The following is a 55,851-nucleotide window of genomic DNA, read 5'->3' as shown; positions in this document are numbered from 1 at the left end:
CCAATGCGGCGCTCGCTGCCCGGCTCGCCGCGATCGACGACCCGTACACCCGGGTCGCCGTGACCGCCGAGCGATCCCTGCTCGCCGCCCTGGAGGCCGGCTGCAGCGCACCCGTGGGTGCGTTGGCCGACCTGTTGGCCGACGGTCAGGTTGTCACCGAAATGCGCCTGCGCGGCGTCGTCGGCACCATCGACGGCACGACGCTGGTGCAGCTGTCCACCACCGGTCCCGTACCCGCATCACCCAGTGAGGCCGCGGAACTCGGTCGCGAACTCGCCTCCGAGATGCTTGCCAAGGGTGCGGCCGGTCTTATGGGGGAGCGAGCACTTTGAACCCCAACGCCCCGAACCACCCCGGCTGCGGACACGTCACCTTCCTCGGTGCGGGCCCAGGAGATCCGGGCCTGCTGACCTTGCGAGCCGTGGAGGCGCTGGCCGCCGCGGATGTGCTGATCGCCGACCCGCACGTGCTCGACGTGGTGCGCGAGCACGTCAGGCCGGGCGTGGCCGCGGACGCTCAGGGCACACCGCGGCAGGCGGACACTGATGTGTCGTCAGGCGCCGCCACCGTCCCGGTACTCCGGGACACCGCCAATCTTGTCATGACGGCCGCACGCGGCGGCAAGCGGGTCGTCCGCGCGGTCGCGGGCGACCCCGGACTCGACGGTTACGCCGCCGACGAGATGCTCGCCTGCGCCGCCGAGGGCATCGTCTTCGAGGTGGTGCCGGGTGTGGCCGCCGCGGTGGGCGTGCCCGCCTACGCGGGGGTGCCGCTGCGGGACGCCAAGAGCGCGGACGTGCGTTTCGTGGACGCCCTGACCGCCGACGAGCGCTGCTGGAGCGAGGTCGGCTCGTCCGGCGCGACCGCCGTGGTCTCCGCGACCCTGGAGACGGTGGCCGCCGCCGCGGGTGAGCTGGTGGCCGCGGGCCGCAAGCCGGACACCCCGCTGACCGTCACCGTCGGCGGCACCACCACCCGCCAGCGGACCTGGACCGCGACGCTGGGGACCATCGCCCAGGTGCTGAAGTCGGCGAAGGTGCTGCCGTCGCCGCAGGGCGCGCAGCCCGTGATAGCCGTGGTCGGCGAGCAGAGCGAGGCCGGCCGGCGCGATCAGCTGTCATGGTTCGAGTCCAAGCCGCTGTTCGGCTGGAAGGTCCTGGTGCCGCGCACCAAGGAGCAGGCCGCCTCGCTCTCGGACCAGCTGCGCAGTTACGGCGCGGTGCCCAGCGAGGTGCCGACCATCGCCGTGGAGCCGCCGCGCACCCCGCAGCAGATGGAGCGCGCGGTCAAGGGGCTGGTCACCGGGCGCTACGAGTGGATCGCCTTCACCTCGGTCAACGCGGTCAAGGCGGTGCGGGAGAAGTTCGAGGAGTACGGGCTCGATGCCCGCGCGTTCGCCGGGATCAAGGTCGCGGCGGTGGGCGAGCAGACCGCCAAGTCCCTGATCGACTTCGGGGTGAAGCCGGATCTGGTGCCCAGCGGTGAGCAGTCCGCGGCCGGGCTGCTGGAGGACTGGCCGCCGTACGACCCGGTCTTCGACCCGATCGACCGCGTGTTCCTGCCGCGTGCCGACATCGCCACCGAGACCCTGGTCGCCGGGCTGATCGAGCTGGGCTGGGAGGTGGACGACGTGACCGCCTACCGCACCGTGCGCGCCTCGCCGCCGCCGGCCGAGACCCGTGAGGCCATCAAGGGGGGCGGGTTCGACGCGGTGCTGTTCACCTCGTCGTCCACCGTGCGGAACCTCGTCGGCATCGCGGGCAAGCCGCACAACGTCACTGTCATCGCCTGTATCGGCCCGGCCACCGCGAAGACCGCGGAGGAGCACGGACTGCGGGTGGATGTGCTGTCGCCCGAGCCCTCGGTGCTCAAGCTCGCCGAGGCGCTCGCGGACTTCGGGGCGGCGCGGCGGCAGGCCGCGATCGAGGCCGGCGAGCCGGTCACCCGCCCGAGCGAGCGACGGCCGGGATCACGTAGGAGGGCACGCTCTTGACCAGCACGTACGGCGACTTCCCCGGTGCACGGCCGCGCCGGCTGCGCACCACGCCCGCGATGCGGCGGATGGTCGCGGAGACCCGGCTGCATCCGGCGGAGCTGATCCTGCCGGTCTTCCTGCGGGAGGACATCACCAAGCCGGCGCCGCTGGAGGCCATGCCGGGCGTCGTGCAGCACACCCGGCACAGCCTGCGGAAGGCGGCGGCCGAAGCGGTCGAGGCGGGCGTCGGCGGGATCATGATCTACGGCGTTCCGGAGGAGTCCAAGAAGGACGCCACCGGCACGGCGGGCACCGACCCGGACGGCATTCTCCAGGTGGCCATCCGGGACGTGCGGTACGAGGTCGGCGACGACCTGGTGATCATGTCCGACCTGTGCCTGGACGAGTACACCGACCACGGCCACTGCGGGGTGCTGGACACCGAGGGCCGGGTGGACAACGACGCCACGCTGGAGCGGTACGCCGAGATGGCCCGCGTCCAGGCCGACGCGGGCGTCCACACGGTGGGCCCCAGCGGGATGATGGACGGCCAGGTCCGGGTGATCCGCGAGGCGCTGGACGCCGCCGGGCACCAGGACGTGTCGATCCTCGCCTACACCGTGAAGTACGCCTCCGCCTTCTACGGCCCGTTCCGCGAGGCGGTGGGCTCGTCCCTCAAGGGCGACCGCAAGACGTACCAGCAGGACCCGGCCAACGTCCGGGAGTCCCTGCGCGAGCTGCGGCTGGACCTGGCCGAGGGCGCGGACATGGTCATGGTCAAGCCGGGCCTGCCGTACCTGGACATCCTGCGCCGGATCGCCGACGCCGTGGACGTGCCGGTGGCGGCGTACCAGGTCTCCGGCGAGTACGCGATGATCGAGGCGGCCGCGGCCAACGGCTGGATCGACCGCGACCGCGCGATCATGGAGGCGCTGACCTCGGTGCGGCGCGCGGGCGCGGGGATGATCCTCACGTACTGGGCGACGGAGGTCGCGCAGCGGCTGAACCGGGGGGAGTAGCACCTCCCCCTGAGAGGGACGGAACGGGCCGGACGCGCACCAGGCGCATCCGGCCCGGCCGCGTCGCACGGCAGGCCCTGGCTAGTAGGCAAGCTCCCCGATGCCGCCATCGACGCGCAGCACGGTGCCGGCGGTGTAGGCGGACTCGTCCGAGGCGAGATAGACGGCTGCCTTCGCCATTTCGGTGGCGGTCCCTATGCGATGGAGCGGCACGGTCCGCCGAAGTTCCTCGTAGACGGCGGCCTGGCGCTCGGGACCAAGCGGCTTGAACGCATTGGTGAACGTCGGACCCGGGCTCAGACCGTTGACACGGATACCCCGGTCCTTCAGCTCATAGGTCAGCCCGCGGGTATAGGACAGCAGGCCCGCCTTGGCCGCACCGTAGACCGTCGCGTTCTCGTGTCCGATGAAGGCGGAAACCGAACCGACGAGAATGACCGAGGATTGCCGCGAGAAGAGCGGCAGCAGATCTCTGATCAAGAAGAACGGCGATTTCAGATTGGTCGCGAGGAGCCTGTCGAATGCCTCCTCGGTCCATTCCTCGATCGGGAGATGGGTGATGTCGGCGGCGTTGCTCATCAGAATGTCGAGCTTGGGCCATTCCGCCCGCAGCCGCGATGCGAGCGCCGCCTGGCCGGGTACGTCACCGGCGTCGCTGACGATGGTCAGCAGCGGACCCGCCAGCTGCCGGGCGGCCTCGTCCAGTCTTTCCCGCGAGCGGCCGGTGATCGCGACAGACGCTCCCTCGGCGAGGAACTGACGGGCCGTCTCCAGGCCGATGCCGCTCGTCCCTCCTGTGATCAGTGCGTGCTTTCCGTCAAGACGACCCATGGACTCTTTCTCCTTATGTGGCGCCGCGGCGCGTGGTGTGACGAATGACGGCTGTCCCCGTTGGTACGGGGCAGTATTCGGCCGGCGGCCTCAGATCGCGGTCCGGCCACCGTCAGCGGCCACGATCGCCCCGGTCATATAACTGGCTCGGTCGCTGGCGAGAAAAGCGATCACCTGGGCCACTTCGGCCGGGTCGGAGGTGCGCTTGAGCGCGGTGGTCAGGCCCATGCCGCCCATGTCCGGGCCCATCGCCGCGACCACCTTCGAAGTGCGCATCGGGCCCGGAGCGACAGCGTTGACGCGCACGTTCGACGCGGCGAACTCTGCCGCCCAGGTGCGGGTCAACGATTCGATCGCCGCCTTGGTGGCGCCGTAAACAGCCATTCCCGGCATGCCGAGGCCGGCCGCGGTAGAGCTGACGTTGACGATGCTGCCGCCGCCGCCCGCGGCCATTTTCGTCGCGAGCAGCGCGGTGAGCAGGAACGGCGCACGCACATTGACCGCGAAGGCGGCGTCGTACGTCGCGATGTCCTGCTCGGTGGTCGGGGCGAGCGTCATGAGGCTCGCATTGTTGATCAATATGTCCACGGCTCCGGCGTCGTCGGCCAGCCGGCGCACGGCCGCCGGGTCGGCCACATCGGCCGCGACGAAACGCGCCGTCCCGGTGGACTCGCCACCGGCCGCGCGGAGGTCCTCCACGACCTGGGCGCCGCGCTCCGGATCGGTGCCGGTGATGATCAGGTCGGCTCCCTGCGAGGCCAGGACCCTGGCCGTCGCGTGCCCGAGTCCCCCGATCGCGCCGGATCCGGTGATGAGTGCTGTCTTTCCCGCGAACTCCATGGCGTCGCCCTTCGTGCCCGACACATGGCCGCCGACTTCTGTGCGGCCGTTCAAAAAGTGATGTGATGGAAGCTATGACTTCTTGAACGACCTGTCAAGAAGTTGTAGCGTCGGGCAGGTGGCACGAACCGGACGCCCCCGTGGATTCGACAAGGACCAGACGCTGGCGCGCGCACTGGAGCTGTTCTGGTCCCGGGGATACGGGGCGACATCGATCCAGGACCTGGTCGACGCGCTGGCCGTCGAACGCGGCAGCCTCTACGGGACCTTCGGCGACAAGCGCCGCTTCTACCTCGACGCCGTCCGGCTCTACTGGGACGTGTACGAGCGGCACCTGACCGCCGCACTCGACACCAGCCCGCTCCTGCCGGCGCTTCGCGAGATCCTGACCCATCCGGTACGCCTGGACGAGCTGATCTCCGACGTGGGCGTGCCGCACGGCTGCCTGGTCGGCAACACGACCGCCGAACTCGTCCCCCACGACAGCGAAGCCACGGAGATCGTCACCCGCTCCTATCGCCGGTTCACCGACATCGTCACCGACGCACTCCGCCGCGCCCAGGCCGCCGGAGAGGTCACCGACGACGCCCGCCCGGAGGCCCAGGCCCAGCTCCTGCTCTACCTCGTCCAGGGCCTCTCGCTCGTGTCGAGGGCAGATCTCGACAGGACCGCGGCCCTGGCCGCGATCGACACCGCGATCGAGGCATTGCGGGCGTGACCGCGGCCGTCGCCGGCCGGGGGATCGGTCGGGTCACCCGGTGGCGGACCGCGCCGACCATGACGCGGTGGCGGCAGCCCTCCGGCCGCCCACCCCGCTCGGCCGGCTATACCGGCACCGGGACCGGCGCGCGGACCATGCGCCGCTGACGTACGGCGGCCCCTGCCCGACCGGGCAGGGGCCGCCGCGCAAAACGCCGGTTCAGCTCCCGTCGCGCCCCTGCGGGGCCAGCTTGGCCCAGGCCGCGAAGGCGGTGGCGACGGCCAGCAGGCCGAGGCCGATCCACAGGTTGATGCGGATGCCGTCCGCCTTGGCCACCTCGGCGGCGCTGTCGGTGAGGCCGAGGACGGTCAGCACCGCGCCGTAGAGGCCGAGCAGCCCGGCGATCAGCCATCGCACGTCAAAGGTCTTTCCCGGGGTCATGGGGCTCTCCTTCTTCATACGGCCACCACCAGCCAGACGCTCAGGCCCGCCGTCAGTGCCAGGATGATGCATCCCAGCACCACCGGGGACTTCCACCAGGGCTGCCGCACGGTCGCCTCGTGGGCGTCCGGCGAGTCGGGGTCGGGCAGGCCCCAGACCAGGCCGGCCAGTTCGGCGACCGGCTTGGGCTTGGTGACGAAGGTGACCGCGACGGTGACGAGCACGTCCACGACGAAGGCGAAGAGCGCCCCGTAGAAGTTGGCCATCTGGGCGTTGATGGTGTCGTGCGGGCCGACCTGGCCGCCGGGGTAGAACCAGCCGATGTGGTAGGCGGAGAGGTGGGCGGTGGCCGCCGCGACGGTGCCGGACAGCATGCCCCAGAAGCCCGCCCACGGGGTGACCCGCTTCCAGAACATCGCCAGCAGGAAGGTCGCGAACAGCGGCGAGTTGAAGAACGAGAACAGCAGCTGGATGTAGTTCTGGATGTTGTTGTACTCGGAGGCGACGAACGCGGCGGCGACGCTCACCGCGATGCCCGCGACCGTGGCGTAGCGCCCGGCCTTGAGGTAGTAGCGGTCGTCGCGCCCCCTGACCACGTACGGCTTCCAGATGTCGTAGGTGAAGACCGTGTTGAAGCCGGATATGTTGGCCGCCATGCCCGCCATGAAGGCGGCGAGCAGGCCGGTGAGCGCGATGCCGAGCACGCCGTTCGGCAGGAAGCGCTGCATCATCTCCGGGATGACGTCGTTGTACGTGGGCCCGCCGGGCTGCCCCAGCTTGGGGATGATGACCAGCGCGATCATGCCGGGGACCACGGTGAACAGCGGGAGCGCCATCTTGGGGAAGGCGGCGATCAGCGGGGTGCGGCGGGCCGCGTTGAGGTCCTTGGCGGCCAGGGACCGCTGGACCTCGGCGAAGTTGGTGGTCCAGTAGCCGAAGGCGAGGACGAAGCCCTCGCCCATCGCCAGGCCGATCCAGTCGCCGAGCGGATTGGTCCAGTGGCCCGGTGCGGTCCCCTGCCAGGTGTGCAGCAGGCTGGGGTCCTGCACGGCCTCCCTGAGACCGCTGAAGCCGCCCACGTAGTGCAGTCCGATGACGACGATCGGGATCAGCCCGGCGAGGATGACGAAGAACTGCAGCACCTCGCCGTAGATCGCTCCCGCGAGCCCGCCCAGGGTGATGTACGCGAGGACGAAGACCGCCGACAGCAGGATGGACAGCCACAGCGGCCAGCCGATCAGCAGCTTGACGATCAGGGCGAGCGCGAAGAGGTTGACGCCCGCCAGGAGCATCTGGGCGACCGCGAAGACGACGCTGTTGAGCAGGTGCGTCTGGTTGTTGAAGCGGCGGCGCAGATACTCCGAGACGCTGTGCACCCGCGTCGAGTAGTAGAACGGCATCATCACGACGCCGAGGAAGACCATCGCGGGGATGGCCCCGAGCCAGTAGAAGTGCACCGCGGCGGCGCCGTACTGGGCGCCGTTGGCCGCGCCGCCGATGATCTCCAGGGCGCCGAGGTTGGCGGATATGAAGGCCAGGCCGGTGATCCAGGCGGGCATCGAGCGCCCGGCCAGGAAGAAGTCACCGGTGGTGTGGACGGCCCGCTTGGTGGTGATGCCGATGGCGATGATCGCGCCGAAGTAGACGGCGAGCAGGAACCAGTCGACGGCTCCCAGGTTCAGGGTGCCGGTCATCAGCCGCCCCTCACCACGAAGTCGGCGGCCGTCCGCCCGGGGGCGACCAGACGGGCGTTGGCCTCGTCGGAGGTGAGGACGAAGCGCTCGGCCTCGTCCCGCGGCTTGCCGAACCGCTCATGGCGGTCGATGAGCCGGCGCACCCGCTCCTCGGTGTCCAGGTCGACCCACCAGCTCTCGTCCAGCAGCTCGCGGACCGGGAGCCAGGGCGCCTCGTCGAGCAGCAGGTAGTTCCCCTCGGTGATCACCAGCGGGATCTCCGGCGGTACCGGGATGGTGCCCGCGACCGGCTGCTCGAGCTCGCGGTCGAATCCCGGCGCGTACACCGTCTCCCCGGGCCGCGGCGCCCGCAGCCGCCGCAGCAGCGCGGTGTAGCCGTACGGGTCGAAGGTCTCCGGTGCGCCCTTGCGGCCGGTCAGACCGAGCCGCCGCAGTTCGACGTCGGCGAGGTGGAAGCCGTCCATCGGCACCAGGACGGCCCGGTCGGCGCCGAGGGCGTCGACCAGGTACTCGGCCAGGGTGGTCTTGCCGGCCCCGGGCGGTCCGGCGATACCGAGCAGGCGGCGGCCGTCTGCGTCGGCCAGGCGCTGAGCGCGCTCAAGGAGTTGCTGGGGAGTCATAGCGGGCGCTTTCGGCGGTTTCGGGGAGTTTACGGGATGGAGTGCTCAGGGGGGACGAGCGGTCGGCCGGTGTGGGGCGGCCGGGCCGGGTGGGTGCTCAGACCGTCGCGTGGGCGGCCTTGAGCTGGTCGGCGATGTACGAGCGGGCGTGCGCGGCGAGGTCGGCGCCGTCGGACCACAGATCGCGCCAGACGGCGAGGTCGTGGGAGAGGCCGGGGGCGACGACGGCGGAGGAGAAGGACTCGAAGGTGATCGGTCCCTGGTAGCCGATGTCCGCGAGGGCGTGGAAGAAGGCGGGGAAGTCCACGGTGCCGGAGCCGAGGTAGCCGCGGTTGGACTCGCCGATGTGGACGTATCCGAGGCGGTCGCCGCAGGCCCGGACCGGGCGGGAGAAGTCCTGCTCCTCGATGTTCATGTGGTACGTGTCCAGGTGGACCACCACATTGGCCGCGCCGATCTCGTCGATCAGCTCCAGGCCCTGCTGGGCGGTGTTGACCAGGTTGGACTCGTAGCGGTTGACGACCTCCAGGCCGAGGGTCACCCCGAGCCCGTCGGCCTCGGCGGCCAGCCTGCGCACGGCCTGGACGGCGTGCTCACGGCCCTTGGGGGTCGGCGGGTGGCCGTACTTGCCGAGCGCGCTGTAGAGCACCCCGCCGAAGTAGTCGCCGCCCAGGTCGTGGGTGATGTGCAGGGCCTGGCGCAGCAGCGCCTCGCCGCGGGCGGCGGTCTCGGGGTCGTCGGAGGAGACGTCGGAGTCGAAGGCGAGGCCGCGGGAGCAGGCGACGCCGAGGCCGTACTCGGCGAGCACCTCGCGGGTGGCCTTCACATCGACGATCCCGGGGTCGTGGAGGGAGATCTCGACCAGGTCGTACCCGGCCGCGCGGCTGCGCGCGGCGGCGGTCCGGGCGCCTTCGGGCGTCCAGTCGCCGGTCCACACGAGTGCGTGCACTCCGAGGTCGTTCATGACGATCCCTTCTGCTGCCTGCCCTTCGGGCGCGCTCTGCGTCATTGCGTGCTCGATGTTACGCATCTTTTGCGCGGAGGCAATACATAAGTTTTCTTGGGATCGGTCGTAAAGGGAGGTACGGTGTACGCGGTACCGAACAGAGCGTGAGCAGCGGAGGACAGGGGCCAGTGACGGAGGCGGTCTCGGCAGGTCAGCCAGCACAGGCGCATCCCACGGGCCCGGGGGCGGTACTGGCGCTCATCCGCGGCGGCCGGGCGACCACCCGGGCCCAGCTGATGGCGGCCACCGGCCTCTCCCGGTCCACCATGGCCACCCGGCTGGAGGCGCTGAGCGAGGCGGGCTATCTGGAGGTCTCCGGCGCGGCCGACTCCACCGGCGGCCGCCCCGCCGGCTCCTTCCGGCTGCGCCCCGACTCGGGGGTGCTGCTGGTCGCCGACATCGGCGGCAGCCATGTGCACACCGCGCTCGCCGACATGGCCTGTGACGTCCGCGCCTCGCACCGCCGCGACCTCGGCGTGGCCGAGGGCCCGGAGGTGGTGCTCGGCCAGGTGGCCGCCGACTTCCAGCGGCTGCTGAAGGAGGCGGGCGAGTCCGCCGGCCGGGTGCGCGGGATCGGCGTCGGGGTGCCGGGCCCGGTCGAGGCGGGCACCGGCCGGGTGGTCAGCCCGCCCATCATGACCGGCTGGGACGGCTACACGGTGCCGGACTTCTTCCGCGACACCTACGACTGCCTGGTGCTGGCCGACAAGGACACCAACCTCATGGCGCTCGGCGAGCACCGGGTCAACTGGCCCGACGTCCCGCACCTGCTCTTCGTCAAGGCGGGCACCGGAATCGGCTCCGGTCTCGTCCTCGGCGGCCGGCTCCACCACGGCTCCCAGGGCGCGGCCGGTGACATCGGCCACATCCCCGCCCCCGGGCTCGACGAGACCTCCCCGGACGCGCCCCTGTGCCGCTGCGGCAACTCCGGCTGTCTGGAGGCGCTGACCGGCGGCTGGGCGCTGGTGCGCGACCTCACCGCCGCCGGGCACGAGGTGGCCACCACCGACGACGTGGTGAACCTGGTCCGCTCCGGCAACGGCGACGCCGTACGGCTGCTGCGCCACGCCGGGCGCCTGCTCGGCCAGGGCGTCGCCGACGCGGTCAGCCTGCTCAACCCCTCGATCCTGGTGGTGGGCGGCGGCCTCGCCCATGCCCAGGAACACCTGATCGCCGGCATCAGGGAGGTCACCTACCGCCGTTCGCTGCCCCTGGCCACCCGGGATCTGCGGGTCGTCCTCTCCCCGCTGGCCACCCGCGCGGGCGTCACGGGCGCCGCCCATATGGTGGCCGACGCCCTCTTCGACCCGGCCGCGGTGGACGCCCAGCTGCGGTGAGCGTGCGCCGGGGCGGGGCCGGGCGCGGGGAGTGACGGCCCCGACGGAGGCGTCCGGCACCGCGTCGTCGCCGTCCGTGCGCCCAAGGGAATTTCCTGGAAGTCTTCACAGAAGGCACATCCATCGGGCCCTCTCGTGCGTCTCATCAGGGAGCGGCCCTGTTATGTGGTCGCAGGCCAGGGGCATTTGGAGATATTGACGTTGAAAACCGGCATGAAGGGTCTTTGTCGCGTATCCGCGGTCACGGTCACCGCTGGAGCCGTGCTGACGGCGGGGGCGTTCACCGCCTCCGCGCAGGCCGCGACGACCGCTACTCCCGCGATCGTCGCCAAGGGCGGGTTCGTGATGAACAACGGCACGGGCAAGAGCCTGTTCACCAAGGCCGCGGACACCCGCCGTTCCACCGGCTCCACCACCAAGATCATGACCGCTCGGGTGGTGCTCGCGCAGCCGAACCTCAACCTGGACGCCAAGGTCACGGTCCAGAAGGCGTACAGCGACTACATCGTCGACAACAACTGGGCCTCCTCCGCCAAGCTGATCGTCGGCGACAAGGTCACCGTCCGCCAGCTGCTGTACGGGCTGATGCTCCCGTCCGGCTGTGACGCGGCGTACGCGCTGGCGGACAAGTTCGGCACCGGCTCCACCCGGGCCGCTCGGGTGAAGTCGTTCATCGGCAAGATGAACAGCACCGCCAAGTCGCTCGGGCTGACGAACACCCACTTCGACTCGTTCGACGGCATCGGGCACGGCGCGAACTACTCGACACCGCGCGATCTGACCAAGCTCGCCAGCAGCGCGATGAAGTACTCCACCTTCCGCACGGTCGTGAAGACGAAGTCGACGAAGCAGAAGGTGACCACGAAGAACGGCGGTTACCGCTACATGTCGTGGACCAACACCAACAACCTGCTGGGCAGCTACTCGGGCACCATCGGCGTCAAGACCGGTTCGGGCCCGGAGGCCAAGTACTGCCTGGTCTTCGCCGCCACCCGGAACGGCAAGACGGTCATCGGCACCGTCCTCGCCTCCTCCTCGGTGGACAACCGCACCGCGGACGCGAAGAAGCTGCTGAACTACGGCTTCAGCAGGTAGCCCTACGGGCTCACGGCATGTCATGGGGCCTGTCCCGCACCGACCGTCCAGGTCGCGGGACAGGCCCCGTCGCGGTTCTGGGCGGCTCAGCGCAGCGCGGTCCAGGAGTGCGCCACGTCCACCACGACATGCCCGTCCGTCTGGAGGACCCGGAACGGCAGCCGTGCCCGCACCCCGAGGCCGACCTGCGTATCGCCCTCGAAGCTGGCGCCGAAGCGGGTGTCCCGGAAGGTCTGGTAGCCGGTGAGGTCCACCCCCGGCAGCGGCTTGCGCGCCCGCCCCGGATACGACTCCGCACCGGACCCCGGGTCATAGCTCGGCGCGGCCACGCGGATCTCCAGGATCGCCCCGCCGCCGACCGGGATCTCCTCGCCCGAACCGTCCTGGTGCAGGGCGTTCACGTAGCCCACGCGGTACCCGATGGGACCGGCCGCCGTGGCGCCCCGCACATCGAACACGATGCGGTCGAAGCACGCGTGCCGGCCGGTCCTGACGTTCGTCAGCGGTGTGTGGCCGGCCGGCCGGGCCGTCTTCTCGCCGCTGCCCCAGCCGGTCTCGCAGGCCGTGGCCCCGGCCCCGGCGGTCCCGGCCCGGGCTCCGGCCGCGGCCGGGACCACCGCCCCCGCCGTTCCCGCCGTCGCCGCCAACGCGCCGCCCGCGAGCGCCATTGCCGCGAGTGCGGTCCGCCACCGTCGCATGGTCAAGCCCCCAATGGTCCGTCGATGAAAGGTGATGTACGAAGGTGCACGGAGTTGGACGGGCTGGGACGGCGAGAGGTTGTCCCGGTCCGGGAAATCTGTCCTGAATGCTACGTGCGCGACGGTACGCCTGACGATCCCCCTGGGGGGTTATCCCCCGGGCCGGGCGGCCGGTTGCCCGGATGGGAACGGACGACCGGTTCCACGAGGCTTGCGGCCATGAGACTGACGACCGGCAGAACCGCCGTCCTGGCCCTCGCCACCGCCGCCACCGCCTCCCTCCTGGGCAGCACCATGTCCGCCGCGGACGCGACCCCGCGGCGGCAGACCGGCCCGACCGCCACCGCGCTCGGCTGGGGGGCCTGCGAGGGCACCGGACTCGACCCCCGTCAGGAATGCGCCACGCTGAAGGTGCCGCTGGACTACCGCGATCCCGGCGGCGAGCGGATCTCCCTCGCGGTCTCCCGCGTCCCCAGCGAGCGGCCGCGGGCCCGCCGGGGCACGCTGCTGCTGATCCCGGGCGGCCCGGGGTCGCCGGGCCTGGACCGGCCCACCACGCTCGGCAAGCGGCTGCCGCGGTCGGTGCGGGACGCGTACGACATCGTCAGCTTCGATCCGCGCGGTCTGGGGCGGTCCACGCACGCCGGATGCGATCTGGCCCCCGCCGATCTGTCGCTGCTCGCCTCCCGGCCCTGGCCCGCCCCCGGCGGGGACATCACGGAGAACGTCACCACCGGCCGCCGCATCGCCGACACCTGCGCCCGCAACGGCGGTGACCTGCTGCGCACCCTCAGCACCGTCAACGAGGCACGGGACATCGACAGCATCCGCCGGGCGCTCGGCGAGCGGAAGCTGTCCGCGTGGGGCGTCTCCTACGGGACGTACGTGGGCTCCGTCTACGCCCAGATGTTCCCCGAGCACACCGACCGCTGGGTGCTGGACAGCAACGACGACCCGGACCCGGAGCGGGTGGAGCGCGGCTGGCTCGCCAACTACGCCGTCGGCGTCGAGGACACCTTCCCCGACTTCGCCGCCTGGGCCTCCGCCCCCGGCAGCCCCGTCCGGCTCGCCGGGACCCCCGACGGGGTGCGCCGCCGGGTCCTGGCCCTCGCCGCCCGGCTGGACGCGAACCCGCTGCCGTGGCCCGGCGCCAACCCGCCCGAGCTGAACGGCAATGTGCTCCGCCAGAGCATGCTGAGCGCCCTGTACTCCCCGGACACCTTCGAGGACCTGGCCAAGCTGATCGTCGACGCGGACGCCGGCAAGGTGCCCGACGCGGCACCGGCCGACCCCACCCAGGACATCGCGGCCGTGTCCCTCGCGACCATCTGCAACGACGTGGAGTGGCCCACCTCCCTGACCGCCTACGCGCGGGACGTCGCCGCCAGCCGTACGAGCCACCCGCTGACCGCTGGGATGCCGGTGAACGTCACCACCTGTGCGTTCTGGCACGACAAGCCGCGGGACAAGCCGGTGCGGATCACCGGTCAGGGCCCGTCGAACGTCCTGCTGGTGCAGAACACGCGCGATGTGGCCACCCCGTACCGCGGGGCGCTCGAGCTGCGGCGCGCCTATCGAGACCGGGCCCGGATGGTCAGCGTGGACGCGATGGGGCACGGCGCGGCCTACCGGGTGAACCACGGCAGCGACTGCGCGGACCGGCGGGTGACGGACTTCCTGCTGACCGGCGAACTGCCGAAGCGCGATCTGCGCTGCCCCTGAGGCGCTGCCCCTGAGATGCTGCCCCGCCTCTGAGCGCCGCGGCCCGGCGCCGCCCTGAGCGCTGTGGCCCGGAGCTGCCCTGAGCCGTGCGGTCCGGCGCTGCCCGGTGGACTCCGGGGGGAACGCGGAAGCGCCCCGCCCCCGGCACCGGGGGCGGGGCGCTTCCGCGTTCGGTCGCGTCAGAGGCGCTCGGGGGTGCGGATGCCCAGCAGGGTCATGCCCTGCCGCAGCGTCCGCGCCGTGATGTCGCACAGGAAGAGGCGGTTCTCCACCTGGGCCGGGCCGCCCTCCGCCTTCAGGACCGGGCACTGGTCGTAGAAGGTCGTGTAGAGCGAGGCCAGCTGGTACAGATACCCGGCCAGCTTGTGCGGCTCGAACCCCGCGGCCACATCGCGCAGCGTCTCCCCGAACTGGTCGAGGTGCAGGCCCAGCGCCCGCTCGGCCGGGGCCAGCGGCAGCTCGGGGTGGGCCAGCGGCCGCTGACCCTCCTCGGCGCGGCGCAGGATCGACTGGATCCGGGCGTACGCGTACTGCAGATAGACCGAGGTGTCGCCGTTGAGCGAGACCATCTGGTCGAGGTCGAACTTGTAGTCACGCGACGCGGAGGTGGACAGGTCGGCGTACTTCACCGCGCCGATGCCGACCTGGGCACCGCGCTCGAGGATCTCCTCCTCGGTGAGGCCGAGCTTCTCGCTCTTCTCGCGGACCACGGCCGCCGCCCGCTCGGTCGCCTCGTCCAGCAGGTCCTCCAGCCGGACGGTCTCGCCCTCGCGGGTCTTGAACGGCTTGCCGTCCTTGCCCAGGACCGTGCCGAAGGCGAGCTGGACGGCGTGCACCCGGTCACCCAGCCAGCCGATCCGGCGGGCCGTCTCGAAGACCATCTTGAAGTGCAGCGACTGACGGGCGTCCACCACGTACAGCAGGGTGTCGGCCTTCAGGTTCCGCACCCGGTCGCGGATCGCGGACAGGTCGGTGGCCGCGTAGCCGAAGCCGCCGTCGGACTTCTGGACGATCAGCGGCACCGGATTGCCCTCGGGGCCCTTGATGTCGTCGAAGAAGACGCACAGGGCACCCTCGGAGCGCACGGCGACGCCGGACTCCTCCAGCAGCCGGCAGGTCTCGGCCAGCATGTCGTTGTAACCCGACTCGCCGACCACATCGGGGTCGCGGATCTCGATGTCGAGCTTGTCGAAGACCGAGTAGAAGTAGATCTTCGACTCGTCCACGAACTTCCGCCACAGGGCGATGGTCTCCTCGTCGCCCGCCTGAAGGTCCACCACCCGCCGCCGGGACCGCTCCTTGAACTCCGGGTCGGAGTCGAAGAGCGCCCGCGCCGCCTTGTAGAGCCGGTTCAGATTGGACATGGCCTCCTGGCCGGAGGCGGCGTCCTTGTGGTCCAGCTCGTGCGGGTGCTCGATCAGGTACTGGATGAGCATGCCGAACTGGGTGCCCCAGTCGCCGATGTGGTGGCGCCGGATCACCTTCTCGCCCGCGAACTCCAGGATCCGCACCACCGCGTCGCCGATCACCGCCGAGCGCAGATGGCCGACGTGCATCTCCTTGGCCACGTTCGGCTGGGCGTAGTCGATCACCGTGGTGCCGGGCGCCTCCGCGTACGGCACGCCGAGGCGCTCGTCGGCGGCGCGGGCGGCGAGGGTCGCGGTGATCGCGGAGTCGGCGATCGAGATGTTGAGGAAGCCGGGGCCGGAGACCTCGATGTCCGCGATCACCGGGTCGGGGTCGGCCGAGGTGGCGGCGACCGGAAGGTGCGCCACGACCTTGGAGGCCAGCTCCCGGGGGTTTCCCTTGAGCTTCTTGGCCAGCGCCAGCATCCCGTTGGCCTGGAAGTCGGCCCGGTCGCTTCGTCGCAGCAGCGGGTCGGCGGAGCCCGCCTCCGGCAGGGCGGCCGAGAGGGCGTCGGCGACGCGCTGGTGGACCGTAGCGGCGAGGGAAGGGACCGAAGCCATGGATGAGGTGCCATTCCGATAGTGGTGGTATGGGCAAACCCAGTATTTCACGGCGGGTCCAACGCTTTTCCCGGCCTGTGGACAACCGGGGGGCCTGTGGGTAACTCCGGAGGGGCCCCTTCCGTCTGGGACAATGGGCGTGCCATGACCGCAAGGAAGGAAGTGCCGACCGTGGCTCAGAGCACCGAGACCGACTGGGTCTCCCGATTCGCCGACGAGGTCATTGCCGAGGCGGAGCGTCGCGCCCCCGGCAAACCGATCGTCTGCGCCTCGGGCCTCAGCCCGTCCGGCCCGATCCACCTCGGCAATCTGCGCGAGGTCATGACCCCGCACCTGGTCGCCGACGAGATCCGGCGCCGCGGATACCCATGCGTCCACATCCTGTCCTGGGACGACTACGACCGGTATCGCAAGGTCCCGGCCGGGATCGACCCGTCCTGGTCCGAGCACATCGGCAAGCCGCTGACCTCGGTCCCCGCCCCGCCCGGCTCCGGTCACGCGAACTGGGCGGAGCACTTCAAGGCGCCGATGATCGAGGCGCTGCGCCAGCTGGGCATCGAGTTCCACGGCATCAGCCAGACGGAGAAGTACACCTCGGGCGCGTACCGCGAGCAGATCCTGCACGCGATGCGCCACCGCCGGGAGATCGACGCCGTCCTGGACCGGTACCGCACCAAGGACAAGCCGGGCGCGAAGAAGCCCGCCAAGCAGCAGCAGAAGCCGGTCGACGAGGCCGAGCTGGCCGCCGCCGAGGGCTCGGGCGCGGCCGCCGAGGACGACGGCAGCGCGGGCGCCGCGGGCTACTACCCGTACAAGCCCTACTGCTCGGTCTGCGAGCGCGATCTCACCACGGTGACCGCGTACGACGACGAGACCACCGCGCTGACCTACGCATGCGTGTGCGGCCACGGCGAGACCGTCCTGCTCAGCGAGCACAACCGCGGCAAGCTGGTCTGGAAGGTCGACTGGCCGATGCGCTGGGCGTACGAGGGCGTCGTCTTCGAGCCCTCGGGCGTCGACCACTCCTCGCCGGGCTCGTCCTTCGTGGTCGGCGGCCAGATCGTCCGTGAGGTCTTCGGCGGGGAGCAGCCCATCGGCCCGATGTACGCCTTCGTGGGCATCAGCGGCATGGCCAAGATGTCGTCCTCCAAGGGCGGTGTGCCCACTCCGGCCGACGCCCTGGAGATCATGGAGGCGCCGCTGCTGCGCTGGCTGTACGCCCGCCGCCGGCCCAACCAGTCCTTCAAGATCGCCTTCGACCAGGAGATCCAGCGGACCTACGACGAGTGGGACGCGCTGGAGCGGAAGATCACCGAGTCCACGGCCCAGCCCGGGGACGCGGCTGCCTACAGCCGCGCGACCCGCACCGCCGCCGGCGAGCTGCCGCGCACCCCGCGCCCGCTGCCGTACCGCATGCTGGCCTCGGTGGTGGACATCACCACCGGCCATGACGAGCAGACGCTGCGCATCCTCAGCGAACTCGACCCGGACAACCCGGTGAAGTCCCTGGAGGAGACCCGGCCCCGGCTCGACAAGGCCGAGCGCTGGATCACCACCCAGGTCCCGGCCGACCAGCGCACCCGGGTCCGGGACGAGCCGGACACCGAGCGGCTGGCCGCGCTGAGCGAGACCGAGCGGGAGTCGCTGCGGCTGCTGCTCGACGGCCTGGACGACCACTGGTCGCTGGACGGACTCACCACGCTGGTCTACGGGGTGCCCAAGATCCAGGCGGGGCTGTCGCCGGACGCCAAGCCGACGCCGGAGCTGAAGGTCGCCCAGCGGTCGTTCTTCGCGCTGCTCTACACCCTGCTGGTCGGGCGGGACACCGGTCCGCGGCTGCCCACGCTGCTGCTGGCGGTGGGGGCGGACCGGGTGCGCAAGCTGCTCGCGGCCTGACCCCGGGCTCCCGGGCGCCGGGCGGGTGGCCTCCCGGCCGCCGCCCGGCGTCCCGCCCCCGGTCGCCGGGCGGAATCTGTCCGCCGCTCCTTACGGGATGGTCTCCGCCTCCCGCTCCAGGCGGACGCGCTCCTTGAAGTCGTCGACGTACGCGGCCAGCTCGCTGTTGCTGAGGTCACTCACGCCGTACGCCTCGCGCAGCCGCTGCCCGAACTGGTACGCCGAGGGGAACCGGCTGTGGTCGGCGAGGAACTGCCGGAAGGTGGCGTAGTAGACCTCCTCCCGCGGGACGTCGTCCGGCAGCTGGTTCAGCGGCTGCTCCGGCCGCTCCTGGTACGCGTACCGCTCCGGCTCGCGCTGCTCGGGGACGTACACGCCCTGCTGGCTCCCCACGCGCTCACCGCCGAGCGGCCGCACCCGGCCGCCGGGCCCGACTGGCACGGTCAGCTGGGGCTGCTGGGGCTCGGGCTGCTGGAGTTGCTGAGGCTGGGGCCCGGGCTGCTGGGGCTGCTGGGGTTGTTCGGGCTGGGGTTGCTGGAGCTGCTCGGGCCGCACCGCCTGGTCCGGGGCCCGCTCGTCCGGACGCGGGGCCGGCGGCGCCTGCTCCGCGTCCGGCGCGGGGTGGCCGGCGGCCGGGTCGACGGGCACGGCGGTCCGGCCGTCATGGGCCTGCCCGGCCGGCTGCTGGTACACCGGCAGCGGCAGTGACAGCGGCAGCTCCTGCGCCTGGGGCTGCTGCGGCCCGGCGGCGGGGCCGGTCCCGCCCACACCGGCCAGAGCCCCGGGCGTGCCGTACGCGCCCGCCGGCGCCCCCGCGGAAGCGCCCTTCTGCCCGGTCTCGTCCGCGGTGTCCTTCCGGCCCGAGGGGAGCGCGGCCGGCGACACCGCGGACGGCTCCAGACCGGCCGCCGCGAGCCCGGCCGGGGCGGTGTCCGCCAGCGGCACCCCGTACCGCGCCAGCCGCAGCGGCATCAGGGATTCCACGGGCGCCTTGCGGCGCCAGGACCGCCCGTAGCGGGCCCGCAGCCGGGCCTGGTAGACCAGCCGGTCCTGCTCCAGCCTGATGACCTCTTCGTAACTGCGCAGCTCCCACAGCTTCATCCGGCGCCACAGCCGGAAGGTGGGCACCGGCGCGAGCAGCCAGCGGGCGATGCGGACCGACTCCATGTGCCGGTCGGCGGTGATGTCGGCGATCCGGCCGACGGCGTGCCGGGCGGCCTCGACGGAGACGACGAAGAGGATCGGGATCACGGCGTGCATCCCGACGCCGACCGGGTCCGGCCAGGCGGCCGCGCCGTTGAAGGCGATGGTGGCCGCGGTCAGCAGCCAGGCGGTCTGGCGCAGCAGCGGGAAGGGGATGCGGATCCAGGTGAGCAGCAGGTCCAGCGCGAGCAGGACCACGATCCCGGCGTCGATGCCGATCGGAAAGACATTGGCGAACCGGCCGAACCCCTTGTCGATGGCGAGATCGCGCACCGCGGCGTAGGAACCGGCGAAGCCGATCCCGGCGATCACCACCGCTCCGGTGACGACCACCCCGGCCAGTATTCGGTGCATCCGTGTCAGTTGCATCGCGGCCACCCGCGACCCCTCCCCGTCCTCGGCGACAGCCGCCTCAGCGTCGCACACACATCGGGGGCCGTGGGCGGGAAGGGGGCGGTCGGGCGGTCAGGCGCCGCTCTTGGCGCCCTTCTCGACGGAGCCGACGACCTCCTTGGCGGCGGACTTGGCGTCCTTGAGCAGCGCGGCGGCGTCCGGGGTCTTGGCGGTCTCATAGCCGGCGCCGTCGTATTCGAGGGTGATGACGACGTTGGCGGTGCGGGCCACGACCGTCTGGTCGCGGAAGTCGTCGCCGTCCTTCTTCTCCTTGGTGCTGACCGTGGTCGCCTCGTCACCGATGCCCGTGACCTTCTCGGTCTTGGGGTCGGTCACCTTGCCGGCGGTGGCGGCCTTGCTCGCCTGCTGGGCGGCGTACTCCCCGGCGCGCCGGTCGCCGGAGCCGAGCTGCGGGTCGGAGTGGAACAGCTTGAGGGAGACGGTCAGCGAGCGGTACTTGAACCCGTCGAGGCCGCTCCACAGGCAGCTGGCGGACGAGTTGGTGTCGGCCGAGGGAAGGGCCTTGCCCTTCTTGGACTGCGCCTTGGGGACGAGCGAGTCGATCGTCTTCCCGGAGAGCGTGGAGCACACATCGGGGAGCTTGCCGAACTTCGCGGCCGCGATGGTGGGTGAGGGACTGGACGAGGTGGGTCTCGCCGACCCCTCCGCGTCCTTCTTGTCCTTGTTGTCCGAACCGGAGGAGCAGCCGGCGACGAGCACCACCGGTACGGTCGCGCAGGCGAGTATTCGGGCGAGTCGCGGGGCTGAACGGTGCATGGGTCCTTCGCTCATTCTCTGTCGATGGGCGGACGTGCCGCCCGCGTCATTAGTCGGCACGGTACGCGGCCGACGCGCGGGCGTCCCAATTTCCGAGGTCTCCGCGGGTTATGGAGCAAGGGCTCGCGGGGCGCGGCGAGGACCCGCTATTCGTTGAGGCGACCGGTCAGCTCATCGGCCAAGTCCTGGGCGTTTTCCTGGAGTTCCTGGCTGCTGGGAATGCGCTTCGTGTCGGTCGTCCACTGGTCGTACTCAATGGTGGCAATCACATTCGAGGACCGGAACACGAGGGTGATGTCACGGTGGATCCCCGAGTCCTTGGTGATCAGTTGGTCGTCGAGAAAGGCGTCGTCGCCGAGATCGTCCAGCCGTCGCGGGGCGGTGTCCTGCGGGGCGGTGTCGGTTTGGTCACTTCCACCGCTCGCACCGGCATCCGTTGACGGGGTTCCGGACTTCTTGTCGCCTTTGTCCCCTGTGTCGTTCTTGCCGCTCTTGTTGTCCTTGCTGCCCTTGTCGCCCTTGCCGGTCTCACCCGCCGCGGCGGAACCCGAGCCGGAGGGGGAGGAGGAGCCGCTGCCGCCGGACGCGCCGCCTTTGGTCCGTGCGCTGGAGGAGGCCGAGGGGGAGCCCGTGGCGGCCGGGATGTGGGCGGCGGCGGCCTTCTTCTCGTAGGCCGCCTGGGCCCGGTCGTCGTCGCTGACCGAGGGGTCGTACGAGACCACGCGCTGGAAGTCGATCGTCAGATAGCGCGTGCCGCTCGCGGTCTCCAGCTTCCAGCGGCAACCGTCCCGCCGGTCTATGTCGTAGGTCACGGCGGCCTGGCCGTCGTACACCCTGTCGTCCTGCTCGGCGCCGGGCAGCAGGGTCTGGAGGGTTTTGCGGCCGACCGCGCCGCACGCCTCGGGCAGGGTGCGGTACCGGCCGGGCTCGGCCGACACGGCCGTCCCGGAGTCGCCGGAGGCGCCGTCGTCCGTGCCGGGCTTCGCGTCGGAGCCGGTGCATCCGCCGAGTCCCGCGGCGGCGAGCACGGTGATGAGCGCGGCGACGGCCGGGGTGGCCCGCCGTCCGTAGGCCCTTCGCTGCGCTGGCTGCACTGTCCGTGTCCCTTCGAGCGACGGAAAACTGCTTGCCGCCCGCAGGCGGTGGCTGGAGACAATGTCTACCGCACGCACTGCCGTGCCTGCCGGGCACCCGCCGCCTATGGGGCATTGGCCCGGTTTTTGCGTTTTCTGTCTTTTACGGGGGAATGAGTACGTCATGTCGTATGTCGAGGTGCCCGGGGCCCAGGTGCCGATCCGGATGTGGACCGACCCCTCGACGGTCGAGGGCGTGGCCATGCAGCAGCTGCGGAACGTGGCCACACTGCCCTGGATCAAGGGGCTTGCCGTGATGCCGGACGTGCACTACGGGAAGGGTGCCACGGTCGGCTCGGTGATCGCGATGGCGGGCGCGGTGTGCCCGGCGGCGGTCGGTGTGGACATCGGCTGCGGGATGTCGGCGGTCAAGACCTCGCTGACCGCCGACGACCTTCCGGGGGACCTCTCCCGGCTGCGGTCCCGGATCGAGCGGGCGATCCCGGTGGGGCGCGGGATGCACGACGACCCGGTGGACCCGGGGCGGCTGCACGCGTTCCCGACGGCGGGGTGGGACGACTTCTGGAACCGGTTCGGGGGAGTGGCCGAAGCGGTCAGGTTCCGCCAGGAGCGGGCCGTCAAGCAGATGGGTTCGCTCGGATCCGGTAACCACTTCATCGAGCTCTGCCTGGACGACGAGGGTTCGGTCTGGCTGATGCTGCACTCCGGCTCCCGCAACATCGGCAAGGAGCTGGCCGAGTACCACATCGGCGAGGCCCGGAAGCTGCCGCACAACCAGAATCTGGTCGACCGCGACCTGGCCGTGTTCATCGCGGACACCCCGCAGATGGCGGCGTACCGGCACGATCTCTTCTGGGCACAGGAGTACGCGAAGTACAACCGCGCGATCATGATGGCGCTCCTCCAGGACATCGTGCGCAAGGAGTTCACGAAGGCCCGCCCGGTCTTTGAGCCGGTGATCTCCTGCCACCACAACTACGTCGCCGAGGAGCGCTACGAGGGCATGGACCTTCTCGTGACCCGTAAGGGCGCCATCCGCGCCGGAAGCGGGGACTACGGGATCATCCCGGGCTCGATGGGCACGGGGTCCTACATCGTGCGCGGTCTGGGGAACGAGGCGTCGTTCAACTCCGCCTCGCACGGCGCGGGCCGGAAGATGAGCCGTAACGCGGCGAAGAAGCGCTTCACGACCCGGGACCTGGAGGAACAGACGCGGGGCGTGGAGTGCCGTAAGGGCTCCGGCGTCGTGGACGAGATCCCGGGGGCGTACAAGCCGATCGAGAAGGTCATCGACCAGCAGCGGGACCTCGTCGAGGTGGTGGCGAGGCTCAAGCAGGTGGTCTGCGTGAAGGGCTGAGACACCCGGGCCTTGTCGGACGCGGGCGTTGTCCGACGCGGGCCTTGTCGGACATGGCCCTCATCGGACATGGCCCTTGTCGGACACGGCTCTCATCGGACGCGAGTTTTATCGCTTGAGGCCGTCGTAGGCGATGGCCAGGTGCCGGGGGCCTCTGAGGACGGCGTTGCGGCGGTAAGGGGGCGGGTCCTCGACGAGGCGCGGGTTGTCCAGCCGGCGGACGAGTTCGGTCAGGGCGGCCTGCGCCTCCAGCCGGGCGAGGGGCGCGCCGATGCAGTTGTGGATGCCGCTGCCGAAGCCGAAGTGCTGGTTGTCCGGGCGGTCGGGGCGGAACCGGTCGGGCTCGGGGAAGCGCTGGGGGTCCCGGTTCCCGGAGGCCGGGACGAGCCACAGGGAGGCGCCCTTGGGGATGGTGGTACCGGCGATCTCGATGTCGTCGAGCGTGGTGCGCTCGGGCAGCAGCTGTACGGGCGGCTCGAAGCGCAGCAGCTCCTCCACGAGCGGGAAGATCAGGTCGGGGTCCGCGCGCAGCCGCTCGAGGGCGTCGAGGTGGCGCAGCAGGGTGAGCATTCCGTTGCTGATGATGTTGACGGTGGTCTCATGGCCGGCGATGAGCAGCAGGGTGAGGTTGCTGAGCATCTCGGGCAGGGACATCGGGCTCTCGTCGGCTCCGCGGTCGGTGGCCAGGCCGGAGATCATGTCGTCCCTGGGCGCCCGGCGGCGCTGGTCGATCAGGCCGGAGAGATAGGCGGCGAGCTGATGCCGGGCCTCCCGGACGGCCTCCCGGTGGGCCTGCCGCTCCTCGGGCGTGCCGACGGGCGGCTCGATGGCGGTGGCCACGGTGTCGGCCCAGCCGTGGAAGCGCTGCTCGTCCTCGTGCGGGACGCCGAGCAGACGGCAGATCACGGTGACCGGGAAGGGGTAGGAGAAGTCCTCGACCAGGTCGATCCGGTCCCGCCCCTGGAAGCGGTCGATGAGGTCGGAGACGATTGAGGAGATCTCGCCGCGCAGGTCGTAGACGCGCCGGGGGGTGTGCGGAGGGCCGTACGTCCGCATGATCAGCCGGCGCAGCCGGTCGTGGTCGGGCGGGTCGAGTCTGATGAAGCTCGGCGGCAGGTCGGGGTCGTCGGTGCTGACGGTGGTTCTCGCCTCGGGGGCGAGATGGCGGACGTCGGAGCTGACCCTGGGGTCGTGGAGCAGGCTGTGGATCTCCCAGTAGGTGCTGACCAGGTACGGGCCGAACTCGTCACGCACCACGGGGGTCCTGCGGAGCTCGGCGTACAGCGGGTACGGGTCGGCGCGGTTGGCGTGGTCGAGGATCTGTCCCAGGAGCGAGACCGACGTCATGGTGGAGTCCTTCCGGGTGCCGCGGGTGCCGCGGGTGCCGCGGGTGCTGCGGGTGTCGGCGTCAGGCGGTGGCGCCCGCGTCAGGCGGTGGTGGCTGTGTCAGGCCGGGGTGCCCGCATCAGGCGGTGGTGCCCGCGTCAGGCAGGGGTGAACGTGACGCGCTGGTCGGTCGGGGAGTGGCCGCTGACGGTGACCTCGGGGCCATGGGTGGGCACTGAGGGGTCGGGGAAACCGGCAGGCACCGGCCGCATGCCTTCGGGCCGCCGGTCGACGGCGGTGAACGGCGGGGGGAAGGGCGCGGCCTGTTCGATCTGCCGCTGGTAGAACTCCAGCCATTTGGCCTGGTCGAAGGTGACGGCGGCGATGACGCGGCCCTGGTAGCCGTAGGCCGCGGTGAAGCGGTGTTCGCCCAGTGAACCCTGGCTGACGATGACCTGGTCGGCCATGTTGGGGACCCCGACGGACTTGATGTTGACGCCGAACTGGGCCGACCAGAAGTACGGCGTCCACAGATGCGGGCGGCGCCGCTCACCGGGGCTGATCATGTTGTGCGCCGCGACCTCGGCCTGCGCGACCGCGTTGCCCCAGTGCTCCAGCGACAGGAACTGGTAGCCGAACAGCGGATGCGGGGAGCGGGCCACGTCCCCCGCGACGAAGACATCGTCGGCGACGATCCCCCGTATGTCGAAGGCCCGGCACCCCGCGTCGCAGGCGATCCCGCGCGGCCCCGCGGCCAGTCCGGACCCCGCGAGCCATTCGGTGTTGCGCGTCGCCCCCAGAGCGACGACGGCCACCTCCGCCTCCAGCGCGTCGCCGTCGGAGAAGTGGGCCCGCCGCAGCCTGCCCGCACCGTCGCCCTCGAGCCCGGTGACCATCACCCCGCAGCGCAGATCGACGCCGTGCTCATGCTGCAACTCGGCCGCCACCTCGCCGATCACCCCGCCCAGGGCGCCCACCAGGGGCGCCGGACCGCGTTCGGCGACCGTGACGGGCAGCTCCCGCTCGCGGCAGACGGAGGCGATCTCCGAGCCGGTGAATCCGGCGCCGATCACCAGCACCCGGCGGGGCCCGGCCCTCAGCCGGTGGACCAAGCGGGCGGCGTCGTCCCTGGTCCGCAGCGTGAAGACGCCGTCCAGTCCGGCCTCCAGCTCATTCGGCCACGGACGGGAGCGCACACCGGTGGCGATCAGCAGCCGGTCGTACTCCACCGATGTGCCATCGGCGAGGGCCACCCGTTTGGCCGCCATGTCCAGCCCGGTCGCGGCGACGCCCAACCGCCACCGTGCGTCGATCGCGAGGCGCCGGGGCAGGGCCGTATGGTCGACCGGCACCCGGCCGAGCAGGACCTGCTTGGACAGCGGCGGGCGGTCGTACGGCTCGTAGGGCTCGTCACCGATCAGGGTGAGCGTGCCGGTGAAGCCCTCCTCCCGAAGCGTCTCGGCGGCCCGCAGCCCCGCCAGGGAAGCCCCCACGACGACGATGTGACCCTCGCGTCTGAGCCGCTCCAGGGAGCCGTCAAGCGCCATCGGGGACACCCACCCGGTCCGCCGCCCGCTTCCCGCCTGCGCCCTCCACGGCGATGGCCCTGACCGGGCACGCCGCCACCGCCCGCAGGACGTCCACGCGCCGCGTGTCGTCCGGCCGCGCGTCGTACAGCAGCGCTTCCTCACCGTGCATCGCGAACACATCGGGTGCGAGGAAGGCGCACTGCGCATAGCCCTGGCACCGGTTGAGATCGACGACAACCCTCATGACCCGCCTCCGCTCCACCGTGAGGTGCCACCGCGAAGTGACCGCCGCTCCCAGCATCGGAGCGCCCCCGGGACGGCGCACACGCACTGGGCCGGACGGGTGGACGGCGGGCCTTGTGACCGCGTTACGGCCGGGGCTACGGGGAGCCGCGGAGGACGGGGGCGGGGGCTGGGGCGGTTTTCGGCAGAGACGGGGCGGGGCGGGGGCGGGGACGGGCTCAGCGCTCGCGGTGGACCTTGTGCTGGGCGGCCTGGGCGCGCGGACGGATGACCATCATGTCGATGTTCACGTGCGAGGGCCGGGTGACCGCCCACTCGACCGTGTCGGCCACGTCGTCGGCGGTCAGCGGCTCGGCCACGCCCTCGTAGACGGCCGCGGCCCGGGCCTCGTCGCCGCGGTAGCGGTTCACCGCGAACTCGTCCGTCCTGACCATGCCCGGCGCGATCTCGATCACCCGCACCGGCTCACCGCACAGCTCCAGACGCAGCGTGGCCGCGATGGCGTGGGCGCCGTGCTTTGCGGCCACGTAACCGCCGCCGCCCTCGTACGCCACATGGCCCGCCGTGGAGGACAGCACGACGATCGTGCCGTCGCCGGAGGCGGTGAGGGCGGGCAGCAGCGCCTGGGTCACCTGGAGCACGCCCACGACGTTGACCTCGTACATCGCCCGCCAGTCGGCCGGGTCGGCGGTGGCGACGGTCTCGGTGCCGATCGCGCCGCCCGCGTTGTTCACCAGGACGTCGCAGCGGTCGAGACCGGCGGCGAAGGACTCCACGGCGGCGCGGTCGGTGACGTCCAGGACGTACGCCTCGGCCTCGTGCCCCGCCTCGGTCAGCTCGGCGGCAAGCGCTTCCACGCGATCCTTACGGCGGGCGGCGAGGACGACGCGGAATCCGGCGGCCGCCAGACGGCGCGCGGTCGCGGCTCCGATCCCGCTGCTCGCGCCCGTGATGACTGCGGTACGGGTGGACATCGGCCCTCCTGTGACGACGTCGCGCAAACGGTGGTGCGTGCGCGTGATCCATATGCAGGATATGACGGCCTGATTTACGTCCGACCGGGGGACTGAAGATGGGAATCCGCTACGGGCTCTTGGCCTCGGGGAAGGGTGCACTGCGTCCGGCGCGGCGCCGGTAGTTGGAGCACCCATGCCCAAGGAGTGAATTCAGGTAATGACCCAGCAGAACAGATTCCTTCAGCGCTCTCGTCGTTCATTCCGGCGTTGGGGCGTGGCCTCAGCGGGCGCCATCGCGGCGGCGGCCCTGGTCACCGGTGCTCCGGGAGCCGCATGGGCCACGAGCAGCACCCCCGGCCCGAACACGGCGCCGAACCACCCGTGCCACGAGAACCGGGCGCACGGTGACAACAAGGCGCAGCACGAGAACGGCCACCACGGCGAGAACGGCAACAAGGACTCCAACAACCGTCACGACCAGAACAACCGCCATGACGAGAACAACCGTCACGACGAGAACAACCGCCATGAGGAGAACGGCCACCACGGCGAGAACAACCGCCATGACGAGAACAACCGCCATGACGAGAACGGCCACCACGGCGAGAACAACCGGCATGACGAGAACGGCCACCACGGCGAGAACAACCGGCATGACGAGAACAACCGCCATGAGGAGAACGGCGGCCACGGCGAGAACGGGAACAAGGACTCCAACAGCCGCTACGACGAGAACAGCGGCCACAAGGAGAACGGCAACCACGACGAGAACAGCCGTCATGACGACAATGAGCGCCAGGAAGCCGCCGGAAACCAGGAGGACAACGGTCACCACGGGCGCCAGGACGGTGGCGGCAGCTACTCCAGCTACGTGAAGTACGGGCACAGCTACCTGGTGAAGCGCGCGATGGCGCAGGTCGAGCAGGTGGCCCAGCCGTTCAAGGCGGCCCAGTCCGGTGAGGAGTCCCAGGACCGCAGCGCCGCGCGGCCCGTCGCCGCTCCCGCGCACCAGGACGACCAGGCACACCACGGCCAGGAGCAGAAGCAGAACGAGCACCAGAACGAGAACCACCAGCAGAACCAGCACCAGAACCAGCACCAGAACGAGCACCACCAGCAGAACCAGCACCAGCACCAGAACGAGCACCAGAACAAGAACCAGCACCAGAACAAGAACCAGCAGAACCAGCACCAGGACCAGAAGCGGAACGCCCCGGTGACGATCGGCGAGGCGATCCAGATCGCCGAGTGCGAGGTCGGCGGCAAGGCCGTCAGCGCCGAGCTGGAGGACTGCCCCGAGGACGACCAGCAGCACAAGGGCAAGCACCAGGACGACCGCAAGCAGGAGGACAAGGACCAGCAGCGCCACGACGGCCAGCAGCAGGGCAAGCAGCGCAAGGACGACCAGCGCAAGAACTCGCACCAGCAGGAGCCCAAGAAGGTGTGGGTCGTGGAGGTCGAGTGCGACCACACCATCACCGAGGTCTACATCGACCCGGACACCGGTTGCGTCCTCGGTACGGAGCAGGAACAGGACGACGACCACGGCAAGCAGGGCAAGCAGCGTAAGGAAGCCCAGCAGGGCAACCACGGCGAGCGTGAGGGCAAGGGCGGCTACGGCCGGCCGGCGCTTACCGCCTAGGCATGTACATGATCACGGCGACACCGGCCAGGCAGATCAGCGCTCCGATGACATCGAAGCGGTCTGGCCGGTAGCCGTCGGCGACCATGCCCCAGGCGAGCGATCCGGCGACGAAAACGCCGCCGTACGCCGCGAGGATGCGGCCGAACTCCGCATCCGGCTGGAGCGTGGCCACGAAGCCGTAGGCGCCCAGGGCGACGATCCCGGCGCCGATCCAGGCCCACCCCCTGTGCTCACGCACGCCCTGCCAGACGAGCCAGGCACCTCCGATCTCCAGGAGGGCGGCCACGGCGAACAGAGCGATGGAACGTGCGGTGAGCATGGGGGAAGGGTACGACCGGCTTCCGGCCGGCGGGCCTGGCGCCCGGCTGTCGGGCCCCGCCTCGGCCGATAATCCCTTTGCGGACGTCCGGCCGTGTGCCAGGGTCTCCCGATGACGAGACCGACGACCTCCCGACCCGCCTTGCTGCGCTGGCAGTTCGACCTGACGTGGTCGCTTTTCGAGTACCACCTGGAGCGGCTGGAACCCGAGGACTTCCTGTGGGAGCCCGCGACCCACTCCTGGACGGTGCGTCAGGGCGCCGACGGTGCGTGGGCGCCGGACTGGGCGGAGACCGAGCCCGATCCCGTGCCCGTTCCCACCATCGGATGGCTGAGTTGGCATATCGGCTGGTGGTGGAGCGTGACCATCGACCACGCGCGGGGTCGGAGGCCACGTGAGCGGACCGAGATCACCTGGCCCGGCGACGGCAAGGCGGCCATCGAGTGGCTGCGCGGTCTGCGGGGGGAGTGGGTGGCCGTGCTGGAGCGGTTCACCGAGGAGGACCTGAACGGGATCGCGCCGTTCCCCTGGGACCGGGATCCCGAGCACACCGTCGCGCACATGGCGGCCTGGGTGAACGCCGAGCTGATGAAGAACGCCGCCGAGATCGGCCAACTCCGGCTGCTGCGGGCGGCGTCCGGGCGGTAGGCCCCGCCCGCGGACCGGCCGGTGGCAAGATCCCCGCCCGGCAACGCCCGCCAGGGGCCCGGCACATCGCCCGAGCGGCGCGGTTTCGGGCTGCATGCGGGCTGTACGAGGGGACGCGGACCCGGAACCGCGTGAGCGGTGCAGGACCACCTGAGACGTGTGGGATCAGGACCACTTGAGACGTGCGGGCTCAAGGACCACCTGAGACGTCGCGGCCTTCAGGACCACCTGAGACGATGCCGCCTTCAGGGCCACACCAGACAGTACGGCTGGTGCCCCGCCTCATGCAGCCGGTGGCTGAAGTCCTGCCATTCGTGCAGCAGCTGATAGACCGTGAACGCGTCCCGCGGGCCGCCGCGGTCGGGGACCGTGGACCAGATGAAGGCCGCGGCGCCCACCGCCTCCTCGCCCACGCCGCGCAGCGGATCGACGGCGGTCATCGGAAGTTTGACGACGGCGTAGTCGGGGTGGAGCACGACCAGTTCGAGCGGCGGGACCTTGTGGAGCGGAACGCCCTCGATGCCGGTGAGGACCATCGCCGCGACCGTCTCCGGCTTGATCTTCGTGAACATGCCGTGGCCGAGTTCGTCGCCGCCCAGCTCCTCGGGGCGCATCGAGATGGGGACCCTGGCCGCGGTGGCGCCATCAGGCGCGCCGAAGTACTTGTAGGTCACCCCCATACGGCCCCCGCTCCTGCCTGCTCTGCCCGCCTCGTCCCGCCGATGGCGTCCGGACCGGGAACGCTCGGGGCCTCGGTCGTCAGTCCCTTCACCCAGTTCGCCACCGCGATGCATATCTCCACCCGACCACTCGCGGCCATTACCGCGCAACCCGATCTCTGTGAGAGAGACCTCCCCCGCGCGCGGGCTGTGAAACGCCCGGCCGCAGGACTCCGTCGGCCTCTGACAACATGGCTTGCGTGAGCTATTCGTACGCAGCCCCAGTTTCGCAGACGCTTTTCGATCGCGCGGCCGCCGTGACGCCCGGAGGCGTGAACTCTCCGGTGCGGGCGTTCCGCGCCGTGGGGGGTACGCCCCGGTTCATGGTGTCCGGTGATGGTCCGTACCTCACCGATGCCGACGGACGTGAGTATGTGGACCTCGTGTGTTCATGGGGGCCGATGATCCTCGGTCACTCCCACCCCGAGGTCACCGCGGCCGTGCAGGCCGCCGTCGCCCGCGGTACGTCGTTCGGCACGCCGGGTGAGGGCGAGGTCGAGCTCGCCGAGGAGATCGTGGCGCGGGTCGCCCCCGTCGAGCAGGTGCGCCTGGTGTCGTCCGGCACCGAGGCGACGATGTCGGCGATCCGGCTGGCCCGCGGGTTCACCGGCCGCTCGAAGGTGATCAAGTTCGCCGGTTGTTACCACGGGCATGTGGACGCCCTGCTGGCCGCGGCCGGGTCCGGGGTGGCGACCTTCGGGCTGCCGGACACTCCGGGGGTGACCGGAGCGCAGGCGGGGGAGACCCTGGTGCTGCCGTACAACGACCTGGAGGCGGTCCGGGCGGCCTTCGTCGCGCACCCCGGGGAGATCGCCTGTGTGATCACCGAGGCGTCGCCGGGCAACATGGGCGTGGTGCCGCCGCTGCCCGGGTTCAACGCGGGCCTGAAGCAGCTGTGCGCCGACCACGGCGCGCTGTACATCTCCGACGAGGTCATGACCGGCTTCCGGGTCTCCAGGGCCGGGTGGTACGGGCTGGACGGTGTGGAGCCGGACCTGATGACCTTCGGCAAGGTCATGGGCGGCGGCTTCCCGGCCGCGGCCTTCGGCGGGCGCGCGGAGGTCATGGAGCGGCTGGCCCCGGCCGGGCCGGTCTACCAGGCGGGCACGCTGTCCGGGAACCCGGTCGCGACGGCCGCGGGCGTCGCGCAGCTGCGGCTGCTGGACGACGCGGCGTACGGACAACTCGACGCGGTCTCCGAGCGGCTGCGGGCGATGGTGACGGAGGCGCTCTCCAAGGAGGGCGTGGAGCACCGGGTGCAGGCCGCGGGAAGTATGTTCTCGGTCTTCTTCACCGGCGACGAGGTCACCGACTACGAGAAGGCCAAGGCGCAGGAGGCGTTCCGCTTCACCGCCTTCTTCCACTCGATGCTGTCGCAGGGCGTCTACCTCCCGCCGTCCGCCTTCGAGGCGTGGTTCGTCTCCACGGCGCACGACGAGCGGGCGCTGGAGCGGGTGGCGGCGGCGCTGCCGGGGGCGGCGCGGGCCGCCGCCGAGGCCACTGAATGATGGGTGACATGACACAGAGCGAGAACGACATCACCGTCGTCCATGTGATGCGCCACGGCGAGGTGCACAACCCGGAGGGTGTGCTGTACGGCAGGCTGCCCGGCTACCACCTCTCGGACCTGGGGCGGAAGATGGCCGACCGGGTCGCCGAGCACCTCGCCGACCGTGACATCACCCATGTGGTCGCCTCCCCGCTGGAGCGGGCGCAGGAGACGGCGGCGCCGATCGCCAAGGCGCACGGCCTGGACGTGGCCTCGGACGAGCGGCTGATCGAGGCGGCGAACGTCTTCCAGGGCAAGACCTTCGGCGTCGGCGACGGCGCGCTGCGCAAACCGGCCAACTGGCGTCATCTCACCAACCCCTTCCGCCCGTCCTGGGGTGAGCCCTATGTCGACCAGGTGGTGCGGATGATGGCGGCGCTGGGCCGGGCGCGGGACACCGCACGCGGGCACGAGGCGGTGTGCGTCAGCCATCAGCTGCCCATCTGGATCGTGCGCAGTTTCGTGGAGCGGCGGCGGCTGTGGCACGACCCGCGCAAGCGGCAGTGCACGCTGGCCAGCCTCACCAGCTTCACCTACCGCGGTGACCGGATCGTGTCGGTGGGCTACAGCGAACCTGCCCGCGATCTGGTCCCGGCCCATCTGCTCGCGGGCGCCAAGCCGGTAAAGGGGGCCGCCAAGGGCTACGGGGCATGACCGGTCCCATGACCGGGCCACGGCCGCGGTCCGCGTGCGCGGCGGAGACATTTGTCTCGGGCGTGTAATTGACCGCGTTTTTTCGGAACCCCGCTATTCGCCTCGCCATCTCCAGGGTTGTCCGGACACCCCGGGCAATCAGAACGGCGAGTGCGAATTGAGGGCGTTATGCGTGAGGTCAGCCGGAGGGGGATCCTCGGTCTCGGTATGGGAGCGGCGGCGTCACTGACCGTAGCCGGCTGTTCCTCCTCCGGATCCGGCACGCCGAAACCGGCGAAGACGACTCAGGCGAAGCCGATCGGTGACGGCTCCACTTCGCACGGTGCCCGGCAGCCGAAGGCCCCGGAGCCGGAGCGGCTGGAACGGGGCCAGAAGCCGCCGCAGTTCGTGGTCTTTTCCTGGGACGGCGCGGGAGAGGTCGGCAACGGTCTCTTCCCGCGATTCCGCAAACTGGCCAGAGACCACGGTGCGACCATGACGTTCTTCCTCTCCGGTATCTACTGCCTGCCGGAGTCGAAGAAGTCGCTGTACCGGCCGCCGAACAACCCGGTGGGCGCCTCCGACATCGGTTACCTCACCGATGAGCACATCAAGGAGACGCTGCGTAACGTGCGCCAGGCGTGGCTCGAGGGCCATGAGATCGGCACCCATTTCAATGGCCACTTCTGCTCCGGAAGCGGTTCCGTGGAGTACTGGACGCCCGCCCAGTGGAAGTCCGAGATCGAACAGGCCGTGTCCTTCGTCACACAGTGGCGGACGAACACCCGCTTCACCGATGTGGAGCCGCTGCCTTTCGACTACCGCAAAGAGCTGATCGGCGGCCGCACCCCGTGCCTGAAGGGCCAGACGAATTTGCTGCCGACCGCCCGGGAGCTCGGGTGGCGCTATGACGCCAGCTCGCCGGGCGGGCGCCAGGTGTGGCCGTCGAAGCAGCAGGGGGTGTGGGACTTCCCGCTGCAGCAGATTCCCTTTCCCGGACACTCCTTCGAGGTGCTCTCGATGGACTACAACATGCTGGCGAACCAGTCGCGGAATTCCACCAATGCCCCGCCCGCGAACTACCCGGGCTGGCGCAAGCAGGCCACCGACGCGTACATAGCCGGTTTCCAGCGGGCGTACGAGACCAATCGCGCCCCGCTCTTCATCGGAAACCACTTCGAGCAGTGGAACGGCGGAATCTACATGGATGCCGTCGAAGAGGCGCTCAAGCACATGGCCGACGAGAAGCGGAAGGACGTCCGGCTGGTCTCCTTCAAGCAGTTCACCGACTGGCTGGACGCGCAGGACCCCGCGGTCCTGGCCGATCTGCGCGGGCTCGGCGTGGGCCAGGCGTGGAGTCCGAACAGCCGCTGACGGCCGGACCCGCACGGCGCGCGGGCGGCGCCGGGAATGGCGCCGGGAGCGGTGGTGCGGGCGGCGTGGTCCGGGCGGCGGCGGGAGCGGTCCGGGAGCGGTCGTGCGGGCGGCGGCGGGAGCGGAGCGGTCGTACGGGCGGCGCCGCAGGTGGTGTGCGGTGAGCCCCGGGCGGTGCGGGCCGTACGGTCCGCGGGGCCGGCCGGAGGCCCGGAGGGGGGTGGCGAAGATCCCCAAAAGGCCCATGCGAAACTTTTCACATGAGTGCCTGCCGTGCCCCTCGGGGCCTCGCGACCCGTCGTCGCGCAACCGTGCTGGCCATCGGGGCTGCGGTTGCCGCGTTGTCCCTGACCGCTTGCAGTGGGGGCGGCGCCTCGGGCGGCTCCGCCGACACCAAGTTCGTCCAGGGCAAGGGCGGCGTGGACACCGTGCCCGAGGGCGGCCGCAAGGACGTCCCCCAGCTCTCGGGGAAGACCCTGGAGGGCAAGCCGCTGGACGTGGCGGACTACAAGGGCAAGATCGTGGTCCTGAACGTCTGGGGCTCGTGGTGCGCCCCCTGCCGGGCCGAGGCGCCGAACCTCGCCAAGGTCGCCAAGGACACCAAGGCCAAGGGTGTGCAGTTCATCGGGATCAACACCCGTGACGACAACCCCGCCCCCGCTCTGAAGTTCGAGAAGGAATACAACGTCGGCTACCCGAGCCTGTACGACCCGATCGGGAAGCTCATGCTGCGCTTCCCCAAGGGCAGTCTCAACCCGCAGGCCATCCCCTCGACGATCGTCCTGGACCGCGAGGGCAGGATCGCGGCCCGCGCCCTGACGCCGCTCAGCGAGGAGCGCCTGCGCGCGATGCTCGAGCCGCTGATCGCGGAGAAGTGACCTCCGTGAGCACCCTGGCCGGCTCCACCGACCCCAACCAGACCGTCCTGACCGGGGCGCTGCTGCTGGCGCTTCCGGTCGCCCTGCTCGGCGGGCTGGTCTCCTTCTTCTCCCCGTGTGTGCTGCCGCTGGTGCCCGGCTATATGTCGTATGTGACCGGGGTCACGGGCACGGATCTGGCCGAGGCCAAGCGCGGCCGGATGGTCGCGGGCGCCTCGCTCTTCGTGCTCGGCTTCACCGCGGTCTTCGTCTCCGGGGGCGCGCTCTTCGGCAACTTCGGCTGGACGCTGCAGGAACACAAGGAGACCATCTCCAAGCTCCTCGGGGTCGTCACGGTCGTGATGGGCCTCGCCTTCATGGGACTGCTCAAGGGGTTCGGACAGCGGGAGTTCCGCTTCCACATCAAGCCCACGCTGGGGCTCGCGGGGGCGCCGGTGCTGGGTGCCCTGTTCGGCGTCGGCTGGACGCCGTGTCTGGGGCCGACGCTCACCGCCGTCAACGCCCTGGCGTTCAATGAGGCGAGCGCGGGGCGCGGGGCCCTGCTCACCGCCGCGTACTGCGTGGGGCTCGGGCTGCCGTTCGTGGTGGTCGCGGTGGCCTACCGCCGGGCGCTCGGTGCCTTCGGCTGGGTCAAGCGGCACTACCTGTGGGTGATGCGAGCCGGGGGCGGCATGCTCGTCGTCCTGGGGGTGCTGCTGCTCACAGGTGTCTGGGACACCATGATGGGCTCCATGCAGACCTGGGCTCAGGGCTTCAACGTTGGGATCTGATCGATGTCCACCACCGATACCGACACCGCGGCCGGCAAGGAGGCCGGTACGCCGCCCGAGGGCGGCACCGCGCCCGACAGCGGCGCGGCCGGCGAGGAGCGCGAGCTCGGCGTCGCGGGGTCGCAGCTGTCCACCGCCCCGGCCGAGGAGATCAACGTCCCCTCGCTGGGGCCGCTCGGCTGGGCCCGGTGGTTCTGGCGGCAGCTGACCTCGATGCGGGTCGCGCTGCTGCTGCTCCTGCTGCTCTCCCTCGCCACGATCCCCGGCTCCCTGGTCCCGCAGACCAGCATCGACCAGCTCAAGGTGCAGGACTTCCAGAACCGGCACCCCACGCTCACGCCGATCTACGAGAAGCTCCAGCTGTTCCACGTCTACAGCTCGGTGTGGTTCTCGGCGGTCTATCTTCTGCTGTTCATCTCCCTCATCGGCTGCATCGTGCCGCGGACCTGGCAGTTCATCGGCCAGCTGCGTGGCCGCCCGCCGGCCGCGCCCCGCCGGCTCACCCGGCTTCCCGCGTACACCACCTGGCGCAGCGAGGCCGAGCCGGAGCAGGTGCTGCTGGCCGCTCAGAAGATCATGAAGCGGCGCCGCTTCCGGGTCCACGCCTCGGGCGACGCGGTGGCCGCGGAGAAGGGCTATCTGCGCGAGGTGGGCAATCTGCTCTTCCACATCGCGCTGATCGTGCTGCTGGTGTCCTTCGCCGCCGGGCAGCTGTGGAAGACCGAGGGCACCAGCCTGATCACCGAGGGCGGCGGCTTCTCCAACAGCCGCACCCAGTACGACGACATCAAGACCGGGCAGCTGTTCAACAGCGACGATCTCGCCCCCTTCGGCTTCCAGCTGGACCGCTTCACCGCGACCTATGAACGCAACGGTCCGCAGATGCGCACCCCGCGCACCTTCCGCGCCGACATCACCTACTGGGAGGGCGCGGACGGCGCGGCCCGCAAGACCTCCATCAAGGTGAACGAGCCGCTGGAGATCTCGGGCTACAAGGTCTACCTGCTGAACCACGGTTACTCGCCGGTCGTCACCATCCGGGACGGCAAGGGCGACGTCACATACCAGGGGCCGGTGGTCGGGCTGCCGATCGACGGGGCCAACCTCACCGAGAGCGTGGTCATCAAGGTTCCGGACTACCGGGACAAGAACGGCAAAAAGGACCAAATCGGCTTCCAGGGGCAGTTCCTGCCGACCTGGGTGCGCAGCCACGGCATGTTCTCCGTCTTCCCGGCGCTGGACAACCCGACGCTGGTCCTGACCGCCTACCACGGCAGCCTCGGCGTCGACGGCGGTACGCCGCAGAGCGTGTACCAGCTGGACAAGTCGCGGATGAAGCAGTTCATGGAGTCCGACGGCAAGACCAAGTTCGCCCGGGCGCTCGCGGTCGGCGACACCATGAAACTGCCGAACGGCGCCGGAACCCTGTCGTTCGACGGCGTCAAGGAGTGGGCCAGCTTCCAGATCTCGCACAAGCCGGGTGACCAGGGCGCCCTCATCGGCGCCGTCGCCGCCCTGGTGGGCCTGGCCGGCTCCCTGTTCATCCAGCGCCGCCGGGTGTGGGTGCGCGCGGTGACGGGCGCGGACGGCACCACCGTCGTCGAGATGGCGGGGCTCGGCCGCACCGAGTACGCCAAGCTCCCCGAAGAACTCGCCGACCTGGCCGTCCGTCTGCAGGCGGACGCACCCCCGGCCCCGGACGCGGAACCCGACCCGGAGCCCGGCCCGGAATCCACGACGGACTCCACCCAGGACTCCACCAAGGAATCCGCGGAGAACTCCGTCGGGAACTCCGAGGAGAACTCCGTCAGGGGATCCGAGGAGGGACCCGCCAAGGACCCCACCCCGGAATCCGCATCCGACACCGCAGATCCCGCAGATCCTGCCGAAGGAGCGCGCGCGTGAACCTCGCCGCCGAAGTCAACGAGAACCTGGCTCATTACAGCAACGTGCTGATCTACTCGGCGATGGCGGTCTACACCCTCGCCTTCCTGGCGCATATCGCCGAGTGGGTGTTCGGCAGCCGCAGCGCCGTCGGCCGCACCGCCGCCGCGATCACCTCCGGCGCCGAGGCCGCCCAGCGTGCCACGGTGACCGTGCAGGCCGGCGGGCAGCGCGGCGCCACCGCCGTACTGGAGCGCCCGAAGATCGTCACGCGCTCCGCGGCGGGCAGCCGTGACGTCCCGGACGGTCCGGGCGCCGCGGGCGGCACCGAACAGGGCGATGTGTACGGCCGGATCGCGGTGGGCCTGACCGTACTGGCCTTCCTCTTTCATGCCGTGGGCGTCCTCTTCCGCGCGCTGTCCGTGCGGCGGGCCCCGTGGGGCAACATGTATGAGTTCTCCACGACCTTCGCCATGGTCGCGGTCGCCACGTACCTCGTCCTGCTGGTGCTGAAGAAGAATGTGCGCTGGATCGGGCTGCCCCTCGTCACCACGGTCCTCCTCGACCTCGGTCTCGCCGTCTCTGTCTTGTACACCGCCAGCGACCAGTTGGTTCCGGCCCTGCACTCGTACTGGCTGTGGATCCACGTCAGCTGCGCGATCATCTCCGGCGCCGCGCTCTACATCGGAGCCGTCTCCACGCTGCTCTACCTCTTCCGCGACCGCTACGAGGCACAGCTGGAGAACCCGGAGGGCAAGCAGTACCGCCAGGCCGTCAAGTCCGTGCTGGCGCGGGTGCCGTCGGCGGCGTCGCTGGACAAGTTCGCGTACCGCATCAACGCCACGGTCTTCCCGCTGTGGACCTTCACGATCATCGCGGGCGCGATCTGGGCCGAGGCTGCCTGGGGCCGCTACTGGGGCTGGGACCCCAAGGAGGTCTGGTCCTTCATCACCTGGGTCGCCTACGCCTGCTACCTGCACGCCCGCGCCACCGCGGGGTGGAAGGGCCGCAAGGCCGCCTACCTCGCGCTGATCGCCTTCGCCTGCTACCTGTTCAACTACTACGGCGTCAACATCTTCATCACCGGCAAGCACTCCTACGCCGGGGTCTGACACCGAACACCACAACGGCCGGTTCGTATGACACGTCATACGAACCGGCCGTTGTGGTACGGGCGGGCACCGGCGGTCCGGCGCCCCTTTCGGCGCGCGGTCGGCGCTTCTTTCCGGACGCGGCCGGTGGCCTCTTCAGGGCGCGGCCGGCGGCGGAGTGTCCTCGGGTCCGGAGCCGGAACCGGAACCCGAGCCGGGCCCCTCGCCCTTGCGGCGCAGCTCCTCCTCGCGGCGGCGGAGGTCCGCCTCCCAGTCCTTCAGGCGCTCCTCGTCGCGGTCCGGAGCGCGGTCGCCGGGCGTGTCGGCCGTCCCGTCCCCGTCGTCCTTACGGCCCTTGTCGTTCAGGGACTTGAGGAACTCGGGGTTGTCGTCCGGCGCGACCCAGCCGCCGACGGCCGCGCCCCGGCTCCCGCCCCACCCACCGTTTCCGGGGACGGCCCGCTTACGGCCCGCGATCAGCCAGGAGACGGAGCCCACGACGGGGAACAGCAGGACCAGAATCGCCCAGATGGGCTTGGGGATATAGCGCACGTCCTGCTCGTCGGTGGTGATGCAGTCGATGAACGCATAGATGCTCAGTGCCAGCGGCACGAGGATCATCAGCACCCGGAGCATGAGGCCATCCCCCTGCGTGTGGTGTTCGGGGCCGGTGGCTCGGGCCCCAGTTACGGGACCAGGGTAGTGCGTACCGGATACTGGGTCGTATGGCTTATGACGATCTTCGTTCCTTTCTGCGGGCGCTCGACAGGGAAGGCGACCTCAAGCGGGTCAGGGCCGAAGTCGATCCGTACCTGGAGGTCGGGGAGATCGTCGACAGGGTCAACAAGGCGGGCGGGCCCGCGCTGCTCTTCGAGAACGTCAAGGGCTCGGCGATGCCGCTGGCCATGAACGTCTTCGGCACCGACCGCCGGCTCCTCAAGGCCCTCGGCCTCAGCTCGTACGACGAGCTCGGCGAGAAGATCGGCGGGCTGGTCAAGCCCGAGCTGCCGCAGGGGCTCGGCGGGCTGCGCGAGGCGTTCGGGAAGCTCGGCTCGGTGGCCCACGTGCCGCCGAGGAAGGTGAAGGAAGCGCCCGTCCAGGAGGTGGTCCGCACCGGCGACGACGTCGATCTGGACGAGCTTCCGGCGCTGTTCACCTGGCCCGAGGACGGCGGGTCGTTCTTCAACCTCGGCCTCACCCACACCAAGCATCCCGAGACCGGGGTGCGCAACCTCGGCCTGTACCGCCTCCAGCGCCACGACCGCCGCACCATCGGCATGCACTGGCAGATCCACAAGGACAGCCGCAACCACTACCAAGTGGCCGCCCGGCGCGGGGAGAAGCTGCCGGTGGCGATCGCCTTCGGCGCGCCGCCCGCCGTGACCTACGCGGCGACCGCGCCGCTGCCCGGCGACATCGACGAATACCTCTTCGCGGGGTTCCTCCAGGGCCGGCGGGTCGAGATGGTCGACTGCAAGACGGTGCCGCTCCAGGTCCCGGCGGCCGCCGAGGTCGTCATCGAGGGCTGGCTGGAGCCGGGCGAGATGCTGCCGGAGGGGCCGTTCGGCGACCACACGGGCTTCTACACGCCCCAGGAGCCGTTCCCGGCCCTCACCATCGACTGTGTGACCATGCGGCGGCGGCCGCTGCTCCAGTCGATCGTGGTGGGGCGTCCGCCGACCGAGGACGGGCCGCTGGGGAGGGCGACCGAGCGGTTCTTCCTCCCGCTGCTCAAGATCATCATCCCCGACATCGTGGACTACCACCTCCCCGAGTCCGGCGGTTTCCACAACTGTGCGATCGTCTCGATCGACAAGAAGTACCCCAAGCACGCGCAGAAGGTGATGCACGCCATCTGGGGTGCCCACATGATGTCGCTCACCAAGCTCATCGTCGTGGTCGACGCCGACTGCGATGTGCACGATCTGCACGAGGTCTCCTGGCGCGCCCTGGGGAACACCGACTACGCCCGCGACCTGACCGTCGTCGAAGGCCCCGTCGACCACCTCGACCACGCCTCGTACCAGCAGTTCTGGGGCGGTAAGGCGGGTATCGACGCCACCGCGAAGTGGCCCGAGGAGGGCTATGCGCGCGACGGCGGATGGCCACGCATGGTCATGTCCGACCCGGAGACCGCCGATCGGGTGACAAAGCGATGGAAGGAGTACGGGCTGTGAGCGCCGATTCCGCGACCTCCGATCTCTTCGGCCCCGAACCCGCGCCGCCCGGCCGGGTCCGCGCGTTTCTGCGGCTGGTGATGATCGAGCACTCGGTCTTCGCCCTGCCCTTCGCCTACACCGCGGCCCTGACCGCGATGCAGCTGTGGGACGGCACCGTCCACTGGACGCGACTGCTGCTGATCACGGTCGCCATGGTGGGCCTGCGCACCTTCGCGATGGCCTGCAACCGGATCATCGACCGTGAGATCGACGCCCGCAATCCGCGCACCGCCGGCCGTGAGCTGGTCACCGGCGCGATGTCGGTGCGCACCGCGTGGACCGGCGCGCTCATCGCGCTCGCCGTCTTCCTGGGCGCGGCCGGGCTGCTGGGGCCGCTGTGCCTGGCGCTGGCGCCGGTCGCGGTGGTGCCGATGGTGGTCTATCCGTACGGCAAGCGGTTCACCGACTATCCGCACGCCATCCTGGGCCTGGCACAGGCCATCGGCCCGATCGGCGCCTGGATCGGGGTCACCGGGGAGTGGTCGTGGGACGCGGTGATCCTCGGGCTGGCGATCGGCGTCTGGATCGGCGGCTTCGACCTGATCTACGCCTGCCAGGACGTGGCGGCCGACCGGGCGCACGGGGTGCGGTCGGTGCCGGCCCGCTTCGGCATCGCGGGCGCGCTGTACGGGGCGCGGGTCTGCCATGTGGTCACCACGGCCCTGCTGGTCTGGTACGCGCTGGCCACGGACGCCGGAGCGTTCTTCTGGGTGGGGCTGCTGATCGTCGCCGCGGCGTTCGCGTACGAGCACACGATCGTGCGGCCCGGCGACCTGTCCCGGCTGAACCGTGCCTTCTTCACGGTCAACGGCTTCATCGGGATCGCCCTCTTCTGCTGTGCGCTGCTGGACCTCGTGGTGCGGGGCCTCGGCCGGTGAGACCCGCCGGATAGGCTCGGTGGTGTGGAGCCGCCGCACGAGCCTTACGGGCAGCACGAATCTGATGGGCAGCACGAGCCTTATGGGCAGCACGAGCCCTACTGGCCGCATGAGCCTTACGGGCCGCACGAAGAAGTGAGCCGGCGCCGTCCCTGGGTGGTCGGTGTGTCCGGCGCGTCCGGGACGCCGTACGCCGCCGCGGTGCTGCGCGCGCTGCTGGCGGCGGGGGAGGCCGTCGACCTGGTGGTCAGCCGGGCGTCCCGGCTGACGCTGCTGGACGAGACGGGGATCGCGTTCCGGGACGCCCACTGGCGCGACGATCTGCGCCGCTGGCTCTCGCGCGGTGCGGACGGCACGCCGGACGCGTTCGAGGTGCCCTCCGGGGTCGCGGACGTTACCCACTGGGCGGCCGGGGACCTGGCGGCCGGGCCGTCCTCCGGTTCGTATCCGACCAAGGGGATGCTGATCGTCCCGGCGAGCACCGCGTGTGTGGCCGGGGTGGCGCTCGGGCTGTCGAAGGATCTGCTCCAGCGGGCCGCGAGCGTCACGCTCAAGGAACGGCGCAGGCTCGTGGTCGCGGTGCGTGAGACCCCGCTGAACGGGCAGACGCTGCGGCATCTGGTGACGCTGGACGAGGCGGGCGCGGTGGTACTGCCCGCCTCGCCGGCGTTCTACGCGGGGGCGACGCACATCCAGGATCTGGTGGACTTCGTCGCGGGGCGGGCGCTGGACGCGGCGGGGGTGCCGCACAAGCTGTACCGCCGGTGGGAGGGGGAACTCGGTGGGGACCGGGACCGGGGAACGGCCTAGGGCCTGTGGCCGGACCAGGGGCTGTGGTCACAGGGGGCACCCTGCCGCGAACGGGGGGCACCTCCCAGCGGTAGCCGGGGGAGTCCGGTGCGGTCGATCGCGAGGCGGAGCGTCGCCCCCGTACGGGGCGTCCTCGGGCGATGCGGCAGCGCGGCGGGCGGCCGTGCCGGCCGTCGGGAGCAGGGCGCCCTCGTTGCGAGCGGGCCCTAGCGGGTCCAGCGCCGCCTGGCGCGTGCGGCGCGGGCCGCGACGACGGCCGCGCGGCGGGCCGTACGGGAGGCGGGCCGGTCGGTGGTACGGACTGCACGCGAGCGGCTGGCCAGGTCCCGCAGCTCGAGCATGCGGGCCTCGAGACCTTCGATCGTGTACACGGTGAGTCTCATCTCCTGAGGGAAACAGGTCGATCGCCTGAAAGATTTGCAGGACTTGTGGCCCTGTTGCCTTAGATTCTACATGTAGTCTCGGTCAAACTCTGGATAATGGAAGGCGTACGTGCTTATGGACGCGGTGGACAGGCAGCTCATCCAGGCCCTGCGGGAGAACGGCCGGGCCTCGTACGCGGAACTCGGCAGGCTCGTCGGCCTCTCCGGGCCCAGCGTCACGGACCGGATCAACCGCCTGGAGGCCGCCGGGGTGATCACCGGCTATCGCGCGACCGTCGACGCCGCCTCACTCGGACTCGGGGTCACCGCCCTGATCGGCATCCAGCTCTCGGACGCCACCGACCACGAGGACGTGGCCCACCGGCTGCGCGGCCTCGCCGAGATCGAGGACTGCTGGTTCATCGCGGGCGACGACTCCTACATGCTCAAGGTCCGCGCCTCCGACGTGGACGGCCTGGAGCGCACCATCCGCCGGCTCTCCGGCACCAAGGGCGTCTCCCGCACCCGTACCACCATCGTGCTCTCCACGAAGTGGGAGAACCGGGTCGGCGAACTTCCCGAGGACATCGAGGCGTAGTCTCGGCGAAGGCTGACATCAGCAGACGTATGGGAGGCGACCGCGTGACGGCGACCACACACGACGCCGGTTTCAAGAGGGAGTTGGAAGAGAAGGTCCGCGCCGGTGAGCGGCTCTCCCGGGAGGACGGCGTCGCCCTCTACGAGTCCGACGACCTGGCCTGGCTGGGCGGCCTCGCCCACGAGGTGCGCACCCGCAAGAACGGCGACGTCGTGCACTTCAACGTCAACCGTCACCTCAACATGACGAACGTGTGCACCGCGTCCTGTGCGTACTGCTCCTTCCAGCGCAAGCCCGGCGAGAAGGACGCGTACACGATGCGCATCGAGGAGGCCGTCCGCCTCGCCAAGGCGATGGAGAACGAGAACCTCACCGAGCTGCACATCGTCAACGGCCTGCACCCCACGCTTCCCTGGCGCTACTACCCGCGGTCGCTCAAGGCGCTCAAGGAGGCCCTCCCGCAGGTCTCGCTGAAGGCGTTCACCGCCACCGAGATCCACCACTTCGAGAAGATCTCCGGAATGCCGGCCTCGGAGATCCTCGACGAGCTGATCGACGCCGGACTGGAGTCGCTGACCGGCGGCGGCGCCGAGATCTTCGACTGGGAGGTCCGGCAGCACATCGTCGACCACGACACCCACTGGGAGGACTGGTCGCGCATCCACCGCCTCGCGCACGAGAAGGGGCTCAAGACCCCGTGCACGATGCTCTACGGGCATATCGAGGAGCCCCGCCACCGGGTGGACCACGTGCTGCGCCTGCGTGAGCTCCAGGACGAGACCGGCGGCTTCCAGGTCTTCATCCCCCTGCGGTACCAGCACGACTTCGTGGACATGAAGGACGGCAAGATCCGCAACCGGCTCCAGGCCCGCACCACCATGGCGACCGGCGCGGAGGCGCTGAAGACCTTCGCGGTCTCCCGGCTGCTGTTCGACAACGTGCCGCATGTGAAGGTCTTCTGGGTGATGCACGGCGTGCGGACCGCGCAGCTCGCGCTCAACCACGGCGCGGACGACATGGACGGCTCGGTCGTCGAGTACAAGATCACCCACGACGCCGACAACTACGGGACGCCCAACAAGCTCACCCGGGACGACCTGCTCGAGCTGATCCGGGACGCCGGCTTCCGGCCGGTGGAGCGGAACACCCGCTACGAGATCATCCGCGAGTACGAGGGCCCGGACCCGGCCCGGCGCGAGACCCCGCAGCCGATGCGCGTATGACCCCTCGCGCTCACCGCCCGGCGGCCGCTGACTAACGGCCGCCGGGCGGGGCACCCGGGGGCCATGGCCGGTACGAAGAGCCCCGAGGACGCGTACACCGCCGCCCCCTTCGTTCCGGAGGGCGCCGATCTGGGCGCGCTCCGGAAAGCGGCCGCCGGGTGCCGCGGCTGCCCGCTGCACCGCGATGCCACCCGCACGGTCTTCGGCGCCGGTGACCCGGGCGCCCGGGTCATGCTCGTCGGCGAGCAGCCCGGCGACCAGGAGGACCGGCAGGGCAAGCCCTTCGTGGGCCCGGCGGGCAAGGTCCTCGACCGCGCCCTGGACGAGGCCGGGATCGACCCGGACGAGACGTACGTCACCAACGCCGTCAAGCACTTCAAGTTCACCCACGTCCCCGAGCGCGGCAAGCGGCGCATCCACAAGCCGCCCAGCCTGCGCGAGATCTCCGCCTGCGGGCCGTGGCTCGAGGCCGAGGTGGAGCTGATCGACCCCGAGGTGATCGTGGCGCTCGGCGCCACGGCGGGCAAGGCGCTGCTGGGCTCGTCGTTCCGGGTGACCAAGGAGCGCGGGACGCGGCTGGAGAGCGATGCGTCGGGACCGGCGCACGGCGGGCTGGTCGTCCCCACGATCCACCCCTCCGCGGTGCTGCGCGCCGATGACCGGGAGGCGGTGTACGAGGGCCTGGTGGCGGATCTGAGGGTCGCGGCGGAGGTCCTCGGCTGAGCCTCCCGCACGCACGGGCGGCGGGACGCGGTGCGGGACGGCGGGTTCGGGTCCGCAAGGGCGGCGCCACCGCGGTACGCACCGTAAGGGCGATGCGGAACGCCCGGTCCGCACCGTAAGGACGGCGCGAACGCCCGGTGCGGGCCGTAAAGGCGGTGCCGCCGCCCCGTGCGGGCCATAAGAGCGGTGCGAACGACCCGTGCGCACCGTAAGGACGGCGCCGAGGGCCCGTGCGCTGCCGTGGCGAGCCCCATGGGTATCGTCGGCCCCATGCCCCTGCGCTTCGAACTCGACCCCGAGACCACCCCCGAGCTGCTCGATTCCATCTGCGCCCTGTGGGCCGACGTCTCGAACGCGGGCGGCGCCGTCGGCTTCGTACCGCCCGTGGCCAAGGACGACATACGGCCCGATCTGCTCAAGCACCTCGCCGCGATGACCGAGGGCCGGACCCGCCTGCTGATCGGCCGCGACGAGGACGGTGCCGTGGCCGCCACCGCCTTCTTCACCTTCAACACCCACCGGCTGATGCGCCACTGGTGCTGGCTCTACACCGTGATGGTGCACCCCTCCCACCAGGGCAAGGGACACGGCCGTGCCCTCATGGCCGCAGCCGAGGACGCCGCCCGCGGTATGGACGGCATCCGGGGGATCCGGCTCACCTGCCGCGGCGGCACCGGGGCGGACCGTTTCTACGCGGCGTGCGGCTACAAGGAGGTCGGGCGGGTGCCCGACGCGATCAGGGTCGCGGACGACGACTTCCGCGACGACGTCACCATGTGGCTGCCCCTTAATTGATCGAAAACCGGGCATGGTTCACTGGAAGGACAGGTTCTCCCAGCCAAAACACCCAGCAGTTCTCCCAGCAACTCCCCGCAGAAAGAGGACGAGCCGTGTCCTTCACGCCGAGTGCCACGTTCCGCTACACCCTCATGCGCCTGGGAATCTTCGTCGGTTCGTTCCTGGCCATCTGGGCCCTGGTCTACTTCCGGGTGCTGCCCTCCGGTCTCGGCGACTCCAACCTCTTCTGGGTGGCGCTGCTCGCGCTGGTCGTCTCCGCGCCGCTCAGCTGGGTGATGCTGCGCAGGCCGCGGGAGGCCATGGCCGTCCAGGTCGCCGAGAAGGTGGACCGCGCCAAGGAGCGGCTGGCGGCGAACCAGAGCCAGGAGGACGGCGTCGTCTGACCGGCGCGGGACTGTAACCCTCCTCACACACCCCGGCACGTTTCACAACGCCCCTTGTGTCAGCTTCCGCTGTCACAAGGGGCGTTGATGCGTTTCCGTCCCTCAGAACCCAAAGATTTTCTTTGGGTTCCTCAAAGCGGCGGTGTTAACGTACTTGTCATGAAGACAGCAGCCGCGCCCCTCATCTCAGCGAGCGTTCCGCTCGTGGCGCGCCTGCACATCGATCTTTGCCGCTGCCTGTCCGCGGCCTGTCGTCGCCGCTGATCCACCTCACGCACAGCGGCCGGAGATCCCGTACGGACTCCTGGCTTTCTCCCGCCCTCATACCTCCCCGGAGTGTGTCCGTTGTCGTCCGCCCTCAAGGCGTCCCCCCAGGGGCCGTCGTCCTTCCGTCTGCCCAAGGTGCCGTTCTGGGCGCAGATCCTGCTGGGTCTGGTCCTCGGTGTGGTCCTGGGCTGGATCGCCCGCAGCGGTGATGTCGGCTGGCTGGTCACCACGCTCGACAAGATCGGATCGATCTTCGTCCAGCTGCTGAAGCTCGCCGTCGCCCCGCTGGTGTTCTTCGCGATCCTGATCTCGATCACCAATCTGCGGAACGTCAACAACGCCGCCCGGCTGGCGACCCGCACCCTGCTGTGGTTCATGGCCACCTCGCTCATAGCCGTCGCCATCGGCCTCGCGATCGGCCTGATCACCAACCCCGGCGCCGGCACCGATCTGACCCCCAAGGACGGCGCCAAGCCGGACCACGCGGGCTCCTGGCTGGACTTCCTCACCGGCATCGTGCCGACCGACGTCATCACGCCGTTCACCGAGCTGAACGTCCTGCAGATCGTCTTCCTCGCCGCCGTCGCGGGTGTCGCCGCCCTCCAGCTCGGCGAGAAGGCCAAGCCGATCCTCACCCTGAGCCAGTCGGTGCTCGAACTGCTCCAGAAGGCCCTGTGGTGGGTCATCCGCCTCGCCCCGCTGGGCACCCTCGGCCTGATCGGCACCGCCATCGCCGACTACGGCTGGAACCTGATCGGCAAGTACGCGACCTTCACCGCCGACATCTACATCGGCTGCGCGCTGGTGATGTTCGGCGTCTACCCGCTGCTGCTCGCGACGGTCGCCAAGGTCAACCCCCTGAGCTTCTTCAAGGGCGCCTGGCCCGCCATCCAGCTCGCCTTCGTCTCCCGCTCCTCGGTCGGCACCATGCCGCTGACCCAGAAGGTCACCGAGCGCCTCGGCGTCCCCAAGGAGTACGCCTCCTTCGCGGTGCCCTTCGGCTCGACGACGAAGATGGACGGCTGCGCCTCGATCTACCCGGCGATCGCCGCGATCTTCATCGCCCAGATCTTCGACGTCCACCTCGGCTTCGGCGACTACCTCCTGATCGCCTTCGTCTCGGTCATCGGCTCCGCCGCCACCGCCGGCCTCACGGGCGCCACGGTCATGCTGACCCTGACCCTCTCCACCCTGGGCCTGCCCCTGGAGGGCGTCGGCCTGCTGATGGCCATCGACCCGGTCCTGGACATGATGAGGACTGCCACCAACGTGGCCGGTCAGTCGCTGATCCCGGTGATCGTCTCGGCCCGCGAGAAGATCCTCGACCACGACGCCTACGCCCACGCCAGCGCCTCCCCGCTGGACGACCGCGAGAAGCCGGAGCACCAGCTGGCCGCCGCGTAACGTCCCTGACGGCGAGCGTGCCCCCGGACCTGCCCGAGGTCCGGGGGCACTCGTCGTTCACTCGCCCGCCGTGGCCTCCAGGCCCACGATGGCCACCACCAGCAGGAGCAGGAAGAAGATCCGGGCCGGGGTGACCGGTTCGTGGAAGAGGAGCATGCCCAGCAGCGCGGTGCCGACCGCGCCGATGCCGACCCAGACGCCGTAGGCCGTGCCGATGGGCAGGCTCTTCACCGCCACGCTCAGCAGCCCCATGCTCACGATCAGACCGGCGACGGTGACCACGCCGGGCCACAGCCGGGTGAAGCCGTCGCTCAGCTTCATGCCGATCGACCAGCAGATTTCGAACAGCCCGGCCGTGACCAGCAGGACCCATGCCATGACGGCACCTCCGTGAAGTCTCTCGTTACGGGGTGCGTCGTCTTTGCGGGTCCCGGTACGGCGCGTCTCGTCGGGTTCCTCCCGACCGTAGCAAACCTCGGCGGGTCAGATGAGCGGGGCGGTGAGCAGGGGGAGGGCGCGGGTCAGCTCGCGCTCCCAGTAGGGCCAGGTGTGGGTGCCGGGGCCGTAGAGGTGGGCGGTGACGGCCAGGCCGTGGCCGCGGGCGCGGCGTGCGTAGCGCCCGGCCATCTCGCCGAGGCCGCGTTCCAGGGTGTCCTCGGGGCGGCTCGGGGGATCGAGGGGGCCGGGAGCGCCGTTGCCGCAGGCGAGGTAGACCGGGTAGCCGCGGGGGAGCCGGGGGATGAGGGCGTACGGGTTGTGGGCGTCCCAGAGCGGGGACTGGGCGGCCGGGTCTCCCCAGAGGGCCGTCGGGTCGGCGCCGCCGCCCGTGAGGATGCCCTGGACCCCGGCCGGGTCGAGGGTGGTGTGGACGACCCCGCTGAAGGACGCCGCCGCGCGGAAGAGACGGGGGTGGCGGGCGGCGTAGGAGAGGGCGCCGAAGCCGCCCATGGACAGACCGGCGATCGCACGGCGGCCGTTGGCCCGTAAGGCGCGCTCCAGCAGCGGGCGCAGTTCGGCCAGGTGAAAGGTTTCCCAGGCGGGCGGGCCGTAGCGGCCACCGTTCCACCAGTCGGAGTAGAAGCCGACGGGGCCGCCCTCGGGAGAGACGATCAGGGCCGGGGTGTCGGCGGTGATGCCCTCGACGTCGGTGTTGAGGGTCCACGCCTCCCAGCCGGGGCCCGGGTCGCAGCAGCCGTGGAGGAGGTAGAGGACGGGCCAGCGGCGGTGGGGCCGCCGGTCGTAGCCGGTGGGGAGGAGGACGCGGGCGTGTCCCTCGCGGCCCAGGGCGGGGGAGTCGATCGTCAGGTCGAGGACGCGTTCGCTGACGCGGTCCGCGGCGACGAGGCGCGCGTGGGCGGGCGTCCGGGAGCCGGAAAGGGCTTCCGGGGAGCGGCCCGCGGAGGAGCCGGTTCCCGCGGCACGGGCTTCCGCGGGGAGGGGGAGGAGCGGCGCGGCGGCGAGCGCGGTCAGCGCGGCGACGGCTCGGCGGCGGTTCGGCATCGTTCGTTCTCCTTCGCGGCTGCGTGACGGAGCTGAACGGGGCGCGGTGCGTACTCAGTTGAAACTTTGACGGCGGCGGGCGGCCGTGGCAAGGGCGGCGTCGGTGGCTCCACGTAGGCTTGCCGCGATATGTGTGCGGGGGCACGATCGAAGGGGGCGGCCTGCGTGGGCGGGGCGACGAGGAGCAAGCGCGTACCACGGGCGGTGCGGGAGCAGCAGATGCTGGACGCGGGGGTGCGGGCCTTCGCGCGCAGCGGCTATCAGAATGCCTCGATGGACGACATCGCCGAACTGGCCGGGGTCTCCAAACCGCTGGTCTATCTCTATCTCCACTCCAAGGAAGAGCTGTTCACGGCGTGCATACGGCGGGAGGCCGCGGCGCTGGTGACCGCGGTGCGGGCCGCCGTGGAGCGGGACGCGCCCGCGGACCGGCAGTTGTGGAGCGGGCTGAGCGGCTTCTTCGCGCATACGGCCGAACATCCCGACGGCTGGCGGCTGTTGCACACGCAGGCGCGTACGCGCGGTCAGCCCTACGCGCTCGAAGTGGCCGCGATGCGGGCGGAGATCGTGGAGTTCGTGAAGCAGCTGATAGGGGCGGCGGCGCGGGAGCGCGCGGGCGGGGTACCGCGGGCCCGGGGCCTCGCGGACACCGAGGTGTCCGGGCTCGCGCATGCGCTGGTGGGCGCCGCCGAGTCGCTCGCGGACTGGGCGGGGGACAGGAAGGCGGGCGGGCCCTCGGCCAAGGAGGCCGCGGCCACCCTGATGAACTTCGCCTGGGCCGGGCTGGGGAACCTCCTGCGGGGGGAGCGGTGGCCGCCCGAGCGGACCGGGTGACGCGCGGATTGGTGTGGTGTTCGGGGAACGGTGACGCGCGGGCTGGTGTGGTGTTCGGGGAACGGTGACGCGCGGATTGGTGTGGTGTTCGGGGAACGGTGACGCGCGGGCCGGTGTGGTGGTCAGGGGTGGTTGCCCCAGGCCGGTTCGTCCGTCAGCCGGGTTCGGACCGGTCGGCCGTAGAGGTGGTCGTCCGGGGTGCCCAGCCCTCGTAGTCGGTGACGGCGACAGCCCAGCCGCGGCGCAGCGCCAGGCCGCTCCGCGGGGCCTCGGTCGCGGTGCCCCGGGGGAACCGGCCGGACCCGCGCAGCCGTCGGCGAGGCCGCCGGCGCCGATGCCCCAGGTGATGAGCGGCCGGGCGTCCGGTGTGCCGTCGTCGCGGACGATGACCGTGGCGGAGACGACGTCGGGGCGGCCGGTGGGGGTGGTCGAGCGGTGGACGATGCGCCGTGCGCGGGTCGCGGTCGGCGGACCGGGCCAGTCAGCGGCGCGTCGCCGATCGCCCACGGACCGTGAGCGCCTTACGGCGCGTGGGGGCGGGGAGGAACTTCCCGGCGTGGGGGGCGAAAGGCAGGAGCCCCGCTTCCCCGGCGGGCGGGGAGCAGGGCTCCTTGGGTGGTGCTGCTGCTGGATCAGACCGCGCTGACGTTCTCCGCCTGCGGGCCCTTCGGGCCCTGGGTGACGTCGAAGGTCACGGCCTGGTTCTCCTCAAGAGAACGGAAGCCGGTCGCGTTGATCGCGGAGTAGTGAACGAAGACATCGGGGCCGCCGCCGTCCTGGGCGATGAAGCCGAAGCCCTTCTCGGCGTTGAACCACTTGACGGTTCCGGTAGCCATAAGCCCTCCTTGGGCCAAAGGGTTGCCCTGCTCCAGAACCTGCAAGAAGTCTGAAAACTACAAAAGCCTGCGGTTACATGCTCCGCAGGCTCTGTACTGCAAGGAAACCAAACTGCAACTTGCGGCGAGCGTAGCACGCTCCGTGTGCGCTGGGAAAGAGCCGAAGATCACGAAAACGAGGGGTTTCCCGAGCACTTGGGGTGGATAAGGCCGCAGGTCGAGCGGCCGGTGGTCAGTGATGGCAAGGCTATCGGACCACCCCGCCGCCATTCTCGGGGGCGAGCGGGGCTAGCCTCCGAGACGTGGACAATTCACCGAGTTCCCCCTCGCGGAGTACACAAGGCGCCCCCGAAAGCATCAGTCCGCCCGCCGGTGACCGGCTCAGCCGACCGAAAGTGGGCCACATCCAGTACCTCAATTGCATGCCCTTGTACTGGGGGCTCGCCAGGACCGGATCGCTCCTGGATTTCGAGCTCACCAAGGCATCTCCCGACGAGCTCAGCGACCTGCTGGTCCGCGGTGATCTCGACATCGGCCCGATCAGCCTCGTGGAGTACCTGCGCAGTGCCGACGATCTCGTCGCGCTTCCGGACATCGCGGTGGGCTGCGACGGGCCGGTGATGTCCTGCGTGATCGTCTCGCAGCGGCCGCTGGAGCAGCTCGACGGGGCGCGCGTCGCGCTCGGTTCCGCCTCGCGCACCTCCGTACGCCTGGCCCGGCTGCTGCTCGCCGAGCGGTACGGGATCGCCCCCGATTACTACACCTGCCCGCCCGACCTCAGCCTGATGATGCAGGAGGCCGAGGCGGCGGTGCTGATCGGGGACGCCGCGCTGCGCGCCAATCTGCAGGACGCGCCCCGGCTGGGGCTGCAGGTCCACGACCTGGGGCAGATGTGGAAGGAGTGGACCGGGCTCCCCTTCGTCTTCGCGGTGTGGGCGGCCCGGCGGGAGTACCTGGAGCGGGAGCCGGAGATCGTCCGCGCGGTGCACCAGGCGTTCCTGTCCTCGCGGAACCTCTCCCTGGAGGAGGTCGGCAAGGTCGCCGAGCAGGCGGCGCGCTGGGAGCGGCTCGAGGCCTCGGTGCTGGAGCGTTATTTCACCACCCTCGACTTCAGCCTCGGCGAGGCGCAGCTGAGGGGCATCGCCGAGTTCGCCCGGCGTACCGGGCCGGCGGCCGGCTACCCGTCGGACGTCCGGGTCCAGTTGCTGACCTGACCTCCCCCGGCGCGCGGGCCTTCAGTGGGTGGTGGGGGCACCGCCTAAGCTGGACCGGCGCACGGAGGGGGAGGCAGACGCGATGGATCCGCTGGGAGCGGACGACCCGCAGGTCATCGGCGCGTACCGGCTGCTCGGACGGCTCGGTTCGGGTGGCATGGGCCGGGTCTATGTGGGGCGCAGCGCCGGCGGTCGCACGGTGGCGGTCAAGGTCGTGCACGCCCAGTTCGCGCTGGACGAGGAGTTCCGCGCCCGCTTCCGGCGCGAGGTCGACGCCGCGCGCCGGGTCGGCGGTGCCTTCACCGCACCGGTGCTGGACGCCGACCCGGAGGCGCGCATCCCATGGGTGGCCACCGGCTATGTGGCGGGCCCGCCGCTCAGTCAGGCGGTGTCCGACGAGGGGCCGTTGCCCGAGGCGTCGGTACGGGCCCTGGGCGCGGGCCTGGCGGAGGCGCTGGCCGCGGTGCACGCGCTCGGTCTGGTCCACCGTGACGTCAAACCGTCCAATGTGCTGCTCGCGCTCGACGGGCCGCGTCTGATCGACTTCGGTATCGCCCGGGCCACCGAGGGCACCGTGTCGCTGACCTCGACCGGTGCCTCCATCGGTTCGCCCGGCTATATGTCGCCCGAGCAGATCCTGGGCGGGGACGTGGCCGGCCCGGCCGACGTCTTCTCGCTCGGCGCGGTGCTGGCGTACGCGGCGACCGGCAAGGCGCCGTTCCCGGGCGACAGCTCGGCCGCGTTGCTCTACAAGGTGGTGCACGACGAGCCCCGGTTCGGCCCTGAGCTGACCGGGGAGCTGCGCGATCTGGTCGCCGCGTGCCTGGCCAAGAGCCCGGCCGACCGCCCCACCCCCGAGCGGATCGTACGGCGGCTGGCCCCGGATGACGGCGCCTCGGCGCTCGCACGGCCGGGCTGGCTGCCGGGGGCGCTGGTCGAACGGGTGGGCCGGCAGGTGGTGGAGCTGCTCGATCTGGAGGCGGAGGCCGTGGCTCCGCGGGGTGACGCGGAGCCGCCCGCCGCCGGGCCGTCCGCCGGGGACCTCCCGACGCCGCCGCCCGCCCCCGCCCCGCCCGTACTGGGCGCCTTCGGCCCGCCCGACCCGTCGTACGCGAACGCGCTGCCAGCGGAGGACCGGCCGTCGTACGCGAAGGCCCAGCCCGCGCAGGACCGGCCGCCCGGCCATCCGCCCGGCCATCCGCTCCCCTCGGCGCCGGAACCGGGCGGCCGCGGTGTCGCGCTCTCCGCCGCCGTCGGCGGTAAGAAGCGCCCCAGGGCGCTGAGCTGCACGCTGGTGCTGTCGGTCGCGGGGGCGCTGGCCGCCGCGACGACCGCCGCCGTGGCCTTCCACCTGCTGCCCGGCGCCGGCGGCGGTGAGGACGACCACAGCGCCGCGAAGAGCCCGCCCGCCTCGGCGGCGAACCCGGGGCAGGGAGGGGACGGCGCCGGCGGCGGGGAGGGCGCCGTGCCCAAGGCGTTCCTCGGCACCTGGCAGGGCGAGCTGACCTCCGACTCGGGCATCCCCGTGGGCACTCTGACCATCACCTTCCGGCAGGGCCGGATCGGGCAGGACGTCGCCAGCGGCCGGGTCAAGCTGTCGGTGCTGCGCTGCGACAGCGCCTGGAAGCTGGTCTCGGCGACCCCGAAACAGCTGCACCTCGACGCCCGCCTCAAGGGCTCCGAGCCCCAGCAGGGGTGCAGCGACGCCTCGACCGACGAGCGGTTCACCCTCACCTCCGACCGGGAGATCAGCTACCGGGCGAAGGACAAACAGGCGGGCGACCCCACGGGCACCCTGCGCAAGCTCGGATGAGTGCGGCGGCGGGGGACGCCGGTACGGCACACGTGCTCGTACGGGCCCGCAGGCGCTGACGTACGCTGGGTCGGTCCACCCGTAAACCTCCGGAAAGGTACGTCCCGGTGACCGCAAACGCAGAGGTGCAGGCAGTCCTCGACCGCGCCGCAGGCGGGGGCCGGATCACCCCCCAGGAGGCGCTCGACCTTTACCGTTCGGCTCCGCTGCACGCGCTGGGCGCCGCGGCCGACGCCGCCCGGCGCCGTCGTTACGCGGGCACCGAGCACATCGCGACGTACATCATCGAACGGAACATCAACTACACCAACGTCTGCGTGACGGCCTGCAAGTTCTGTGCCTTCTACGCCCCGCCGAAGGACACCGCGAAGGGGTGGACCCGCGACCTCGACGACATCCTGCGGCGCTGTGCGGAGACCGTCGAACTCGGCGGCACGCAGATCATGTTCCAGGGCGGCCACCACCCGGACTACGGCGTGGAGTACTACGAGAAGCACTTCTCGGCCATCAAGAAGGCGTTCCCGCAGCTGGTGATCCACTCGCTGGGGGCGTCCGAGGTCGAGCACATGGCGCGGATCTCGGGCGTCTCGGCCGAGGAGGCCATCCGCCGGATCCACGCGGCCGGGCTGGACTCCTTCGCGGGCGCGGGCGCCGAACTGCTGCCCGAGCGGCCGCGCAAGGCCATCGCGCCCCTCAAGGAGTCCGGTGAGCGCTGGCTGGAGATCATGGAGACCGCCCACAACCTGGGCGTGGAGTCCACCACCACCATGCTGATGGGCACCGGGGAGACCAACGCCGAGCGGATCGAGCACCTCCGCATGATCCGGGACGTGCAGGACCGTACGGGTGGTTTCCGCGCCTTCATCCCGTACACCTACCAGCCCGAGAACAACCACCTGAAGGGCCGCACCCAGGCGACCGTCTTCGAGTACCTGCGGATGATCGCCATCGCCCGGCTCTTCCTGGACAACGTCGCCCACATCCAGGGCTCCTGGCTGACCGTGGGCAAGGAGGCCGGCCAGCTGGCGCTGCACTACGGGGCGGACGACCTCGGCTCGGTGATGCTGGAGGAGAACGTGGTCTCCTCGGCGGGCGCCCGCCACCGCTCCAACCGGATGGAACTCCTCCACCTCATCCGCGCGGCCGGCCGGGTCCCGGCGCAGCGCGCGACGACGTACGAGCACCTGGTGGTGCACGACGATCCGGCGAACGATCCGGTCGACGACCAGGTCGTCTCGCACCTGTCCTCGACGGCGATCGACGGGGGCACGGCCCACCCCGAGCTGACGGTGATCCAGGCGTCCTGATGCTCACGCTCCACGCGGCGCCCGTCGTCCGGTCCGCCCCCGATGACGCGGCGCCGCTGCACGACGCCGCCGTCGCGGTCGACGGCGACCGCATCGCGGCCATCGGGCCCCTGGACGAGCTGCGGCGGGTCTATCCGCGGGCCCGGGTGCGGGAGTGGCCCGGGGAGCTCGGCCCGGCCCGCGTCCACGAGGGCCCGGTGCCGGACGCGCCGAGCCCGCGGGAGCGGATCCACGCCCTGCTGCGGCGGGGCGCCACCGCCGTGCTCGCGCGGCACCTCGGCGACCCCGAGCTGCGCGCGGCCGCCCACCGGGGCGGCATCGCCGTCCTGGACCGGCCGCGTCCGCCCGTCCTCGCCCCGGCGGGCCGCGCGGATCTGGCCGTCTTCGACGCGGACGGCGCGTGCCTGGCCACGGTGGTGGCGGGGCGGCTGGTGCACCGGCGCCGCTGAGCCC

The 55,851-nt window shown here is 70.9% G+C and carries 54 protein-coding genes and 1 riboswitch (1 of these 55 only partly in view); of the genes, 32 read left to right on the top strand and 22 right to left on the bottom strand.

The features are described 5' to 3' along the window. The 3 genes in view from hemC to hemB are tightly spaced (each overlapping or abutting the next) and all read left to right on the top strand, a layout consistent with a single transcriptional unit that may run on beyond the window. Positions 1–332: the 3' end of a hydroxymethylbilane synthase gene (gene hemC / locus AXW62_RS06440; protein WP_060943636.1), read on the top strand. Its footprint begins 658 nt before the window's first position; 332 of the gene's 990 nt are visible here — the last part of the coding sequence; the start codon falls outside the window, past its left edge; its stop codon occupies positions 330–332. After that, the gene (locus AXW62_RS06435) at positions 329–1,993 is read left to right on the top strand and encodes a bifunctional uroporphyrinogen-III C-methyltransferase/uroporphyrinogen-III synthase (protein WP_030834728.1); all 1,665 of its coding nucleotides are present in this window, start codon (positions 329–331) and stop codon (positions 1,991–1,993) included. Before hemC ends, AXW62_RS06435 begins: the two co-directional genes overlap by 4 nt. Continuing rightward, entirely contained in the window at positions 1,990–2,994 is a 1,005-nt protein-coding gene (gene hemB / locus AXW62_RS06430) for a porphobilinogen synthase (protein ID WP_060943635.1), read from the top strand. Before AXW62_RS06435 ends, hemB begins: the two co-directional genes overlap by 4 nt. A gap of 81 nt (positions 2,995–3,075) precedes the next feature. Here the strand turns inward: hemB and AXW62_RS06425 are convergent, their stop codons facing one another. Together AXW62_RS06425 and AXW62_RS06420 are read right to left on the bottom strand one after the other, a co-directional pair. Next, the gene (locus AXW62_RS06425; RefSeq protein WP_060943634.1) at positions 3,076–3,825 is read right to left on the bottom strand and encodes an SDR family oxidoreductase; all 750 of its coding nucleotides are present in this window, start codon (positions 3,823–3,825) and stop codon (positions 3,076–3,078) included. 90 nt (positions 3,826–3,915) lie between these two features. Beyond that, entirely contained in the window at positions 3,916–4,665 is a 750-nt protein-coding gene (locus tag AXW62_RS06420; protein WP_060943633.1) for an SDR family NAD(P)-dependent oxidoreductase, read from the bottom strand. 118 nt (positions 4,666–4,783) lie between these two features. Here AXW62_RS06420 and AXW62_RS06415 point away from each other — a divergent pair, with 118 nt between their 5' ends. Next, positions 4,784–5,383 (top strand): TetR/AcrR family transcriptional regulator, encoded by a 600-nt coding sequence (locus AXW62_RS06415; RefSeq protein WP_060943632.1) that lies wholly within the window; start codon positions 4,784–4,786, stop codon positions 5,381–5,383. A 201-nt stretch (positions 5,384–5,584) separates the two neighbouring features. Here the strand turns inward: AXW62_RS06415 and AXW62_RS06410 are convergent, their stop codons facing one another. The 4 genes from AXW62_RS06410 to AXW62_RS06395 all read right to left on the bottom strand — a co-directional run bounded on the left by AXW62_RS06410 (position 5,585) and on the right by AXW62_RS06395 (position 9,129). Then, positions 5,585–5,806 (bottom strand): hypothetical protein, encoded by a 222-nt coding sequence (locus AXW62_RS06410; protein WP_211282342.1) that lies wholly within the window; start codon positions 5,804–5,806, stop codon positions 5,585–5,587. Positions 5,807–5,820: 14 nt separating this feature from the next. Beyond that, positions 5,821–7,500: a sodium:solute symporter family protein gene (locus tag AXW62_RS06405; RefSeq protein WP_060943630.1), complete on the bottom strand. Its 1,680-nt coding sequence runs from the start codon at positions 7,498–7,500 to the stop codon at positions 5,821–5,823. Next, positions 7,500–8,120, bottom strand: coding sequence for a nucleoside/nucleotide kinase family protein (locus AXW62_RS06400; protein WP_060943629.1), 621 nt, complete (start codon positions 8,118–8,120; stop codon positions 7,500–7,502). The genes AXW62_RS06405 and AXW62_RS06400 overlap by 1 nt, the downstream gene beginning before the upstream one ends. Positions 8,121–8,217: 97 nt before the next feature. After that, positions 8,218–9,129 carry a sugar phosphate isomerase/epimerase family protein gene (locus AXW62_RS06395; protein WP_244502724.1) on the bottom strand — a complete coding sequence of 304 codons (912 nt, stop codon included), beginning with the start codon at positions 9,127–9,129 and terminating at the stop codon, positions 8,218–8,220. Between the two features lie 101 nt (positions 9,130–9,230). Here AXW62_RS06395 and AXW62_RS06390 point away from each other — a divergent pair, with 101 nt between their 5' ends. Beyond that, a complete protein-coding gene (locus AXW62_RS06390; RefSeq protein WP_107406233.1) occupies positions 9,231–10,463 on the top strand; it encodes an ROK family protein in 1,233 nt (410 codons plus the stop codon). Positions 10,464–10,664: 201 nt separating this feature from the next. After that, entirely contained in the window at positions 10,665–11,558 is an 894-nt protein-coding gene (locus tag AXW62_RS06385) for a D-alanyl-D-alanine carboxypeptidase family protein (protein ID WP_079115499.1), read from the top strand. An 86-nt stretch (positions 11,559–11,644) separates the two neighbouring features. Here AXW62_RS06385 and AXW62_RS06380 read toward each other — a convergent pair whose 3' ends face one another. Continuing rightward, on the bottom strand, positions 11,645–12,256 hold the full coding sequence (locus AXW62_RS06380; protein WP_060943646.1) for an AMIN-like domain-containing (lipo)protein: 612 nt from the start codon (positions 12,254–12,256) through the stop codon (positions 11,645–11,647). Positions 12,257–12,475: 219 nt separating this feature from the next. Here AXW62_RS06380 and AXW62_RS06375 point away from each other — a divergent pair, with 219 nt between their 5' ends. After that, positions 12,476–13,978, top strand: a complete 1,503-nt coding sequence (locus tag AXW62_RS06375; RefSeq protein ID WP_060943625.1) for an alpha/beta hydrolase — start codon at positions 12,476–12,478, stop codon at positions 13,976–13,978. A gap of 179 nt (positions 13,979–14,157) precedes the next feature. On the opposite strand, the gene argS is transcribed toward AXW62_RS06375, so the two are convergent. Beyond that, positions 14,158–15,945, bottom strand: a complete 1,788-nt coding sequence (argS, locus tag AXW62_RS06370) for an arginine--tRNA ligase (RefSeq protein WP_060943624.1) — start codon at positions 15,943–15,945, stop codon at positions 14,158–14,160. A gap of 144 nt (positions 15,946–16,089) precedes the next feature. Here argS and lysS point away from each other — a divergent pair, with 144 nt between their 5' ends. Continuing rightward, a complete protein-coding gene (gene lysS / locus AXW62_RS06365) occupies positions 16,090–17,841 on the top strand; it encodes a lysine--tRNA ligase (RefSeq protein ID WP_060943623.1) in 1,752 nt (583 codons plus the stop codon). Positions 17,842–17,931: 90 nt separating this feature from the next. Here the strand turns inward: lysS and AXW62_RS06360 are convergent, their stop codons facing one another. The 3 genes from AXW62_RS06360 to AXW62_RS06350 form a co-directional block, all read right to left on the bottom strand. Next, positions 17,932–19,413, bottom strand: coding sequence for a DUF2637 domain-containing protein (locus tag AXW62_RS06360; RefSeq protein WP_107406234.1), 1,482 nt, complete (start codon positions 19,411–19,413; stop codon positions 17,932–17,934). Positions 19,414–19,509: 96 nt separating this feature from the next. Then, the gene (locus tag AXW62_RS06355; RefSeq protein WP_030834768.1) at positions 19,510–20,214 is read right to left on the bottom strand and encodes a hypothetical protein; all 705 of its coding nucleotides are present in this window, start codon (positions 20,212–20,214) and stop codon (positions 19,510–19,512) included. A 146-nt stretch (positions 20,215–20,360) separates the two neighbouring features. Then, positions 20,361–21,308 (bottom strand): hypothetical protein, encoded by a 948-nt coding sequence (locus AXW62_RS06350; protein WP_060943621.1) that lies wholly within the window; start codon positions 21,306–21,308, stop codon positions 20,361–20,363. Between the two features lie 163 nt (positions 21,309–21,471). Between AXW62_RS06350 and AXW62_RS06345 the strand changes: the two genes are divergently transcribed. Next, positions 21,472–22,665, top strand: a complete 1,194-nt coding sequence (locus tag AXW62_RS06345) for an RtcB family protein (protein WP_060943620.1) — start codon at positions 21,472–21,474, stop codon at positions 22,663–22,665. 108 nt (positions 22,666–22,773) lie between these two features. On the opposite strand, the gene AXW62_RS06340 is transcribed toward AXW62_RS06345, so the two are convergent. The 4 genes from AXW62_RS06340 to AXW62_RS06325 form a co-directional block, all read right to left on the bottom strand. Further along, positions 22,774–24,012 carry a cytochrome P450 gene (locus tag AXW62_RS06340; protein ID WP_060943619.1) on the bottom strand — a complete coding sequence of 413 codons (1,239 nt, stop codon included), beginning with the start codon at positions 24,010–24,012 and terminating at the stop codon, positions 22,774–22,776. Between the two features lie 137 nt (positions 24,013–24,149). After that, entirely contained in the window at positions 24,150–25,538 is a 1,389-nt protein-coding gene (locus tag AXW62_RS06335; protein WP_060943618.1) for an NAD(P)/FAD-dependent oxidoreductase, read from the bottom strand. Further along, positions 25,528–25,764 (bottom strand): ferredoxin, encoded by a 237-nt coding sequence (locus AXW62_RS06330; protein ID WP_030834779.1) that lies wholly within the window; start codon positions 25,762–25,764, stop codon positions 25,528–25,530. The genes AXW62_RS06335 and AXW62_RS06330 overlap by 11 nt, the downstream gene beginning before the upstream one ends. Positions 25,765–25,981: 217 nt before the next feature. Continuing rightward, positions 25,982–26,737: an SDR family NAD(P)-dependent oxidoreductase gene (locus AXW62_RS06325; protein WP_060943617.1), complete on the bottom strand. Its 756-nt coding sequence runs from the start codon at positions 26,735–26,737 to the stop codon at positions 25,982–25,984. Positions 26,738–26,993: 256 nt separating this feature from the next. On the opposite strand from AXW62_RS06325, the gene AXW62_RS43785 reads away from it, so the two are divergent. After that, positions 26,994–28,361, top strand: coding sequence for a PepSY domain-containing protein (locus AXW62_RS43785; RefSeq protein WP_060943616.1), 1,368 nt, complete (start codon positions 26,994–26,996; stop codon positions 28,359–28,361). Here AXW62_RS43785 and AXW62_RS06315 read toward each other — a convergent pair. Then, entirely contained in the window at positions 28,351–28,683 is a 333-nt protein-coding gene (locus AXW62_RS06315; protein WP_030834786.1) for a YnfA family protein, read from the bottom strand. The genes AXW62_RS43785 and AXW62_RS06315 overlap by 11 nt on opposite strands. Before the next feature lie 111 nt (positions 28,684–28,794). Between AXW62_RS06315 and AXW62_RS06310 the strand changes: the two genes are divergently transcribed. Further along, a complete protein-coding gene (locus AXW62_RS06310; RefSeq protein WP_060943615.1) occupies positions 28,795–29,331 on the top strand; it encodes a DinB family protein in 537 nt (178 codons plus the stop codon). A gap of 245 nt (positions 29,332–29,576) precedes the next feature. Here the strand turns inward: AXW62_RS06310 and AXW62_RS06305 are convergent, their stop codons facing one another. Continuing rightward, entirely contained in the window at positions 29,577–30,125 is a 549-nt protein-coding gene (locus AXW62_RS06305) for a hypothetical protein (protein ID WP_078962110.1), read from the bottom strand. Between the two features lie 116 nt (positions 30,126–30,241). Here AXW62_RS06305 and hemL point away from each other — a divergent pair, with 116 nt between their 5' ends. The 7 genes from hemL to ccsB all read left to right on the top strand — a co-directional run bounded on the left by hemL (position 30,242) and on the right by ccsB (position 38,250). Continuing rightward, the gene (gene hemL, locus AXW62_RS06300) at positions 30,242–31,558 is read left to right on the top strand and encodes a glutamate-1-semialdehyde 2,1-aminomutase (protein WP_030834792.1); all 1,317 of its coding nucleotides are present in this window, start codon (positions 30,242–30,244) and stop codon (positions 31,556–31,558) included. 8 nt (positions 31,559–31,566) lie between these two features. Next, positions 31,567–32,253, top strand: coding sequence for a histidine phosphatase family protein (locus tag AXW62_RS06295; protein ID WP_174556357.1), 687 nt, complete (start codon positions 31,567–31,569; stop codon positions 32,251–32,253). A gap of 168 nt (positions 32,254–32,421) precedes the next feature. Further along, positions 32,422–33,606, top strand: a complete 1,185-nt coding sequence (locus tag AXW62_RS06290; RefSeq protein WP_060943613.1) for a polysaccharide deacetylase family protein — start codon at positions 32,422–32,424, stop codon at positions 33,604–33,606. A 260-nt stretch (positions 33,607–33,866) separates the two neighbouring features. After that, positions 33,867–34,484, top strand: a complete 618-nt coding sequence (locus AXW62_RS06285) for a TlpA family protein disulfide reductase (RefSeq protein ID WP_060943612.1) — start codon at positions 33,867–33,869, stop codon at positions 34,482–34,484. Positions 34,485–34,489: 5 nt separating this feature from the next. Then, a complete protein-coding gene (locus AXW62_RS06280) occupies positions 34,490–35,254 on the top strand; it encodes a cytochrome c biogenesis CcdA family protein (protein WP_030834805.1) in 765 nt (254 codons plus the stop codon). A 3-nt stretch (positions 35,255–35,257) separates the two neighbouring features. Beyond that, the gene (gene resB / locus AXW62_RS06275; protein WP_060943611.1) at positions 35,258–37,159 is read left to right on the top strand and encodes a cytochrome c biogenesis protein ResB; all 1,902 of its coding nucleotides are present in this window, start codon (positions 35,258–35,260) and stop codon (positions 37,157–37,159) included. Beyond that, positions 37,156–38,250, top strand: coding sequence for a c-type cytochrome biogenesis protein CcsB (ccsB, locus tag AXW62_RS06270; RefSeq protein WP_060943610.1), 1,095 nt, complete (start codon positions 37,156–37,158; stop codon positions 38,248–38,250). The genes resB and ccsB overlap by 4 nt, the downstream gene beginning before the upstream one ends. A 135-nt stretch (positions 38,251–38,385) precedes the next feature. Here ccsB and AXW62_RS06265 read toward each other — a convergent pair whose 3' ends face one another. Next, on the bottom strand, positions 38,386–38,865 hold the full coding sequence (locus AXW62_RS06265) for a PLD nuclease N-terminal domain-containing protein (RefSeq protein WP_030834814.1): 480 nt from the start codon (positions 38,863–38,865) through the stop codon (positions 38,386–38,388). A gap of 89 nt (positions 38,866–38,954) precedes the next feature. On the opposite strand from AXW62_RS06265, the gene AXW62_RS06260 reads away from it, so the two are divergent. The 3 genes from AXW62_RS06260 to AXW62_RS06250 all read left to right on the top strand — a co-directional run bounded on the left by AXW62_RS06260 (position 38,955) and on the right by AXW62_RS06250 (position 42,136). Next, positions 38,955–40,406, top strand: a complete 1,452-nt coding sequence (locus AXW62_RS06260; RefSeq protein ID WP_060943609.1) for a menaquinone biosynthesis decarboxylase — start codon at positions 38,955–38,957, stop codon at positions 40,404–40,406. Further along, positions 40,403–41,326, top strand: coding sequence for a menaquinone biosynthesis prenyltransferase MqnP (gene mqnP / locus AXW62_RS06255; RefSeq protein ID WP_102884860.1), 924 nt, complete (start codon positions 40,403–40,405; stop codon positions 41,324–41,326). The genes AXW62_RS06260 and mqnP overlap by 4 nt, the downstream gene beginning before the upstream one ends. A 135-nt stretch (positions 41,327–41,461) precedes the next feature. Next, complete coding sequence (locus AXW62_RS06250) at positions 41,462–42,136, top strand: UbiX family flavin prenyltransferase (RefSeq protein ID WP_060943607.1); 675 nt, start codon at positions 41,462–41,464, stop codon at positions 42,134–42,136. Positions 42,137–42,342: 206 nt separating this feature from the next. On the opposite strand, the gene AXW62_RS44370 is transcribed toward AXW62_RS06250, so the two are convergent. Then, a complete protein-coding gene (locus tag AXW62_RS44370; protein WP_164502470.1) occupies positions 42,343–42,519 on the bottom strand; it encodes a hypothetical protein in 177 nt (58 codons plus the stop codon). A gap of 115 nt (positions 42,520–42,634) precedes the next feature. Between AXW62_RS44370 and AXW62_RS06245 the strand changes: the two genes are divergently transcribed. From AXW62_RS06245 to AXW62_RS06220, 6 genes are all read left to right on the top strand, one after another. Further along, a complete protein-coding gene (locus AXW62_RS06245) occupies positions 42,635–43,096 on the top strand; it encodes an Lrp/AsnC family transcriptional regulator (RefSeq protein WP_030834826.1) in 462 nt (153 codons plus the stop codon). A gap of 44 nt (positions 43,097–43,140) precedes the next feature. After that, positions 43,141–44,319, top strand: coding sequence for an aminofutalosine synthase MqnE (gene mqnE, locus AXW62_RS06240; protein ID WP_244502720.1), 1,179 nt, complete (start codon positions 43,141–43,143; stop codon positions 44,317–44,319). Between the two features lie 63 nt (positions 44,320–44,382). Next, the gene (locus AXW62_RS06235) at positions 44,383–45,042 is read left to right on the top strand and encodes a UdgX family uracil-DNA binding protein (RefSeq protein ID WP_060943606.1); all 660 of its coding nucleotides are present in this window, start codon (positions 44,383–44,385) and stop codon (positions 45,040–45,042) included. 270 nt (positions 45,043–45,312) lie between these two features. Further along, positions 45,313–45,837 (top strand): GNAT family N-acetyltransferase, encoded by a 525-nt coding sequence (locus tag AXW62_RS06230; RefSeq protein WP_030834835.1) that lies wholly within the window; start codon positions 45,313–45,315, stop codon positions 45,835–45,837. A gap of 95 nt (positions 45,838–45,932) precedes the next feature. Continuing rightward, a complete protein-coding gene (locus tag AXW62_RS06225) occupies positions 45,933–46,223 on the top strand; it encodes a DUF4229 domain-containing protein (RefSeq protein WP_030834838.1) in 291 nt (96 codons plus the stop codon). A gap of 345 nt (positions 46,224–46,568) precedes the next feature. After that, complete coding sequence (locus AXW62_RS06220; RefSeq protein ID WP_102884854.1) at positions 46,569–47,894, top strand: dicarboxylate/amino acid:cation symporter; 1,326 nt, start codon at positions 46,569–46,571, stop codon at positions 47,892–47,894. A 57-nt stretch (positions 47,895–47,951) separates the two neighbouring features. Here AXW62_RS06220 and AXW62_RS06215 read toward each other — a convergent pair whose 3' ends face one another. After that, positions 47,952–48,272, bottom strand: coding sequence for a DMT family transporter (locus AXW62_RS06215; RefSeq protein WP_030834843.1), 321 nt, complete (start codon positions 48,270–48,272; stop codon positions 47,952–47,954). 31 nt (positions 48,273–48,303) lie between these two features. Then, positions 48,304–48,369: riboswitch (guanidine-III (ykkC-III) riboswitch) on the bottom strand. An 8-nt stretch (positions 48,370–48,377) separates the two neighbouring features. Continuing rightward, a complete protein-coding gene (locus tag AXW62_RS06210; protein WP_060943604.1) occupies positions 48,378–49,394 on the bottom strand; it encodes an alpha/beta hydrolase in 1,017 nt (338 codons plus the stop codon). A 219-nt stretch (positions 49,395–49,613) separates the two neighbouring features. On the opposite strand from AXW62_RS06210, the gene AXW62_RS06205 reads away from it, so the two are divergent. Then, positions 49,614–50,228, top strand: coding sequence for a TetR/AcrR family transcriptional regulator (locus AXW62_RS06205; RefSeq protein WP_252368512.1), 615 nt, complete (start codon positions 49,614–49,616; stop codon positions 50,226–50,228). A gap of 632 nt (positions 50,229–50,860) precedes the next feature. On the opposite strand, the gene AXW62_RS06200 is transcribed toward AXW62_RS06205, so the two are convergent. Continuing rightward, positions 50,861–51,064 carry a cold-shock protein gene (locus tag AXW62_RS06200; RefSeq protein ID WP_030834854.1) on the bottom strand — a complete coding sequence of 68 codons (204 nt, stop codon included), beginning with the start codon at positions 51,062–51,064 and terminating at the stop codon, positions 50,861–50,863. A 356-nt stretch (positions 51,065–51,420) separates the two neighbouring features. Between AXW62_RS06200 and AXW62_RS06195 the strand changes: the two genes are divergently transcribed. The 4 genes from AXW62_RS06195 to AXW62_RS06180 all read left to right on the top strand — a co-directional run bounded on the left by AXW62_RS06195 (position 51,421) and on the right by AXW62_RS06180 (position 55,847). Then, positions 51,421–52,278, top strand: coding sequence for a menaquinone biosynthetic enzyme MqnA/MqnD family protein (locus AXW62_RS06195; RefSeq protein ID WP_079105355.1), 858 nt, complete (start codon positions 51,421–51,423; stop codon positions 52,276–52,278). Positions 52,279–52,360: 82 nt separating this feature from the next. Then, positions 52,361–54,091, top strand: coding sequence for a serine/threonine-protein kinase (locus AXW62_RS06190; protein ID WP_060943601.1), 1,731 nt, complete (start codon positions 52,361–52,363; stop codon positions 54,089–54,091). Positions 54,092–54,198: 107 nt separating this feature from the next. Beyond that, positions 54,199–55,398, top strand: coding sequence for a cyclic dehypoxanthinyl futalosine synthase (gene mqnC, locus AXW62_RS06185; RefSeq protein ID WP_030834866.1), 1,200 nt, complete (start codon positions 54,199–54,201; stop codon positions 55,396–55,398). After that, positions 55,398–55,847, top strand: coding sequence for an imidazolonepropionase-like domain-containing protein (locus AXW62_RS06180; RefSeq protein WP_060943600.1), 450 nt, complete (start codon positions 55,398–55,400; stop codon positions 55,845–55,847). The genes mqnC and AXW62_RS06180 overlap by 1 nt, the downstream gene beginning before the upstream one ends. Positions 55,848–55,851: the final 4 nt, after the last annotated feature.

The sequence above is a fragment of the Streptomyces hygroscopicus subsp. hygroscopicus genome, from assembly GCF_001553455.1.
GTDB lineage: Bacteria > Actinomycetota > Actinomycetes > Streptomycetales > Streptomycetaceae > Streptomyces > Streptomyces hygroscopicus.
This window is presented reverse-complemented; position numbering and strand designations above follow the sequence as displayed.

What these genes read in the sequence shown, in the direction of transcription:
- AXW62_RS06425 (WP_060943634.1), bottom strand. Translation starts at nt 3,825, where the DNA reads ATGGGTCGTCTTGACGGAAAGCACGCACTGATCACAGGAGGGACGAGC.
- AXW62_RS06420 (WP_060943633.1), bottom strand. Translation starts at nt 4,665, where the DNA reads ATGGAGTTCGCGGGAAAGACAGCACTCATCACCGGATCCGGCGCGATC.
- AXW62_RS06410 (WP_211282342.1), bottom strand. Translation starts at nt 5,806, where the DNA reads ATGACCCCGGGAAAGACCTTTGACGTGCGATGGCTGATCGCCGGGCTG.
- AXW62_RS06405 (WP_060943630.1), bottom strand. Translation starts at nt 7,500, where the DNA reads ATGACCGGCACCCTGAACCTGGGAGCCGTCGACTGGTTCCTGCTCGCC.
- AXW62_RS06400 (WP_060943629.1), bottom strand. Translation starts at nt 8,120, where the DNA reads ATGACTCCCCAGCAACTCCTTGAGCGCGCTCAGCGCCTGGCCGACGCA.
- AXW62_RS06395 (WP_244502724.1), bottom strand. Translation starts at nt 9,129, where the DNA reads ATGACGCAGAGCGCGCCCGAAGGGCAGGCAGCAGAAGGGATCGTCATG.
- AXW62_RS06380 (WP_060943646.1), bottom strand. Translation starts at nt 12,256, where the DNA reads ATGCGACGGTGGCGGACCGCACTCGCGGCAATGGCGCTCGCGGGCGGC.
- AXW62_RS06375 (WP_060943625.1), top strand. Translation starts at nt 12,476, where the DNA reads ATGAGACTGACGACCGGCAGAACCGCCGTCCTGGCCCTCGCCACCGCC.
- argS (WP_060943624.1), bottom strand. Translation starts at nt 15,945, where the DNA reads ATGGCTTCGGTCCCTTCCCTCGCCGCTACGGTCCACCAGCGCGTCGCC.
- lysS (WP_060943623.1), top strand. Translation starts at nt 16,090, where the DNA reads ATGACCGCAAGGAAGGAAGTGCCGACCGTGGCTCAGAGCACCGAGACC.
- AXW62_RS06360 (WP_107406234.1), bottom strand. Translation starts at nt 19,413, where the DNA reads ATGCAACTGACACGGATGCACCGAATACTGGCCGGGGTGGTCGTCACC.
- AXW62_RS06355 (WP_030834768.1), bottom strand. Translation starts at nt 20,214, where the DNA reads ATGCACCGTTCAGCCCCGCGACTCGCCCGAATACTCGCCTGCGCGACC.
- AXW62_RS06345 (WP_060943620.1), top strand. Translation starts at nt 21,472, where the DNA reads ATGTCGTATGTCGAGGTGCCCGGGGCCCAGGTGCCGATCCGGATGTGG.
- AXW62_RS06340 (WP_060943619.1), bottom strand. Translation starts at nt 24,012, where the DNA reads ATGACGTCGGTCTCGCTCCTGGGACAGATCCTCGACCACGCCAACCGC.
- AXW62_RS06335 (WP_060943618.1), bottom strand. Translation starts at nt 25,538, where the DNA reads ATGGCGCTTGACGGCTCCCTGGAGCGGCTCAGACGCGAGGGTCACATC.
- AXW62_RS06330 (WP_030834779.1), bottom strand. Translation starts at nt 25,764, where the DNA reads ATGAGGGTTGTCGTCGATCTCAACCGGTGCCAGGGCTATGCGCAGTGC.
- AXW62_RS06325 (WP_060943617.1), bottom strand. Translation starts at nt 26,737, where the DNA reads ATGTCCACCCGTACCGCAGTCATCACGGGCGCGAGCAGCGGGATCGGA.
- AXW62_RS06315 (WP_030834786.1), bottom strand. Translation starts at nt 28,683, where the DNA reads ATGCTCACCGCACGTTCCATCGCTCTGTTCGCCGTGGCCGCCCTCCTG.
- AXW62_RS06310 (WP_060943615.1), top strand. Translation starts at nt 28,795, where the DNA reads ATGACGAGACCGACGACCTCCCGACCCGCCTTGCTGCGCTGGCAGTTC.
- AXW62_RS06305 (WP_078962110.1), bottom strand. Translation starts at nt 30,125, where the DNA reads ATGCATCGCGGTGGCGAACTGGGTGAAGGGACTGACGACCGAGGCCCC.
- hemL (WP_030834792.1), top strand. Translation starts at nt 30,242, where the DNA reads ATGGCTTGCGTGAGCTATTCGTACGCAGCCCCAGTTTCGCAGACGCTT.
- AXW62_RS06295 (WP_174556357.1), top strand. Translation starts at nt 31,567, where the DNA reads ATGACACAGAGCGAGAACGACATCACCGTCGTCCATGTGATGCGCCAC.
- AXW62_RS06290 (WP_060943613.1), top strand. Translation starts at nt 32,422, where the DNA reads ATGCGTGAGGTCAGCCGGAGGGGGATCCTCGGTCTCGGTATGGGAGCG.
- AXW62_RS06285 (WP_060943612.1), top strand. Translation starts at nt 33,867, where the DNA reads ATGAGTGCCTGCCGTGCCCCTCGGGGCCTCGCGACCCGTCGTCGCGCA.
- resB (WP_060943611.1), top strand. Translation starts at nt 35,258, where the DNA reads ATGTCCACCACCGATACCGACACCGCGGCCGGCAAGGAGGCCGGTACG.
- AXW62_RS06265 (WP_030834814.1), bottom strand. Translation starts at nt 38,865, where the DNA reads ATGCTCCGGGTGCTGATGATCCTCGTGCCGCTGGCACTGAGCATCTAT.
- AXW62_RS06260 (WP_060943609.1), top strand. Translation starts at nt 38,955, where the DNA reads ATGGCTTATGACGATCTTCGTTCCTTTCTGCGGGCGCTCGACAGGGAA.
- AXW62_RS44370 (WP_164502470.1), bottom strand. Translation starts at nt 42,519, where the DNA reads ATGAGACTCACCGTGTACACGATCGAAGGTCTCGAGGCCCGCATGCTC.
- AXW62_RS06245 (WP_030834826.1), top strand. Translation starts at nt 42,635, where the DNA reads ATGGACGCGGTGGACAGGCAGCTCATCCAGGCCCTGCGGGAGAACGGC.
- AXW62_RS06235 (WP_060943606.1), top strand. Translation starts at nt 44,383, where the DNA reads ATGGCCGGTACGAAGAGCCCCGAGGACGCGTACACCGCCGCCCCCTTC.
- AXW62_RS06230 (WP_030834835.1), top strand. Translation starts at nt 45,313, where the DNA reads ATGCCCCTGCGCTTCGAACTCGACCCCGAGACCACCCCCGAGCTGCTC.
- AXW62_RS06215 (WP_030834843.1), bottom strand. Translation starts at nt 48,272, where the DNA reads ATGGCATGGGTCCTGCTGGTCACGGCCGGGCTGTTCGAAATCTGCTGG.
- AXW62_RS06210 (WP_060943604.1), bottom strand. Translation starts at nt 49,394, where the DNA reads ATGCCGAACCGCCGCCGAGCCGTCGCCGCGCTGACCGCGCTCGCCGCC.
- AXW62_RS06205 (WP_252368512.1), top strand. Translation starts at nt 49,614, where the DNA reads ATGCTGGACGCGGGGGTGCGGGCCTTCGCGCGCAGCGGCTATCAGAAT.
- AXW62_RS06200 (WP_030834854.1), bottom strand. Translation starts at nt 51,064, where the DNA reads ATGGCTACCGGAACCGTCAAGTGGTTCAACGCCGAGAAGGGCTTCGGC.
- AXW62_RS06190 (WP_060943601.1), top strand. Translation starts at nt 52,361, where the DNA reads ATGGATCCGCTGGGAGCGGACGACCCGCAGGTCATCGGCGCGTACCGG.
- AXW62_RS06180 (WP_060943600.1), top strand. Translation starts at nt 55,398, where the DNA reads ATGCTCACGCTCCACGCGGCGCCCGTCGTCCGGTCCGCCCCCGATGAC.